This is a genomic window from Planomonospora sp. ID91781, from assembly GCF_015711595.1.
GTDB classification, from domain to species: domain Bacteria; phylum Actinomycetota; class Actinomycetes; order Streptosporangiales; family Streptosporangiaceae; genus Planomonospora; species Planomonospora parontospora.
The window spans coordinates 345,371-400,666 of the sequence record NZ_JABTEY010000004.1; the positions used below are offsets into that span (position 1 = coordinate 345,371).

Below are 55,296 nucleotides of genomic sequence, written 5' to 3' on the forward strand. Positions count from 1 at the left end.
CGGACGATCGGTCCCTGCGCCCGGCACGTCCCCTCCGCGTGACCATCCCGCCCGCTCCTGCGCGATCGCCGTCCCCGCGACGGAGCCGCCGATGCCCACCGCCGGCTCACCCGACGCCCTTCCGCGCCCCGGGCCACCGGAGCACCCGCGAGGGCCCTCCTCAGCAGCCTCGACGCCCCTTGAATGAAAGGACGACCCGATGGACCTCCTGCTTCGCCTGCCGGACGATCCGGCGCCGCCGCCCGTCGCGATCGGCACCCACCCGGCCGGAGTCGCCCTGTACGCCGGGCAGCGGGTGCGCTTCACCTTCCCCGACCGGCTCGGCGGGAGCGGCGTCGGCGCCCTGGCCGGGCCCGGCCCCGGCGGCACCGTGATCGTCGACTTCTACGGCAGCCGCTCCCGCATCGCCCCGGCCGCGATCCGCGCCATCTGCATCGAGCGCCCCGCCATCGCCGAAAGGCACACGGCGATGAACGACACCACCGGCATCTACGACGACGGCGCGACCTACGGCGCCGACCCGCACGCCGTCGACCCGGACAGCACCGGCGAGCGCCTCTACGACGACGGTGCCGCGTACGGACCGGCATGCTAGGAAGAACACCGCGATACGAGCACCGCGCCGCACCCCTCTGAGAAGCCGTGGTCCGCCGCCCGCAGACGCTCTGCCCGACCTGACCGAACGCTCCCCTTCCCTCAGAAAGGCACCCGCGCATGAGCGGCAACTGCTCCGCCACCACCCCCGGCACCGGTCCCCATGAGGAAGGCCTGCACATCGGCAAGCACACCGGTGGCTGGGAGTTCCTGTTCCGCGCCCACCCCGAGCGGGGCCTGACCACGGTCGCGGCCTGGACGGAGCTCCTGACGGCGCCGGGCGTCGTCATCCGTGCCGAGCACGGCCGCACCGAGACCGCCGAGGAGTTCCTGGCCTGGGCCACCCGGCGGCCCGCCACCAGCACCGAGCCGATGCGCGCCCACGCCAGGCAGCACATCTCCTACCGGAGCGAGGGCGGCGTGCCGTTCCTCGACCACCCGTTCTGCTGACGGAAAGGCATCCGACCATGTCCCGTACCCGGACTCCGCGCATCACCCGCACCCACGCCTGCGCCCTGCTCCTGCACGATGCCGACAGGCCCGCCGCCGCCCGCACCGTCCTGGCCATCGATGCCGGCGGCCGGGTCCGGCCGGTGGTCCCCGACGACGTCTTGGCCGGCGGCGTCCGGCACGTCGTGCTGACCCGCGGCGAGCTGCTGGACGCGGGCGTGCGCGTGGCTCCCCGCTCCGGCGGCCGGCTCAGCCCCGGTTCCGGCCCGCGCCTGGACGCGCTGCTGGACGACGTCAACACCCATCTTGAGGAGATCTGGAGCCCGGCGTGACGGGCTCCGAGGTTCCGCTGGTCCAGCTGATGGCCGGGATCACCGCCCAGGCGCGGATGTGGGCCGCCGCGCACGCCACCGCACGGGCCGCCTGGCGGCACGCCAGCTTCGCCGCGCTGCTGCTGCAGCACGGGCGCGTCTTCGATCCGGCTCCGCGGCCCGCGCACCTGCCCCCGGATCCGCCGGGTAGCTGCTTCGCCTCGGCCAGCCGCCTGGCCGGCGCTCATGAGCATCTGATCTACGTGGAGGGCATGGTGCTGACCACGGGTGACCCGCTGGGTTTCGACCACGCCTGGTGCGTCGACCATGGTGGACGCGTGATCGACTCCACGCTGCCCGACGGGCGGGGGCTGACGTATGTGGGGGTGCCCCCCACCGATGCCTACCGGCGAGCCCCGCAGGCCGCCCGCGCCAGCGATGCGGTTCTCACCGTCGACCACGTCGGCTGGCAGGACAACGAACCCGTCCTGCGTCACGGCCTGCCGACCGAGGCGATCGTCGAGCTGGGCCGGCCGCTTCCCTCCGTTGCCGACGGCGCGCCGGACCGGGCACGCACGAGCGCGGAGGCGACGGCCGTGCCGAGGTCTCTTCCCGGGTCCGGTGGCAGACGTGCCGACCTCTGATCACGGCGCTGATGCGATCTCCTACCGGCGGAGTCCCTGCCGGAGCTGCCCCTGGACAGTGCGCAACGCCGAGCTCTACCACTACGGCGCGATCAGCGCCTACCTGGTCGGGATCGGCGAGCACACCGCGCTGGGCGCCGATGCGGTCGGCTGCCATGCCAGCGAGCGCACACCGGTGGAGCTGTGCGCGGGCTGGCTGCAGGTCGAAGGCGCCGAGCACCCCGGCGTGCGAGACGCCTTGGCCGACGGGCGACTTCCGGCGCGTGCGCTGCGGCCGCGCGCCGACGGGCCGCAGCTGTTCTCCTTTCGGCTGGAGATGCTCGACGCCCACGCCGCCACCAGCCGGCGCGCGCTCACCGACGAGGACGGCCCCGGCAGGGAGGGCGAGGAGTGATGGGCGGCCGATCCCCGGCGGCCCGGCGCGCCCAGACTGCCGCCCGCGCTGGTGCGACGACCGCGCTCGAGGGCCGAATCCTGCACGGGCCCACCCGACAGCGCCCCGCCGACGCCGCGCTGAGCGCCGAGGCCACCGCGCTGATCGCCGCCGCCCCCGCGGCCAACACCACCCGCGCCTACACCCGTGCCTGGGCCGACTACCTCACCGGGTGCACCCAGACCGGCCGCACCCCGATGCCGGCCACCTCCGCCACCCTGGCCAGCTTCATCGCCCACCTGACCACCACGCCCACCCGCACCGGCGCCCCGCCCGCCCCCAGCACGATCGACCAGGTGCTGGCCTGCGTGCTGTCGGCGCACACCAAAGCGGGCATGGACAAACCGTCCAGCGCCGAGGCCCGGGCCGCGCTGCACGCCTACCGTGGACAACGCGCCCAGGCCGGCCACCGCACCCGCCAGGCGCCGCCGATCACCATCGACGTGCTGCACCGCATGATCGCCGCCACGCCCGTCGACGACACGCCGGACCCGGCCGGGCGGCTGAGCGCGCTGCGCGACCGGACCGCGCTGCTGCTCGGCTTCGCGCTGATGGGCCGCGGCGCCGAACCGGCCGCCGTCGACCGGGAGCACCTGGCCGTCGTGCCCCAGGGTCTGAAGGTGTTCATCCCGCTGTCCAAGACCGACCGCGACGCCGCCGGCACGATCGTGGCCGTCCCCTACGGCTCCCACCCCGACACCTGCCCGGTGCGCACCATCCAGGCCGGGCTGGCCGAGCTGCGCACCCGCGGCCTGACCTCGGGGGCGCTGCTGCGCCCGGTCGATCGTTTCGGCCGCATCGGCGGCGAGGCCGGCTGGGCCGGGCGCGGCGGCACCCGGCTGACCGCCAGCGTCATCGCCGCCCTGGTCAAGAACGCCGCCCGGCGCGCGGGCCTGGACGACCCCGACGCCTACAGCGCGCACTCCCTGCGCGCCGGCGGCGCCACCACCCTGGCCGAGCACGGCGTGCCGACCGCGAAAATCGCCGCACAGGGCCGGTGGAAACCCCCCTCCCCCACGGTCAACGCCTACGTGCGCAGCACCGAGCGCTGGCGGGACGACCCCATGGGCAAAGCCGGGCCGTGACCGCGCCTCACGCGAGTGCGGGCGGGGACTGCACCGCGTGCAGGACCTGTCCGGTCCCACCGACCCCGCGCCGACGCTCACCGCCCCGGGCGGCTCAAAACGCCAGTCGGGTTCCGGGTCACCGGACCTCGCCGTCCGGCGTCAGCCTCTCGCCCGTGCGATGTCGGCCATCCATGCCCGGCGCCGAGTCACGACGAACCGGACCCGCTCCCCGCCATTCATGATCACCAGTAAGCCGTTGGGCACGATGAAGAGCGTGTTGACCGGCGCGGTCGAGGCGATCTCACCGACCGGCCAGGCCCAGACACCCCGCTGGACGTTCACCGCATGCGAGCGGAACACCAGCCAGTCGCCGGTCAACCAGAGCCGGCCGCCCACCGCCTCTTTGCCCCTCCACAAGTTCGCTCCGCCCTTGCGAAGAAGCTCTTCTCCCGGAGCCGGGGTGATCCCGGTGTCACGAAAAACCTCGGCCAGGTCCATACCGTCCATGAAAGGGGTGTCTACCGGGCACCTGGGGGCGTCGGCAAGGGCGAGGAGCCGTTCGCCGGCATCGAGCAGGTACTGCCGCGGTGCCATCTGGCCGGTCGGCAACGTCATCGCCGCCCCGGTCAAGAACAAGGGGATCGCGCCGACCGGTTCCTGACCCCCGAGCCGCCCCCGATCGCCACCGAGCCCGTCGGCGAGCGCGCCCCCGAGCTGGCGGGCACCCCGCCGGAGCGGGCCCCGCACGCCACCGAGCCGACCGAGTCGCCCGATGCGCGGCAGCGGCTCGCCGCGATCGAAGCCGAGACCGTCGCGTTCACCGAAAGCCTGCGGGACCGCATGCTCACCGAGGACGCGCTCGCCGCCCTGGAGCGCTCACCCGGCGGGCTGGGCCTGCTGAGCACCGAGCAGCTGAATGAGCGCCTGGCCACCCTCGCCGAGCGAGCCGGCGCCACCGCCGAGGCGGCCCGCCAGGCCCACCAGGTCGTGCACGACCTCGCCGCCGGCTCCGACGGGCCCCACGCGGCCGCCCTGCGCGAGCGCCGCGACGCCCTCACCCGGACCGCCGAGCAGATCACCCGCGCCCAGCAGACCGGTGCGCGGCTGCAGCAACTCGACGACGCCCTGGACCAGCTCCGCGACCGGCGCCACGACCTGCAGCAGAAGATCGCTCGCGGGAAGAAGCGCCTGGCAGAACTGGGCGGCCTCAAACGCCTGGTGCCGGCCAACAACGCCGAGTTCCGCCGCCTGCAGGAGCAGCACCTGCCCGCCCTGCGCAAGCGCCTGCAGGCCGTCGCCGAGCGCGCCGAGCAGCTCTGGCTGGCCCGCCCGGCGCTCCAGGACGCGGCCCAGAGCGCGGCCGCGGCCGCCCCGCCGCGCCACACCTGGACGACGAGGCTCACCGAGCACGACGCGCTCACCCGCGCCTGGGATGAGCGCCTGGCCGCCGCGCGCCGCGCCGACCGTGTCACCCGCACCGCGGCCGCCGCCGACGCCGAGCAGCGCCATAAGCAGGCGCGCGGGCAGCTGGCGACGGCGCGCACCGAACACGCCCGCCGCCTGGACCTGACCCCCGACCAGCGCGCGCTCGAGGACGCGGCCCGCGCCGAGCACGCCCGCCGCCAGGCCGCGATGTCGGACCGGCACCGCGCCGCACTCCTGCGCTCGCCCGGCGCCCCGCCACCCGGCACGATCACACGCAGCGCCGAACCGTACCGGACCCCCTCCCATCGTGACCCCAACCGGAAGCAGAACCGCGGACCCGGGCTCGGCCGATAGCCGGATAGCGCCTGATCGCCGGGTCGCGGCCGACCCTTCGCCAGGACAGCGGGCCCGCCGCCAGGCGGCCGACGGGCAGACCACGTACGCCGAAAAGGGCTAACAGGGGGTTCTGACCGGACAGGACTCAAGTTCTGTCCGGTCAGCCCGCTACTTTCCCCTGGCCGCAGCTTCGGAAGTACCGGGCCCTCACCGGAGCCCTGCTGATTCGCCCGGGTGGGCATGTACGACCTCGAGCAGTTCACTCCAGGACACCGATCCCGAGCTGATGTGTCCTGGTCACCGTGGAATCGTGGTCATCGTCCGGTCACCGTCCGACGGGTCATGCGCCCAGGTCTTCGTACACCGTTTGCCGCTGCGGCCCTGTACGACTGCGCAGGCCTGCATGTACTCCGACGTCTGGCTGGTCGTCCATTGGGTGTCCATCTGTGTGGACCCTGAGGCGACTGACGCGTTCGATCCCCGCCATGTCGAGGAGCGGAGCCAGACGTAGTCGCCCGACTTCGCGTTGGCGACCCGTCCGACCCAGAGCGGCTTGTCGTTGCACTTGAACAGCACCACGACACGGCCGTGGAACTTCTTGGACTTGGTGAAGCTCCAGCCGTCACAGCTGACGGCGCTCCGAGCGGCCGCCTCGCCTGCCGAGACGAGGAGGAGGGAGGGTGCCAGCAAGGCGGCTGACAGGGTGGCGGAGACGATGTGTTTGCGCATGGTCTGATTCCTTCCAGAACGGGTTAACTGATGGAGTCCTGAATCCGCAGGGACGCGAAGGTCACCTTGGCAATGGGCCCTGGGACGTCTTTGAAGCCGGATGTTTCGACGCCGGAGAATCCCGGGCCGAGGATCTGCCGAGGCCGGTAGGTCAGGGCCGTGCGACCGTTGATGTAGAGCTGCAGCTGGACCGGGCCGTTGTCGGGAGTGTCGATGCAGGACCCGCCGAGCTCGACGGGGCGGCTCATGTCGACGCCCTTCATCACCCACCAGCCCGTCTCGTCGGTCTCCTCCCCGCCCACGGAGAGGATCCTGACCGATCCTGTGTGGCTGAGCAGGAATCTGTAGCGGGCCCGGCCTGCCGCATCGACCCCCCGACACCACAGGCCCCAGACACCCTGGCCTGAACTCAGCTTGGCGACGGCGCTGATCCTCTCCCGGTTACCGCCTCGAGGGCCGTCCGGCACCGGGAGCACGAAGACCCGCGTGTTCTGCGGCACGGTCGTGGTCAGCCCGGATGACGACCATGTCGCCTCCCCGATTCCGTTCTGCCGGCGCGTCCACCCGGAGGCGGAGGCGCTGAAGTCGACGGAATAACTGTCGATGCCCGTGGCCGCGGGTGCCGGTGGGAGCAGGTTCCAGTCGATGGTGTGGCTGACGAGGTCGGTAGCGTTTACGGTGGGCGAGGGCCGAGGTTGCGCTCCTTGGAGCGGACGCTGGTCGAACAGGACGAACGTCATTGTGGCGAGGAGCGCGCTCGCCGACAGGAAGGCGATCTTGTGGCGGCGCGCGCGTCCGCGGACGAACCCACGCACGCGGTTCCGGCGCACTACCGCCCGCGATCGGGCTGGGATGTGGTCGCCGAGCCGGCCTTCGGGGACGTGGGCGAGGATGATGTCCCCTGCCCCCCCGTACAACCATCGTTGCGGCGTCTGCTTGGCACCCGCGGCCTGGACCTCGTCGAATGTGTACCTGTACGCCTCGTCGATAGAGATCAGACCGTCCTGATCCGCATCGGCCCTCCCGGTGCGCAACCCCTCCACCAGGGCGGTCGTGAACACCGACCCCGACGGTTCGCTCCCGTCAAGCGGAACGCCCTCAAACGAGTACTCCGTCGCGGTGGACGCGGTCAGAACCACCCGGCCCCTGCCCTGGCCAAGGAATCGGTCACGCAGTCCGAGATCGACCGACCCCTTGGCTCGATGCGCGAACGCCCCGCTGAAGCACGCGTCCAGGATGAGGACCTGCCGCCGGGCACGGCAGTGCTCCAGGAGATCCAGCAGCCACGCGGCCTCCAGTCCTGTCGCGGCGAGACGGTCCTTGCGGGTGTCCGTCGCCGCCAGGTACAGCCGCCGGAAGTCGTCGAGCACACCGTGGCAGGACAGATAAATGAGAACCAGATCGTCGACGGTCCGCCCGTGCAGGAAGTCCTGTACGGCCAGGCGAACCTCATGTGCCGACTTGTCCAGCACCCTCGTGACGGAGAACCCGCCGATCGCCGGATCCTCGAGCACGGCGGCGAAGTCCCGTACGTCCCTGGCTGGGGCGCGCAACCGGCTGAGCTGCCGGTCTCCGTAAGCCATCGTGGCCACCAGCAACGCCGCTCTGCCGCCCCGCTTCTGATCAGTGTTCGGCGTGCCGGGCGATCCATGCATCAATGATCTTCCCTGTCTGGTCCGCAGTGGCTCCCGTCATCTTCAGCACGTCCCCGTCGATATTGATCTCCACGGTTCTGTTCATCCGTGCGGACCAGCCGCGTACGGCAGCCACGACACTCTTGATCCCGTCCGAGGCGCCCAGTTGAACGATCAGAGCACCCAGGACCGCGCCGCTCCCCTTGGCGGTATCGGGAAGGGCCGGCCCGTCTGGATACCGCAGGGATCCGACGTCCAGTTCGAGTAGTTCCTCGCGTAGGAGATCGGTGAGCTGCGCCAGTTCCTCCGCGTCCGATCCCGGCTCTGGCAGGAGGCTGACATGGATCTCAACCACACCGGCCGTCGTGAGCTCTGCGGTGAATTCGTGCAAGGTACGATCCTCCCGTTGGATCTTCGTGCTTGTTCTTGTCGCGTTCCACGCAGTCTCTCCCGGGTCATCCGCACACACAAAGATCAAATCCATCAACGATGGACAACAGGGCGAATGTGATGGAAAGCCATCGCCAGAGCGATGGCACTCCAGGCTTGACGAGGAGTGAATCGAACATTCAGGCTGATTATTGATGTCAGCCGATCCTGGAACCCTTGTACTAGGCGGGCCCCGTAGGCGTTTTATCCAAGTATGGGTACTTGTGTTACTAAGTGCTTGCGGAGCGGCCGCCCTTGTCGTCCTCAGTCAGAGTCCGCTCATTCATCGGAATCCGTACTTCCTAACCATCGAGACGGTCGTCATTGCAGCCTTTACTGCGACCGGCGTCATGCTTATCCGCGTCCAAGACCAACTCGCCACAGGAATAAGCTTCATCATTGCCGGTTTCGCGTTTTCCATGACGGGGGTAGATGTCCTCGGAGGCCCATTCACCTTCATATCCATGCTGGCCTCGGGAATTTATACGTTCCCGCTGGGGTATGGCGTCCTGAAATATCGGAACAAGCGCCTGACCCGTGAGCATAAATCCTGGCTCGCCGTCGCGTTCTGTTTCATCGTGATGGGGACTACCCTACAAGGCCTCCTTTCCGAACCGGAATGGAATAAGTACACTCCCGGCGCGTGGTGGCCGACTCTGCACGCCGATCCTGATGTGCATCAGACACTGGCATCGGTGCTGGGCGCCGGATGGTGCGGCATCGCGGTGTGGATGTGCTGGATTCAGTTCCGGAGGGTCGCGGACGAGAACCCGTTTGAGCGGAAGGCGCTGCTTCCGTTCGCGATCGGTTCGATCATCCTCGCTGTACTGACCGCCATCGTCAGCACAGCCTTGGCGCTGGTCCCCTCGTTCAGTCTGTATCACGCCTATTCGCTGCTCGGCCTGATTATGACGGTGCTGCTACTGAGCTTGCTCGCCTCCCTGGTGGCTCGGCTGCTGCTCCAGTCGAGGTTGCTCAACGACCTGCCGTATCTGGCGACTCCAGCCGCCGTACAGGACTATTTGCGGCAGGCTTTGGACGACCGCACGCTTGAGGTTTTCTACTGGGATCCGCCCGCAAGCGCTTACGTGTGTCCGGACGGGCGCCCATATGACATCAACAGCCATTTCGGCGACTCTCAGGAGTACGTTGTATCGGGTACCGGAGAACCAGTCGCCGTCATCGTCGGGCACCCGGCGATGCTGCGTGATTGGCGCCGGATGGACGAGATCCGATCCGTCGCGTACGGCATCATCGCAAATGCCCAGCTGCAGGCGACCCTTCAGGCCCGGGTCGCCGACCTGGCCGCATCCCGCCAAGAACTCGTGCATGAACGCGAACTGGCAGCCAGATCACTTTCCCGAGACTTGCACGACGGGGTGCAGCAAACGCTCTACGCCGCCCGAATCGATGTAATGAGCCTTCAAGCGAGCATTCATCCGGGCACGGTAGCCGACGGCCTGAGCGCGGTGTGCGAGAAGATCGACAAGGCCATCGACCAGATTCGCGCCACCACTCGTGGTTACCGCCCTTCGGAACTGACAGGCGGGCTGCGGTCCGCCGTCGCGAACATCGCCGATCAGCTGAACCTGCGCGTCGATGCCGACATCCACGACATGGATCTCGGCCGCTTGGAGGAAGTCCTTTATTATGCGGTAAAAGAATTACTGCTCAACATATTCAAGCATGCCTCCGCGCAGAGCGTGCACGTACGGTTGGCCAAGTTCGGCGATCTGCTCGTCCTTGAGGTGACCGACAATGGAATCGGCGCCGCCGATCCGGCGGGAGCCGGGATCGCGGGTGTGCGCCTGCGAATCGAAGACAGCGGCGGCATCTTCGAGATGTCGAGTGCCGCTGGCGAAGGAACGAGAGTGGTGGCGCGATGGGATTTCGCATAGGGATAATCGACGACAACGAGTTGTGGCGTACCAGCCTGCGCAACTCGTTGCAAGATCGCGGCCTTGAGGTGACCATTTGCTCGGAGCGTGTGGACGCCTTCATGGAACAGGTTCGCGCCGACCCGCCCAATGTGGTCATCGTGGATCTGCGGATGCCGCCTAGCCTGACCGACCAAGGAATCCGGGTCGCCGAGCAGCTGCGCGAGGAATTCCCCGATCTCGGAATCATCATCATGTCCGGGTACGAAGAAGATCTACGGCACCACTACGCGCGCAGAGCCGCCCAGAAGATTCCTCGGGGTCCGCTCGGGTTCCTCTACAAGGACCGGGTGACGCCCGTCAGCCTGTACGCGGACATCTGCCGTGTGGCACAGGGCCGCTCGGTCGTGGACGCGGACATCGCCATCGAGGTGGTGGAATCCCTCCGCAGCGAGCAGGCCGGGGTAGCGGCTTTCAGTGACATCGAGCTGCGCATCCTCAATTTCATGGTCGCGGGATGGACGAACAAGAGCATCTCCACCGAGATACGACTCTCCATCCCAGTGATCGAGCGCCACATCTCGGAGATCTTCCGGAAGCTCATTCCAGACGAAAAGGATCCCGGAAGCGAACGGAACAAACGGGTGCTGGCGGTGGTGACCTGGCTGAACCGCACCGGTCGTCCGGCGAACGGCTGACGTGCGGATGGATCAGTTCCAGCGGATGTATCGAGAAGAGATAGGCGCCCTCCGCGCTGATGAGGGCTGCCAGGAGGTGACAGGCTTGGAGATGCCGGTGCGGCAAGGGCTCATCGCAATCCAGGGTCGCGGGCCGATCCGGCTGGCGCGGAGCCACCTCCACCCAGATGGGTCACGATCGCCCGACACCGCACCCGTGTTCGTCCCGGCATCGCCACGGCCCGGCAGCGTTGCGGCATGAGATGGTGGCGTGCTCTCCTGCGGGGCATTCGCACTTGGCGGTGGGGCCGGATCGTCGGTCTGGGCGTAGGGCTGGTTCTGCTCGTCGGTCTCGCCTGGGTGCTGGGCCCAGGTACGGCCTGGGTGCTGGAGCACTTCGACGGCATCGCCAAGACCGAGTTCACCGGCGAGACGGCCGCGAAAGATCGGGCGGCGGCGCTGGATGCGGTGCGCGGCCGGACGCTGGCCATTGTCACCGGCCTGATCGCGCTGGTCGCGGTGTACTACACCGCCCGCAACGCCGACACCGCCCGACGCACCTTCCAGCTCGGCGAGCAAGGCCACGTCACCGATCGCTATACCAGGGCCATCGAACAACTCGGCAACCGAACCTCGCTGGAGATCCGGCTAGGCGGCATCTACGCCCTGGAGCGTATCGCCCGCGACTCGGCACGCGACCACCCCGCCATCATGGAAGTGCTAGCCGCCTTCATCCGCGAGCACTCCCACGACAGAGCACCGGGCTTCCTCCCAGATGCAGATGCCACGACCGTCGCAGCGCCGGGCGCCGCTCTACCCCCGCAGCGGAAGACCCGCACCGATGTCCAGGCCGCGCTCACCGTTATCGGCCGCCGTATTCTCGACCATGACCAGCCCGGTGCTCGCATCAACTTGTCCGGTGCGGACCTGACCAGCATGGACCTGACCGGCGCGACTCTGCTCGGCGCGAGGCTGACCCGCGCGAGGCTGACCCGGACGGACCTGACCCGAGCGGACCTGACCCGAGCGGACCTGACCCGCGTCCGCGATCCCGGCCCCCGCCCTGAAGGTGTGGTTCTCACTGATGTGATCGGTCTGCCGGCGTCCTGGGCCGACCCGGCCCTCAGCATCCCGGCTGGCGCGCCAGCCGATTGCCTGTCCTTGTCCGAGCACGACTCCGCAGGTCCGAACGTAGCCAAGAAAGACCACGCGCAGGGAAATCTCTCCTGAGCGGCGGGCATCACCACGGCTCAGGGAGGAGAGGCAGAAATCGATGAAGCGGGGATCCCGGCTGTCACCTGAGCCTGCCAAAGAGGGCATTCAGGCGGCGATGGGCTGGGAGAACATCCACCTGCACGTGTTCGTCAAGGACTGGATCGCATACGGCGAGGGCGGCCGGAGCGAGTCCGACGTGACGCTGGAGCGGCTGCTGCCGGTGGCCGGGGCTCGGCTGGCCTACCGCTACGACCTCGGCGACCACTGGGACCACGACATCGAGATGGAGAAGATCCACCGCCCGGCCAAGGGTGTCGCCTACCCGCGCTGCAGCGCCGGCGGCCGCGCCTGCCCGCCCGAAGACAGCGGCGGCCCCGAGGGGTTCGCCGAGCACCCGCGCGCGCTGCGCCACCGCAAGGGCTGGAAGTACCAGCAGGCCCGCCGCGTCCTCGGCGCCAGCCGGTGGGACGGCGCGGCCTGGGACAAGGACGCGGTCAACGCCGAGCTGGCCGACCTCGCCGTCCACCTGGCCCGCCAGGCCGAGGCCCGCAAGGTCGAAGAGGCCGAGCTCACCGAACGCCTGGCGCAGTTCAACGCCCGCCGCGGTGAGAACCGCACCGAGCTGTACGGCGAGCCCGTCGACGTCGGCAGCCCGCCGGGTGAGCAACCGCCGCTGCCCATCGGCCAGGCCGACGACGTCCCCGGCGGCGAAGAACTCTTTGGGGACAGCGAGGCCTGCGTTGAGCCCTCCGAAGCCGTCCCAAAATCGATCGTTTCCGGGACGGTCCAGCAAGGTCTTTTAGGGGTGTGTGGCTTTCATCGGTGAATGGCGGTGGGTCTTCGTCATTACGTGGCCGTGATCGTCAAGCGGGACAAGGCTCTCACCGCAGGTCGACGTCGACCCGGCCCTCGGTGAGGATGGCGAGCAGGTCCTGCAGAGTGATCGCCGGGCCCCAGGTCCGCTGGGTGTAGGCCGGACGGTCATAGCCCGGTACGAGATGGCGGCGGGCCACCTCGGCGTGGTGCCAGATGAGCCGGAACGGCGCCATGGCGCCCCACCGGCCGCGCAGGCAGTCGTCGAGCGCGGAGAGGTTCCAGCCGAAATAGCCCCCGGGACCGTTGATCGCCTCGCCCAGCGCGCAGTAGAAGCCCTCGATGTCGGTGACGAAGCGGCCGTCGAGGCAGAAGGTGCTCCCGGCGAGCCGGTCGGGCCGCCCGGAGCGGCGGTGGCGCAGGGCGGCGCCGGACCATTGGTGCCGCAGTGCCCGGTCGTGGCCGGCCCACAGGTTGGGCCGGTCCGGGCGGCCGGTGCGCCACAGCTCCCAGATCACACGGGCCCCGTCGGGCAGGGGCTCGTCGAGCCCGTCGTCGAGGACGACGTCGACCAGGCCGGCGCCCAGCCGGGAGGGGCGTGCTCCGATCACGGTGGCCGACACCATCCGACCGGTGTCCACCGCGTGCCCGCTGCGGTCGACGGTGTGGATGGTCGCCCGCAGGTGGCGTCGCCGAGCCGATCGCTGCTCCATCAGGGCCTGTAGCGGCGCGGCGGGCCGGCTGCCGAGGAGGGTCACCGGCCGCACCGGCGGGCGCGGGCGCTCCTGGAAGACTCCGGCGGTCTGCCGACAGGTGCCCAGCGCCGGCCCATCGTGGTTGCCGGTCAGCGTGAACGCGTGCGCGGCGGGCGGCTGTGCCGGTGGCCATCCGTATTCCGGCAGGATGCGCAGATGCCCGCGTAGGTCGACGTCGACGAGATCGGCTCCTGCCGCTGAGGGGCGCCGCCCGAGCACCGTGACGTCCAAGAGCTCTTCCATGCACGAGCAGCCGGGGTTGTAGGGCTGGCAGCCTTGCGGCGGCGGCTGCCGGGGGTCGTGCACCGGGTCCAGCACGATGTCGCTCAGCCAGGCCCGGTCGGTGCCGGCATGGGCAAGCGCCTCCCGCAGGGGGCCGGCCGGATCGCAGCCGATCAGGGTGTAGTGCTCTGCGGCCCGGGGCGGCTCGGGATCGACGAACAAGCCGTCGATGTCGGCGCACAGCGCCAGCGCAACGTCGGAGCCGTCCACGCCGCTGCTGCCCTCGTCGATCAGCAGCCACCGCAGCGGCATCTCCTGCTCCCAGGCCCATGCTTGCTCCATCCGGCCTCCGGTTCGAGACGATCTACCACCGGCCGGGACCCTACCTTTCTGCCGCGGACGGCTGGCCGGGGTGCCGGCACCGGCTGGCCCTGGAGCTGCGTCAGTCGTCGGTTGCCACGATCAAGGCGAGTTCGCCGGCGGTGCGGTCGATCAGGACGAGTTCGTGAAACGGCCCGAGCACTCCTCCCCAGTCGTGGAAGGAGTCCTCGCCCAGGTCGCGCAGCCGGTAGACGGCCCCGGCGGCTCGCAACGGCCGATACAGCTCCCGGTCCAGCTCGGCGTGCAGGCGGCCAGGCAGTTCGGCGTGCTCCTCGGCCCAGGTGCGCAAGCGGATCTCTTCGGTGTCGGCGTCGGTGGCCTCGAAGCAGCCGGAGGTGCTGCGGGTGCGCCAGTACGGGCCGTGCCGGTGGGGATCGTCACCGGGGTCGGTGGCGTAGGTGTCGCCGTACGACCCGTGTGCGATCAAGAGCGTCAGCAGATCCTGGTCGTCGATCGCCGCCTCGGGCAGCCGGAAGCGCTTGATGTCGACCCACCGGTAGGTGCGGTTGTCGAAGTTGACGAAGGCGCCGCCCGTGCGGGTGAGCCGGCTGGTCATCGGCGTTCTCCGGCGGGAGCTGCAGAACCCAGGTAGCGGTGCAGGGAGGTTTTGGGGATGCCGGTCTTGGCCGCGATCGTGCCCAAGGATTCGCCCTGGGCCTTGAGCAGCCGCGCGTACTCGATCTTGTCGGCCGGATGGGCGACGGGCCGGCCGACGCGGCGGCCGCTCGCTTCGGCCACCGCCCGGGCGTGGGCGGCGCGCTCGGCGGTGTAGGTGCGCTCCATCTCGGCGAACAGCGCCAGTAGCAGGAAAGCGATGCGGCCCATGCCCTCATCGGTGGTGTTGATCGGCAGCGGGTCGGCCAGGGAGCGCACGCCGACGCCGCGCTCGGAAAGGTCGTGCACCAGGTTGAGGACCTCGCGCAGGTTGCGGCCGAACCGGTCCAGGGTGTGCACCACGATCGTGTCGCCCGCTCGGGCGTAGGCCAGCAGCGCGGCCAGGCCCTCGCGTTCGATGCTGGCGCCGGTCTTCTTGTCGGTGTAGATGCGCTCGGCCGGGATGCCGGCGGCGGTCAGGGCGTCGAGCTGACGCTCCAGGGACTGCTTGGTGGTCGAGACACGGGCGTAGCCGAGCTCGAGACCACGCGCGGGGTGATCAATAGCCGAGGGCATGCCGAGATCGTACCGGAAGCCATCTCCGTACGGTCCTTGTGGAACACATTTTGTGGAACGACTTCCGGAACGGTTCGAGGCCGTTTTCCGGCCCCTGCCGACCAGGGGCGAGGCGCTGTTCCACTTCCTTGGAAGTGGAACAGTTGGCTAACCCCTGCCATCGGGCCCGGGCATCCGCCGGAATCCGTTCGATTCTCACACTGTGACCATGGCCGACATAAGTAGATAGGTGGGCAACCAAGCCATTGCAGGTATCGGTTGACCGTGGCACTCTATACATAGATAGATAAGCATCCAAGCATTGGAGGTTATCCATGATCCATATCACCCTCACCGACGCCAAGCCATGTGCGGCCGATGACGCGCTGGGACGCACCCGATACGGCTACTCGGCAGAGATGACGCCCTCAGAGATCTATGACCTCAATCACGGCTACTACGTGTTGGGAGCACGGGCGGACCGGGAGCGGTATGCGCTGTTCTCAGCCCCCGATCAGAACAACGGCAACAAGGTGGTACTCGCCGTCGAAATCCACGAGATCGTGCCGGTGGAGGGCCGGCCCGATCGCCGCGTAATCAACGGCGCCATCCTGCACCAGGGGCATCCCGTCTTCGACGCCTACGTTGGGAAACCTTCACCGATCAGCGGGGTGCGCAATCCCGTCACCTATCTGGACTCGCCTTTGGACCGCCGCCTGTGCGCATGCGGATGCCGTACCGAAGTCAGTCGAGGTCTCTTCGTGCCCGGCCACGATCAGCGGGCGCTTCATGAGCGTATCGCCACGATCGGGACCGTCGCCGACTTCCTGCGCTGGTTCGACGAACTTCACAACAGTGCCGGAACAGAGGCCGAAGAGGCTGAACCGCAACTGAGGCATGGTCATCCTCGCGTCTTCCGACGAGAAAGCTGGGGACTCGACAAGTACGAGTGGCCCACTGGTCTAGAGCTGTTCGTCTATGACGACGGTCGCGTCAAGCTGGGATGTTGGGACAGCTCAGTGGCTGTGGTGGATGTATCCAACTTCGCCGAGGGAAAGAGCCGGGCCAGTGCTCACGTCGTCGCACGGTTCTCCGCCCTCGAGAGCCCTACCTCTTCCGACTCATCGACGAGCTGACCGACATCACGGGCGACGCGAGCTAGTCCAGGCCGCAGCATCCCCTGCCGTCGGCGCCACATAGCAGCGACGATGCCGCGTCATTTACCACCGAAAGTCACAACCGACGTTATTCAGGCAGCTCCCAGTACTGCTCCCCGGATAAGCAGAGTTATCCGGGGAGAATGACAAGGAGTGGCTACCGGACCAGGGCCGGAGCGTTCTCATGTGTTGAGACCGAGTAGCTGGAGTCCGTCCGCGGGATGGCTGCGGTAGTGATCAGTGGCGGCGGCGATGTTGGTCCAGCCGATCAGACGGGCCAGGCCGATGGCCAGGTTGCGCAGGCTCGCCATGACCCGTGGGGCGGCGCCGGTCCGGACGCGTGAGGCGTCCTCGCGGTAGGTGACGTCGCGGATGTGGTGCAGGGCCTCGATGCTCCAGTGGCCGCGGATCAGCGTGGCGAGGTGGGCGTGGGTGGCCCGGCCGGGCGGCAGGCTGGTGATCGCGTAGACGGTGACGATGGTGGTGGTGCCGGTGCGGTGGTCGGTGCGGCGGCGTTTGACCTGGATGGCCTGGTTGGCGTGGGGGAAGGGCAGATCGGGCCGGACGGTGCAGATCTTCATGCGGCGGATCTCGCGGCGGCCGTGGCCGCGCTCGTCGGTGCGGTCGTTCAGGATGGCCGCTCGCCAGGGCAGGGCCTTGAGCCGGCGGTGCAGGGTGGGCTGGTTGCCCTTGACGATGAGCAGGTAGTGGCCGCCGGCGGCGAGGATCTGGCGGGCGTGCTCGGTCTGGGTGTGCAGGGCGTCGGCGGTGACCACCACGTTCGCCAGGTCCAGGCTGGACAGCAGCGGCGTGAACGCGCCGATCTCGTTGCTTTTGGCCGCGACCTGGCGTTGGGCGACGACGGTCTGGGTGTCGTGGCGGGCGGCGGCCAGCAGGTGCACGGTGCCGTCGGTGGTGCGGCTGCCGCGCAGGGTCTTGCCGTCGATGGCCAGTCCGGTCAGTGGAGGTCGGCCGGTGGGCGGGCCTGGGGCGGGTGGGCTGTCGGTGGCCAGGGCGGCCAGGTAGGTGCCGATGGCGGTATCGAGGGTGTCGCCGTCCAGGCGGGCGAGCAGCCTGCGCAGGGTGCTGGTGGCCAGGCGGAGGGTGCCGGTCAGTCCGGCGTGTGACAGGAGGTCCGGGTCGTATCCGCTGATGGATCGGTTGATCGCCGCGATGGAGGTGGCTCCGCCCAGGACGGCGAGCAGCATCAGGGCCAGGAGCGGGCCGAGTCGGTAGCGGCGTCCGCGGCGGCTGCGCGGGTCGGGCAGGGTGTCCAGGACCTCGGCCAGGATGGGCAGGTCGGTCCATGGATCGGCTGTTGCGGCGTGCTCGCAGTGGCGGGCGAGCACGTCGATCGGGGATGATGGCACGCGAACGCGGCCCCTGTTCTTGATCGACTGGCTAGACACCGACGATCATCAGGGGTCGCGTTTGTCATCTACGTATCGGGGTGCCCTCCACTGCTGGCCCGGTGCAGGGCTGCGACCGTCTCACCAGCCGAGAACGCCTCCGCCTTGCCTGTGCGTCTAACATCGGGCCACTACCTGCTGATTGACCCGAACAGCAAAAGCTGAACGTGATCGCCGCCTACGAGGGCCGCTGAACTGGTCGTGTGACGGACCCAGGCGCGGCCCACAGCACGGAGACCGGGAGAAACCGTGGGAACGATCAGGCCGGGGCGATCCATGGTGAGATCTGGAACGAAGTCCAACGGGAGGGTGAGGAGTGGGTGCTCGGGCTGACCGAGTCCAGCCCATGACCTCGGCAGTACGACAGATACAAGGCGATCCGGCCCGCGTAGGTCTTCTCGGTGTTGAACGCCCGGCCCGGCCCGCCCCGCGCAGCCCCGCCAGGTACGCGCACGCCTCGACATGCAACTCCAGGTCCTCATCAAAGACCACCACCCACGAGACCGACTCATCGGCGACCACCGCTCGTTCAGCTCGGTAGTGCCGCTCGGCCGCATCTGACCTGCCCAACATGCTGTACGGACCCCGGGCTTATCGCACTTGAGCAATCGCCTGCCGTACGGCGCATTAGCCCCGCGGCCCGCGCGTGCCCACTCCTCCCGGCAACTCCGATCTCTTGGATGCCAGGGCTGCCATCGGGGAGGCGCTCGACTGCCTCTTGTCCCCGGTCGGTCGGCCGGGGACAAGAGCGCCGAGCCTCGGAAGGCGCCGGTCGAGTCGGCCTGGCTGGCCCACCGATGGGCTCGCCGCCGCGAAAGCAGTCTCCGTCCACATGAGGTCGCTCCCCGGATAAGAAGGCGGGGGCCGATCGTGGGCGCTTCCGGGAAGCACCCGGCTGCCGCCCCGGCCCGCGCATCCGGGCACCGCGGTGCTGCCGCGGCCGAGCAGGCGCTGGCCGCCTTCGAGACCCACCTGGCCCGGTGTGCCTGGCAGCCGACACGGTGGTCGCCTACCGCACCTGGCTGAAAGCCCACCACGCCGAGCACCTCGACGGCTTCGCCGGCGCGGTCGGCCCTCAGCCTCCCCGGAGATCCGGTGGGCGATGCCAGGCGGTGCGCAGGGCATGGATCTCTTCGGGAGTGCTCTCGCGGGCGATGTACGGGATGTCGAGGATGTGACGGCTGTCGGGCAGCTCGGCGCGGACCACGGCGGCGTCCTGGAGGACCTGCGCGTAGACGGAGGCGCCGTCCATGCAGAACACGTCGATGACCACCACCCGCTCATCGAGGGCTCGGCGCAGGTTGCCGGCGTTCAGGTCGATCCCGTCCCACCAGGGCGTCCGGGCCCGGAACTCGGCGTCGATCGCGGCGGCGGTCTGTCGTACCTCGGCCAGGGCCGCATCGCCGGTGTCCTCCTGCCACCGGCGGGTGACCTCCTGGGCCCGCGCCGCCTCGAGCGGTGCCAGGAATTCCAGCACGGCCAGGGTGCCGCCGCCGTCCAGTGGCGTGTCGAAGGCGACGGTCGGCAGGTACGGGTTGCCGGATCTGCGGCGGCACAGTTCGAGGAAGGCGGCGTAGGCCGGGTCGAACGGGCACACCCTGGCCGCCCACAGCCCGTCGGGGGAGCGCAGGGCGATCGCCCAGTCACCGACGCCGCAGGTCGTCCAGCCCGCCAGCACCAGCTCGGCCGTGGCCTCGCGGTGGGTCATCGAAGGCCATGGCAGGTCGGGGAGCATGGGCGCAGCCTATGGGCCCACCCGCCCAGGCGCACGCGGGTTTCGGCTCGGTCCAGCGCAGGCCGTCTCACTGCGCCCGAGCCCCGGCCGCTCGGCCCTACCAGCCGGCCCGGCCTGCAGCCCGCTGCCTGCCGTCCGGGTCGGAGCATCCCGCACCGCCTCCACTTCCGGACGATCGATTTCCCGTGCGCGCGAATGTGTTACACGCGGCGCGAAAGCGATTTCTCGCCTCGAATGGTGTCTCACACAATCGCTATTGACGATTGATCGGCCACCGATCACTTTGAGGGAAGGGGTGTCCTCCCGCATCGGCCCGCCGGTAATGAAGCGATGCTCCTGCACACCATCGGCCCGCTGGGCGCGGGTCCTGACGATCGCCGTGTCGCCGACGCGATACGTGGACTCCGTGTTCGGTCCGCAAGGAGGACGCCATGTCGCGACGAAGCACCCTGTTCCTCGGCCCGTTATCCACCATCCTCGCGCTGCTGCTGATGACCGCCCTGCCGCAACCCGCCCAGGCGTACACGCAAAGGGTTCGGGTCACGGTGGCGCGGTCCACCCTCCCCATCACCGGATCCTACTGCGTCCAGGCCACGGCAGGTATCGACCACGTTACGCCTGGTGTTTGGTCCTCAAACCTCGCGTGGGGGACGGTCTACGCATTTGAGGCGGACTGCGTCACCCCGAAGGTCATGAAGGCCAGGCTCCTCCTGGCGGTTTACAGGTGGGATCGTGGCATCTGGTCGTATTGCACGTCGAGCCCCTTGATAGAGGGAATGACGGGCTCGGACGCCTGGGGCCCCACCGGGCCCAGCGGTCACATAACCTACACGCCTTGCGGTCCTGGCTGGTACCACACGGAAGCGGAAGCAGACGTCTCCGTCTGGGACCCCTTCGCCGCCCGCTGGTTCTGGAGGGGCGGCACACTCGAGTCGGGCAACGAGTGGGTGGGGTGAGCCCTCGGCCCGGCGCGTGTGGCCTCGCGGATCATGAAAGGGCTTCGTCCTTGCACCCACTTTTCTGACCTGCGGGTCGAAAACCTCCCGTCTGAACCACAGGGATCATGACCGGTGCGGCCCCGACTACACGAGATGGACGCCGTCGTGCTCGCGGATCGCGGGTGCTCCGTCGTGCAGGCCGTCGAGGATTCTCACAGCGAATGCCTCGCTGACCATCTGCTTGACCTCTGCGGGGGTGGCCCAATGGAAGGCGGTGACTTCGTCGTTGGTGGTGAGCTTCCCGCCCACCGCTTTGCAGCGGAAGACAAGGGCGACGATTCCGCGGACCATGTTCTTGTAGACGCCGGTCAAGGCGATGGGCTCAATGATGAGACCCGTTTCTTCGAGGACTTCTCGGCGTAGGCCATCGCTGATGGTCTCCCCCAGCTCGAGGACTCCGCGGTCGCGTCCCGGATGCGGGGTAAATAGATCACGGGCGTAGGTCCCGTACTGAACCGCCAAGTTCCGTACGAAGGAGTCCCACGCCCGTGACCCGTCGAGTATCCCCCACCCAGGCCATCCGCGCCGAAATCGACGCCCTGTTCACCAACGGCCGCGACCTCGTCGAGGTCCTCGAAGACGTCGCCCGCCTGGGCGCCCGCCTGATCATCCAGACCGCCGTCGAAGCCGAGGTCGACGCCTTCCTCGGCCGCGCCCGCTACCAGCGCACCGCAGCGGTCGGCGAGGAGACAACCGTGCGGCCCGGCCACCTCGGGCGGCCACTGCCCCACCACCATCAAGACCACCAGCGGGCCGATCGCCATCGCTCGCCCCAAGCTGCGCGGCACCACCGAAGCGTTCGCCTCCCGCCTGTTTGGTGCCGGCGTCACCCGCACCCACGCCCTGGAGACCCTGGTCATCGCCTCCTTCGTGCGCGGCCTGTCGGTCCGCGACGTCGAAGCGACCCTCGCCGACGCCCTCGGCCCCGAAGCGGCCCTGTCCAAGTCCACGGTCTCGGCGATCTGCCAGGCCATCGTCACCGAGTACGACACCTGGTCCCGGCGCGACCTGAGCGGCATCGAGCTGGACTACCTGTTCGTTGACGCCTCCCGCTTCAAGATGCACGACGGCAGCCGGGCCGAACCGGTCCTGGCCGCCTGGGGCATCACCACCGGCGGCAAGCCCGTCTTCGTCGGCCTGGCCGCCGCCGGATCCGAATCCACCGACGCGTGGGGCGACTTCCTGACCGATCTCATCGGCCGCGGCCTGCGTCCGCCGCTGCTGGTCGTCTCCGACGGCGCACCTGGCCTGATCTCGGCCGTCGAGCAGGTCTTCCCGGCCTCGCTGCGCCAGCGCTGCCTGGTGCACCGCCTGCGCAACATCGCCTCCAAGGTCTCATCCGCCGACCAGGCCGCCGTCAAGGCCGCCTACTGGAGCATCTTCGACCTGACCGGCCTCGACGAGGCGGCTGTCGCGCCCAGCCAGCGGCTGGTGGAGCTGGTGCAGGCCCGCATCGACGCCGTCGCCGCAACCTGGGGCCGCTCCTATCCGGCGGCGGTCAAGAGCCTGCTGGCCGATCGCGCCTCGCTGACGACCTACCTGCGCTTCCCGCCCGAGCACCACAAGCGCATCCGCCATTCCAACTTCATCGAGCGGACCTTCGGCGAGACCCGCCGCCGCGTCAAGGTCATCGGCCGCTTCCCCGGCGAGACCTCCTGCGTGTCCCTGGTCTGGGCCGTGCTGGACCGCGCCTCACGCGGCTGGCGCGGCTTCACCATGACCCCTGCCGGGCTGCGCGTTCTGCAGGACCTGCGGCGCGCTCTCCTGCACCCGCCGACCCAGCTTCACCCCGCCGACCAGGCTGCCTTGGCAGCGACTATCGAGGCCGCTTAAGATCCACCCACGGCACCTACCTCGTCGAGCTTTTTACACCGCTCCGAGGACGCGACCGAAGCGAGCCGCAGGTGGTGAGATGCGCATGTCCATGGCGGAGGTGTTCGTCATGCGCGACGGCAAGATCGCCGAGCGTCGTGCCTGGGTCATCGAACTGAAGGAGAACGACTACCGCTGACCGAAGGAGCTCGATCACGGGCGGCCCGGCGCGGCGGCAACAATGCCTTTGGGCCGCCTATCCGGAGGTGTTGTGCGCCCGGTTTGCTGGGCTCTGGCCCACTCTCGATGACGGGGTGACCTTGGGTGAGGAAACCAGCCTGCGGAACACCACCAAGCCGACGCCGACGTTCTGCCGACTTGCCTCCTGTTCTCCAACCAACCGCTCGCTCACTCTCCACTACCACGTCATCGAGAGTGGACCAGAGTCCACCAACCAGGCACTCAACAGTTTCTCCCGGTCTCCGTGCAGGCGGCCCTCAAGCCGCCGGTAAGCGGCATGCCGTATCACCGAGGCAGACACCCGCAGCGAGCAGCACGCTGGGTCTCACCCTCCAGGAGTCCGCCATGAACCGCCGCACGATCCCCTCGGTGACCGCCGCCCTCGCCTCGGCCGCGGCTCTGTCCGTCGCCGCCCTGCCCGCCCACGCCGGTGCCACGGCGGGCGGCTGTGCCATCCAGCCGTACGGCCTCATCGGCGCCCGCTGGGCCCAGCTCGGCGGCGCGGACGGCAAGCTGGGCTGCCCGACCACGACCGAGCGCGAAGTCCACCAGAACAACGTCGGCTGGGCCGGCCGCCGCCAGACGTTCGCCCGCGGCCAGATCGCCTGGTCACCCAAGAACGGCGCCAATCTGGTGGTGGCCGCCTGGTCGGAGGGGAACCGCGCCTACTTCGACTGGCACCGGACCAACCGCGCCTTCGACACGTTCATCGTCCTGCAGAGCAGTGCCGCGGGCGGCGAGCAGGTGGACTTCCGCGGCGGCTTCCGGGGACGCGCCTACACCGTCAGGCGCACCAACGGCGGATACCGCTGGAACGTCAAGGGCTGCGACACCGGCGTCTTCGGCTCCAGCTGCCAGAAGACCTGGACCGTCTCCGTGACCGGCTGACCGCGGCCCTGACCCCGACCGCGTCCGTGGGGATCGGACCAAGTAAGCGCCATAGACACAACCTGCGGGCGAGAGGGTATGGGCTTGATCCGGTTTGACGGACATCCGAGATCAGGGGCTCGTCCCCGGAGGGATGTCCATGATGGAGCACATGGGGAAGAGAAACCGCGTCCTCGCCGCTCGTTCACCCGTGAGTTCAAAGCCGAGATCGTCGAGCTGTGCCGGCGCGGAGACCGTTCGATCGGCCAGGTGGCCAAGGACTTCGATCTGACCGAGACCGCGGTGCGCGACCGGATCCGCCAGGCCGAGGTCGACACCGGTCGGCGTGATGGGCTGACCAGCGAAGAACGCGAGAGCTGGTCGCTTCCTTGCCGGGCCCGCAGGCGGACGCCGCCGCCCTGCAGGCCCGCCGCAAGGAGCTGAAGAAGGCCGCGGGCGCCGAACAGGCCCTGCCCGCCGCCCGGCGAGCCGCCAAGCAGGCCGATGAGCGCGTCGCCGGCCTGGACGCCGAGGTCCGCCGCCTGAAGGCCCTGTCGGAGAAGAGGGGGGCCGGACTGTGGTTGAAGGGCATCTCCAAGAACGAGGTCCTCGAGGCCCTGGCCCTGGCCCGTCAGGAACGCCGCCAGGCCCGCACCGTGCGGGATCACGCGCGCTGACGTCGACGCCCTCGTGGCCACCGCGCGCGGGCTGTACGGCGCGGCACCGGCACCGACGCCCTGGAGGCAAGGCGCGGCCACCGACGCCCTGCGCCGGCTGAGCGCCGACTGGACGGCCAGCCTGGCGAAGGCGGTGGCCGACGACGTCGCCACCGCCGCCCACCGCGCCCGCCTGCAGAACCCGCGTACCCGCGCCGAGATCGCCGCCCTGAGCTTCGGGCGCCCGGGAGAGCCTCAGCCGGCGACCACCCTGGCCGAAGCCCGCCGCCAGCTGCAGGCCGTGCGCGCCGAACTCGCCCTGCGCACGGCGCTGCCCGGCGACGTCGCCAAGGTGGAGAAGACCCAGCGCGCCACCACTCAGCCGCCGCCCGTGGTTTACTCCCCCGCCCCTCAGCACAGCCCGCGTCGGACCCCGCCCCGCCCAGACCGGGGCCGGGGAGGACACGGCCGGTAGAACCGACCGGTTCGGCCCTTCCGATCACCCGGTCGGTGGCCGGCCATCGACCCGGGCCGAGGCGATCGGTGGCCCGGGGCCTTCTTCGTCGGCAGCGGTCCACAGCGATGACGGCCCAGAGGCAGTACGTGCTGTCACTTCTCACGAACATTTCTGCGCTTGTTGATCGTCAACTGCTGCCCGAACCCGTCAACAAACGCTGCTACTTCCTACTGACATAGCCAACGCTCGATACCCCTATCGAGGGCCGTCTGCGGCGGCCGGGGAGCCGTTGCCGAAAGACTTCCGCGCGCGCTTGCGCTCCCGTAGAGACGCACGCAACAACCAGACCAGCATCACGAGGAAGGCGATCCCCACCGGGACGCGGACCCACGGGCTGAAGTCCTCGCTCAGGAGCGTATTGACCACGACCGCGGCGGCGAGCATCACCCACCAGGCGCGGTCGTAGAACCGATGCCTTCCGGCGGAGGTCGCGTCCGTGCTCATGCGACGAGGCTATGCGTGCCTTCGCACTGGTCAGGAGCATTCACCTTCGGCCGAGACCATGCCTCCGGCGCCAGCTGCCGAATTGCTCCTAGAGGAGATCAAGGCGGCGGCGCGCCGCGCCGCCGTACCCTGGCCCTCTGCCGCCCGCCATCCGGGCATGCGGCCTGGGGGCCGGTCCCGGCCGGCGGCGCCCCGGGCCGCCGCCGCACCGCGCACCCACCGCACTTAACCCACCCGCCGACCACCGGCCCGCCGCCCCGTACGACCTCCGCAAGCGGCACATGTCAGGAAGACTCAGCCAGCGGCCCCACGCCCGAGAGCAGCACGCAAGGGCTCGACCTCCGCCAACAGCGACCGGCCACCGTCAGCCTCTTCCCATAGCTGCCACAGCTCGGAATCCTCACCGAGAACACGGTCCAGCGCACGCAGCGCGAGCGGCACCAGGTCATCGGAAAGACCGATCTTGCCGCCCTCCAGCAGGAAGTCCGGTGCGTACACCGACGTGACCGGCGGACCACCACAACACTCAGCCGCAACGATGGCTATCGCCGCCATCGCTTCACCCCCCTCGCTCGCATCCAGGCAGTCCCTGGAATCCGCCGCGCTGAGCAGCGCCTGCCGGACCATGCCCGCCCGCTCGTCCGGGCCGGCGTCATCCAGGTCTCCACACCAGTCGGCGGCCGAGTCGTTGTCGAAAGGACCGCTGTCCCAAGCTCCCATGCCGCTTCGCTCCTCGTCCAAGCGCCCGCTACGACGCCATCAGCCCCGAAGACCGGGTCGCACTCGGCCTCCGCCAGGGTGTCGAGCTGGCTCTGGAGCTCCTGCTGGGCGGTACTGCGCCTCGCGTACCCCACTCTCGTGGGTTTCGTGGCGGCCTCCGGTGTCGCGGCGTCGATGGCCGGGCGGCTCTCCCACATGCGGTCGGCGGGGGCCGAGCCCGAGGTGTGACAGCAGTTACACGGCGTTGCGTGGAGCCGCGTCTGTCGGCTCAGGTCCTGCCGTGCCGAGGGCTTCCGGGGTGAAGACGTAGCGCTGGAACCAGCGATGCATCTGGCGCTGCAGGGGTCGGTCGCCGTGTACTCGCACTCCGGGCTGCCGCAGCAGTTGTGCCCAGGATAAGTGACCCAGCCACCACCTGGTTGCCGCCGCGGTCGGCGCGGTGAGCCAGACATCGACCGGTGCTCCGGTGTCCTGTCGGCAGAGGTCAACGCTCGTTCGAGACAGGTGCAGCCAGTAGTTGCGATCGGTTGCTGTCCGGTCGTTGAACTCGATCGCAAGCACGACCGTGCGGTCAGGCAGCGCGCCGGTATCAATCCGTCGTCGGATGTCCCAGGTCAGTGCGGCGGTGTCGAGATCGTCCTCAGTCAGTGCGGCGCTGTCGGTGGCGACGGCCCACCGGGCCAGCTCCCGCACCACGGGAGCCAGGGCGGTGCCGGCGTCGGTGAGCTGGTAGTCGTCGATGATGCCGGCGGCGCGCAGCGCGCGTAACCGTGCGGACAGGGTCGCTCGCGGGATGCGAGGCAGGCCGTGAGCGATGTCGGAGAAGGATGACGCTCCGAGCAGGAGCTCCCGGACGATCAGCAGGGTCCACCGCTCGCCCACCACTTCCAGAGCCCGCGCCACCGCGCAGAACTGCCCGTATCCGCCCATCGCTGCATGCTACGCAGAGCGTGACAGCTGCGGCGGTTCAAAAGTTGAACTGGTGTGGCCAGTGGCCTAGATCGATGATCGAGACCGGAGTGAGAACGAGGAGCGAAAGGACATCATGGACGCCAGCGGGAACGTACTGGAGACGATCGGGAACACACCGCTGGTGAGGCTCCGCAGGGTCGTGCCGCCCGGGTGCGCGGAGGTCTTTGTCAAGGTCGAGGGCCAGAATCCGACCGGCAGCATGAAGGACCGTATGGCGCAGTCGATGATCGCGAGGGCCGAAGGCGACGGGCGGCTGGCGCCGGGCGGCACCGTTGTGGAGTACACCGGCGGCAGTACCGGCGCGTCCCTTGCCTTGGTCTGCGCGGCCAAAAACTATCGCCTTCGGATCGTCACCTCAGACGCGTTCAGCCAGGACAAGCTGGCCCAGATGGCGGCGTTCGGCGCGGAACTCATCCTCATCCCGAGCGAGGGCGGTCTGATCACCAAGGCGCTCATCGAGGGCATGATCGAGAAAGCCGAGGAGTTCAGCCGACAGCCAGGCACCTACTGGACTGATCAGCTCAACAACACCGACAGCATCGCCGGCTACCACCCGATGGGTGAGGAGATCTGGGAGCAGACGGGCGGGCGGGTCGATGCCTTCGTCCAGTCGATCGGTACGACGGCCTCGCTGCGCGGAGCGGCGAGCGCCCTCAAGCGCCACAACCCAGGGCTTCGGGTCATCGCAGTCGAACCGGGCGAGTCCGCGGTCCTGTCCGGCTGCCAGCCCGGCGCCCACCGCATTGAAGGCATCGGCATCGGCTACACGCCGCCGATGTGGGACCCCACGCTCCCGGACGAGATCGTCCCGATCTCGACCGCCGACGCCGAGGACATGGCCAGGCGCCTGGCTCGGGAGGAGGGGTTGTTCGCCGGAACGTCATCCGGCGCGAACGTCCTCGCGGCAATCCAGGTCGGGCAACGTCTCGGGCCGAAGGCCAGGATCGCCACTTTGCTGGTCGACTCGGGTCTGAAGTACCTCAGCACCAGCCTGTATCAGCGCTGAAACATGGGCCTGACCCGCCCGCGGGCGGGTCAGGCGGCCTGGCCCAAGCCTGCGGTGGATCAGCTGATCGCTTTCCCGGACCTGGCCACCGAACGTCCCCGAGTCCCATGCCGTTTAGATAGATCATTCGGGTCTGGTGGTGCGGAGGTCGAGCAGGAGCCGGACGGTGGGCGGCCCGGTGTGACGAGTGCCCTTGTCGCGGGGGCGTCGTTCACGGTAGCTGCTGCGCCGGGTGCGCTTGACGGAGCGGGGGTAGGTCCGGTGGCGGCGTTCGGGATTGCGGTTGCGGGGGCGGCCGACCTGGTGGACGGTGTGGGCCCAGAGATCATGTGGGGGTTCAGGGGGGAAAGGCCGCTCGGTCGGTGACCGAGCGGCGCACGATCCGGAGGGTGGCCAGGAACGTGATCCGGTCTGGGTCGACCCCGGCCGCGGTGGCCGCGGTGCAGATCAGGGTGACCAGGGCCCAGTGGGTGAGGAGGTAGGCCCAGATCTCCTGGCGGACCAGGTCCGGGGTCCGCGACCGCAGGACCCTGCCGGGACCGCGCAGGTGGATCTTCAGTTGAGCGAATCCGGTTTCGGCCTCCCAGCGCTCCTGGTAGCAGGCGGCGAGTTGCTCGGCGGTCGCCTCCGCAGGATCGAGGATGGTGGTGATGAGCCGGATGTGCTCACCCTTGCGGTTGGGCACTGTGTAGTCGACCACCCGCACGATCACCGCCAGGTCCGGATCCGGTTCACGACCACGGCGGGCGTCGTCTCGCAGCCGGTCCTTCTGTGATCGGCGCAGCTTGGCGGGCTTGGTGATGACGGCGAGAGGAGGACCCGTCGTCCAGGTCTTCCAGCCGGTGCGGGTGCAGGCCGGCCTGGACGCGCCAGAGAAGGGCCGCACCGGTCGAAGCGGCGTATTGCCAGGCACGGAAGCTGTAGAAGTCGCGGTCGGCGGTCAGCAGCATCTCGGGCGCACATCCGCCTGCACAACGAGTAGAAGAGAGTCTGCTCACTGTCCCAGCAACCCGAGGTGTCCGCCGCGACGATCGCGTGCGAGGCGCACTCGCTGATCGCCACCACTCTGGCCTGCGGGTACACCGTCTCGTATCCGCCCGCGCTGTCGTTGGGGAACTCCGCGAGGTTCGCCGCCGTGTCCGGCAGGTCGAGGATGAACCCGTCGATCGCCATCAGCCGCCACCGCCCCAGCCGCGCCCCTGAGGTCGTCTCCGTCGCGGCCGGACGGGCGAGGCGCTTGAACACCTCCTGAACGACCCCGGCCCCCAGCCGCTGCCGGGCCTGGGTGATTGCTCCACGCGTCGGCGGCTCCCACCGTGCTCCCGGCACCGCCGTGAGCAGGCCGGTCAGCTTCTCCGCGACCTCCTCGTAGTCGTCGTCCGCGAACAGGCACAACGCCATCAGCAGGTAGAGCGTCACGTGCGCGGGGGGCTTCCGCGCCCGCTCCTCACGGCATCCGTGCAGCTCGATCGCCTCGTCCAGGACCTGCCTCGGCACCAGCGACGTCAACGCCCTCAGGCCTACCAGATCCATCAGCCGACCCGCCCCAGCACCCTTGATCCACTCCGCCACCCGGTGGACGCTACCAGCACAAACTCCTATCTAAACGGCATTGGGACCCCCGCCGGATCCGGATGGGAATGGGTGCGGAGGCCGCTGTGGTAGGCGATGCGGCGGGGGGAACACATCACTGCCTCTTCAGGAGGAGCACAGTCCCGTCGAGATCATGGCCTGTCCTCGCCAGCAGGTGGCCGGAAGTTCGAACTCCCTGGGCCTCGCTGCGCGTCTCTCTGGGCTTCGGGACGTTTCGGTTGGCGACAGGCGGACGAAAAGGGCTTGGCGGTGTCAACCGGATGCCCTCGAGCCTCGTCTCTCCTGTGTCCCATCTGTCACAACAGGAGCCGTCTTGCGTATCCGCTTGCTTCCCCTGGCCGTCCTGCTGGCCGGTGCTCCGGCCCTGTTCTACCGACCGGCGCACGCCGACGCCTCCGACGCTCGCCGGGAGGTAGTCGTCATCACCGACATCGTCGAGTATCGATGCACCGCGATCGGCGTGACCGACGAGCAGGACATCAAGGTCAAGATCGAGCTGACGATGCCGGCCGACGCCACGACGGGCAAGCAGATGAGCATCGGCTGGCGCGGCACCTACGCGAGTGACACCACCGCCTTGCGGGCACCCTCAACGGGACTGGACGCCGGCACCAAGCTGTACGCGTACGCGTCCATCCGCGGGCTCACCGGACTGACCTCCGCCACCGGCGTGGGCGAACTCACCACGCTCAACGCCGGCCAGATCATCCCCCTGCCCACGGCCACGGTCCCGTTGAAGACCACCTCTTCCACCGCGGGCACCGCGACGGTACGGCCCGCCGCCCTCAACTTCGGGACCAGGCCCACCGAGCCGTCGATCCAGTGCGAGGTGCACAACGCCGACGCTCTGACGACCTACACCCTCACCATCGCTCCAGGAGACGACCGGCCGGCCGACCCCGCACCGGTGACGCCGAGCCGTACCGCCACGGCGACCGCGAGCCCTCAGCCGACCTCCACCGCCACGGCGACCGTCACCGCTCAGCCCACCGCCTCCGCGGTCGTGACATCGAGCCCGCAGCCGGTCCAAGCCGTCACGCCGCCCCCGGCCGAGACCCTGGCAGCGGGGAACGGCAAGGTGATCAGGACCCCGCTGGGCGGAGCGGCGACCGGAGGCGGCGGTGAATCCGGTCCCGACGGCCGGATGCTCGTATCGACCGGGTTGCTGCTCATCTCCGCCGCCGCTATCGGACTCCTGCTCCGCCGCCGCACCGTCCTTCGGAGCTGACCCGGCACTCACCTGGGCCGGCCGCACCAGGGAACGGGCTTCCTCGGCGGACGGTGGCCCGGATGCCCGAGGGCCGCGCGCCGAGCCGTCCCGACAGGCTCGAGGGAGGCGTGCGCTATGCGCGCAACGATCAAGGCCACAGCCAGGGCGGAGCGGACCGTTGTCACAGGTCGGCGACCTTAGATCACTGAAAACGGTCATGCCCAGCCGAACCGTCGGCAGTAGGCCGACCACGTGGAAGAGATCACTCTTCGGCTGGGTAGGGAGTGCGCAGCAGTCCTGCGTGACCACCTCTCCATGCTCGGCCAGCACTTCGCGGCCGACTCACCGAGACCCGCAGCACGCTCGCCGCTTCGGCCGCCGGACGTGAGCACCGCGAGCGCCTGACCTCCACCGAGCGGCGCGGAGGGGAGGTGACCCGCCGTGACCCGGCCGCCACCCGCCACCTCCAGGCCCTGCGCGAGGCGGAGCAATGAACCGCGCCGGGTTTCGTGGCTGGCTGCTGACCCAGGGCACCTCCCGCAAGAGCATCGAGACGGAGCTGCAGGAAGCGCGAGCGGACCGCCGCCAGGCCCGCAGGCGCGCGAGACTGCGGACGCCGACGTCACCGCACTGATGCGCCGGGCCCGCGACCTGTATGGGGCCGGATGGCGCGAAGGCGCCGTCGGCACCGACCACGCGCAGCTGCACGCCACCTGGCAGACGGAGATGGCCCGGGCCGTGGACGCCGATGTGCGCAGCGCCCCGCAGCGGGCCCGCACCGAAGGCACCAGACCTGCGCGCCGCGCCGCGCCGCCGGTCTCGTCGGCCACTCATCGGCCGGTGAGCCTGGAACAGGTTCGCCGGGACCTGGAGGCCGCGCGCGGGGAGGCCGCGCTGCGCCGGGTGCTGCCTGCCGACGTCGCCCAGGCGGAGAAGCTCGCGCGCACCGCCGCCCAGCCGTCCCCGACGCCGCGCGTGGTCCGCAGTCCCGCGCCGGAGACGGGGCGGCGCCGTACCCCGCCGCCCAAGCCGGACCGGGGCCGGGGAGGACGCAGCCGGTAACCAGACTCGACACGAGGGGGTTGTGCGGTGGGTACACCTACGGCATGAGCAAGCACACGCCATAGGACAAGGAGGCCGCCGCCCGAGTGCAGTCCGCGGCGGCCAAGGACCCCGACAGCCCCAGCGCACGCGATGGTCTGGACCGCGAGGCGCAGTCACAGGCCGACCGCAACTAGAACGAACGTCAGGACGACGAGGACGACGCCTGAGTCGCACCTGCACTATCACGCACCCGCCGTCTGGCGCACCGCGGGCGCGTCCTGGCCGGCCTGGCTGATGGTCAGCTGCCTGTGCGGCAGCCTGGCCATCTCCCGCACCCGGTCGATGACGGCCGCGCAGTCGCTGCGGGCGTCGTGCCCGCCGCCCAGCGGCTGCCAGGTGTAGGACTGCCAGCAGTCGTGCCAGGCACCCCACCATAGGGCGCCCGCGCCCGCCGGGCCTGCGGGGAGACCATCCCGGCCATCGCCAAGGCTCTCGGGGTCGGCAGGTCGACGCTGTATCGGACGTTCACCGACGACGACCCCCTCGTTCCCGAGCCGGTCCGCGTCGACTAGGTCCAGAGGTCAGGCCTCCACCAAACCGGGTCAACTCCAGTCCCGTTCAGTCGGTGTGGCGATTACCGGCCTTGAAGATCCCGGCCGCCGATGCGGCGTGATTGCACTATTCGGGTGGAACCTTCAGCGGGCCGTCCGCGTTCTTGATCATGCTGCTTGCTGCTTGCCGACCACCTTGGGAGAGCCTTGGCATCTGTGTTACGCACACTCACATCGGCCATGGCCGTCATCGCCGTGACCGCCAGCTGTACGTCCACTCCCCAGGCGGCCGACTTCACGATCCCGGACCCTTCGCCCACGGGAGCCGGAACCACGGCTGCGCCGACGGCGGCCCCGGTCGAGGTCGCAACCGAAGAGGAGCCGGAGCCGGACCCCGCCATCGAGATCTGCGTACGGCGGGCCACCCTGATCCGCGTCGCCTACCAGTACTGCGACGATGCCGAACGCGGCTACGCCTGGTATTACCTCACCTACCATCGGAAGATCCCCGCGGTGGGCCGGAGGGCGGCGAAGGGTACCTTCAAGCGACCGAACAAGAGGATCCTCCAAGCGCGTGTGACGGGCGGGGTCGGCTCCAAGGCCGCGATCCACGACAAGGACCGAGCAGAGCGCCTAGAAGTCTGCGTGCGGACAACCAGCCGGATCCGGGTTCCAGACGGCAGGTGTGAGGACGCTGACGCCGGGTTCGGCTGGTACTACATCAAGATCAGCGAGCGTGTTCCGGCAGTGGGGAGACAGGCTGAGCACGGCTCGTTCCGGCCTCCGGGAACGATCACCTACCGCGCGGACAAGAAGGGCGGCGCCGGGACAAAGGCCGCCCTCGACGATGAGGAACTGTCCGACCTCGGCAGTGAGGAGAGCGACTCGTCCGGTGGCGTTGAGGACGGTTGGTCGGAATCGGATTCATCCGACTCCGCATCCGGTTTCGACAGTGATTTCTCGACCCGCAGACGTTCCGGCTGCTCCGGCTGTTCGGGAACCAGCGGCCGAAGCAGGTCCGGTCGCCGCTAGGACCTGGGATGCGTCCATGAAAGTGGTGTACGTAAGCCGATCCCTGAACGGACACTTCCGATCATGAGCGGTGAGCGGACGTGATCTGCGTCGATGCCGTCTCACATGAGTGGCCCGGTGAACAACTGTCCGGTGAAGGGGGTTAACCGTTACGCGACGGACCTGATCGCCCGGGCTCGTTCGCTCGGTAGGCGGTGCCGGGGTCTTTTCAGTCCGGGGCGGGAAGCGGTGGAGTTGGGCCGAGGCCGAGATAGCGGCCTGCCGCGGCCAGAGCCTTATGGATGTCGTCGCAGACCTGCCGGACGGCGGACGCCTCATCGGCTGCGGGGGCGTGGCCGAAGCCGATCAAGGCCTCGGCCGTGGTGCGGCCCCGGGAGATCCGCTCGCTGCGGGCGCCCGGGACGAGTTCCCCGAAGACGAGCAGTTCCTGCAGACCGGCGGCACGCCACCAGGCGAGCCAGTCCGGCGCCTGGTCGACGGCCCGGACAAGGCGGTCGGCGGCCTGGGCATAGGCGCTGTCGTGCGGCAGGCCGCGGCCGGTGATGCTCCAGAACGCCTGCAGCCAGTGCACCCCGGGGCGGGAGAAGTCAGGCACGAAGGGGGCAGGTGGCTCCTGCGGTTCGCCGCGCAGGGCCTTGCGGTAGGGCTGCAGGTGCTCCAGGAAGTTCGGCCAGTCCGCGGCCCGGACCTCGCTGAGGTGGTTGTCGTCGGGGCGGGTGGCTAGATCGAACGCGGCGGTGGCCAGCCGGCGCAGGTCGTCGGAGACGGCGAAGGGATTGCGGTCCAGCCAGTGATGCGCGGCCTCGTCAGGGGCGATCCCGGAGATGCGGGCCGCGATCAGGCAGGCGACGGCCAGGGCGGCCTCCACCTGGCCTTCTTCGGCGTAGTCGGCGTTGTCGCGGACGAACTCCTCGAGCACCGCGGTCATCGCCGCCGCGATGTCATCGTTTCCTTCCAGTTCCGCGATGGCGTCGGCGGCCTCGTCGCTGTCGAAGGGGCCTTCGAAGAAGGGCGTCCAGCCGTCCACGTCGCAGTCCTTCCCCAGGAGTGGAAGAGGCACGCCCTCACAATGATCCGGATCATCCGTGCAGGTGCGCGTGCGGGTTGCGGTAAAGCCCGGATCCGTGCGTCATGTCCCGTGTATCCGGTAGCTGTATGTGATCACCACTTCGCCGTGGCGCATCTGCTCCCGCTGGTCCGGGGAAGGATCCTCCACCAGGGTCGTGATGCGGTCGACCACGCTGTAGGCGATGCCGATCAGGCCTCCCGACTCGCGCAGGGGGAGCTTCACCCTCACCCGCCAGGCGACGGCGTCCAGACGCACGAGCAGGTCGGTGCTGGCGGGCGTGTAGACGATGTCGGTGAGCTCGCCCCGCCACGACCGGCCCTCGTGGTAGGCGTCCCACGCACTGGTGTCGCAGACCTCATAGAGCACGTACCCGTGCCGGTGCTCGCCGGGATCCTGGGGGCGCGGGGTCGTCACGATGTCGTCGTAGCCGCCGATCTCGGCCGACTCGGGACGAACCGGCAGGCCGTGGGCGGCCAGCAGCGCGCCCAGGGCCTGCCGGGTGATGTCGTAGTCCACCTTCAGGTGCAGTGGCGGGCGGCCGGGATGCTGCACGACCAGCAGCGCGCGCTCGCCGGTGAGGCCGATCCGGGCGAAGCGCAGGCCCGCCTCGGCGTTGAACCGCTGGATTCCTTGCACGTTCGCGATCAGGCCACAGGCCCGCCGCACCTGAGCGGTGTCACCGATACGCATGCCGCCCTCCGCCCACTGGAATGGATCTTGGATGAAGGGTAGCGAGCCGCAACCGAGCAAAGCCCGTCTTCCCCTGCGCCTTCCCGCTGTTCTGCTTCCTCGGAACCGGAAATGAGCTTGCTCCGCTTTGCCTCCTGCTGCTGCACCGTCCTACGGTCGGGCGAAAGGGCGGATTCCCGGCGGATACCGGGGCGACCCCATACCGACCCCCAGGAGGCACAGATCATGGACACGGTCGCTCCTCATCGCGCGCACAAGGAACACTCCGGCTGATGGACCGGCCGGTGTGGCTCCTCGACGTCGACGGCGTGATCAACGTCACCCGGCCCGGCGGCTGGGCAGGCATGCCGCGCCGCGGGACCGCCTACTCCGGTGGTGAGGTCTACCGCATGCGCTGGGCGCCGGCCCTGATCGACCGCATCCGCGCGCTGCACCGGGCGGGCGGCGTCGAGATCCGCTGGTGCAGCACCTGGTGCGCCGACGCCGATGAGGTGGAACGGCTGTTCGGCCTGCCCCCGCTGGCTCGCGCCTGGTCCGGCCGCCTGCCTGGTGCCGCCGCCGCGGCGGCGGTCAAACTCGCCGCCGCCCGCCAGGTGCTGGCGCACGGGCGGCGGCTCGTCTGGGCCGACGACGTCGAGGTGCCCGCCTGCGGACCGGTCTGTGAGGAGCTGACCGAGGGCGGCCGGGCCCTGCTGATCGCACCCTCACCCCGCACGGGCCTGCAGCCTGCTGACTTGGACGCCATCGAGGCATTCGTCGCCGCGTCGGAGGTCAGGGGCCCTGCTCCTACCCCGGGTTAGCGTCTCTGGGGAGGTGGCACACCGCCCTCGCGAGGAGTGACGGGCCGCAGACCGGAACCGGAGCCGCAATGCCCCATACCCGTGAACTTCACCGCCAGGGCGCCAGCTTCGACATCACTTCGGATGGCAGGGCCGGGTTGGCGGCCGCCGCCTCCACCACCCGCCAGTCGTCATCGGCGAGCAACTCGGCGATGACCTGAGGCGGCAGAGCCGGGTGAGCGGCGGCCAGAGGTCTGGCCTGCCGGTCCGCCAAGCAGACCAGCAGCGCCGGAGCCGTCGCGTTGCGGTGCCGGGCGATCTCCCGCAGCGCTTTGCGCACCGGCGGCTGCTGCCGGGCCAGGTCCTCCAGCAACGCCGGTGCGGCGTCCGGGTTCTTCGTCACCTTGGCCACGACCCGCGCTCCGTGCCGCTCCACCATGGCGCGCAGCCAGACATCCGGCAGGCCCGGGTGCGGCGCGATGGACTTGACCACCTTGGCGTCGGGATCGGCGGCCAGCGCATCGCGGATCTCGGGTGGCAGATCACGTCGTTCGGCCGCCAGCATCCGCACGGCCGGATCCGGTGAGGCGGCCAGTTCCCCGATCTCGGCGCGCGAGGCGGCGGCGATCCGCGGCAGCAGCGTGGAACCGATTGCGGTGCTGCCGGCCAGACGGGTGAGCACCTCCAGCGGCACGCGCGGATTGCGGGCGAGGCCGCGCCGTACGTCGGGGTCGGGGTCGGCGGCCAGTACGGCGATCAGGTCGTCGCCGATCGCGGGATTTTCAGCGAGGGCGGCGCGGACACCGGCTTCCGGGCTGGCGGCGAGGCGCTCGTAGGCCGCCGCAGGCAGATCGGGGCGGACGGCCAGCGGCCAGCGCAGCGGCATCGAGGGATGGTCGGCGAAACCGGCGACGGCCGCGGCGGGCGTGGCCGGGTTCCACAGTGCGTTCACCTGCATCTGATGAACGGTGGACCCGTGGGAGCCGTCGCATGCGGCGCCCGGCGGCAGGTCGCAGTCGAGCCTGGGGCATTGCGGATCGTGGATGAACGGCGTCTCCTTTCGGTCGCAGGCCAGGCACGACCGCGCCGGCGGCAGCCCTTGGCCGGTGATCAGCGCGGCCAGCACCGCCGGCGGTGCCGCCTCGTTGGCCGCCACCGCGCAGCGGACCCCGGCATGGGGATGCGCCGCGAGTCGAGCGGCCATGTCCGATGAGGCCTGCGACGCGAGCTCCGCGACGACCCGTGGCTCCGCGTCCGCGGCGAGGATCTCCTGCACCTCGGCGGGAAGGCCGGGACAGGCGGCCAGTTGCTCGCGGTGTTCGACGACCGGATCGGTCGCCAGCAGGCATGCCCACGCCGGGCGACCGGCACCTTCGGCGAGCAGAGCGAGGGCGGCGAGCGGCTGCGCCGCGGGATCGACGTCATCGGCCGTCACCAGCCCCCGCTCCGCGAGCCGCACAGCGCTCTGCTCGACGCGGGAGACCAGCGCAGCGGCCTGCGTGCGGGTGAGGTCCTGCCGCTCGGCCACCTGTGCGGCGATGTCGTCGTCGGCGGCCGCGATCAGCCGGTCGACCAGCTCGGGCGGCAGGGCCGGATTGGCGGCCAGGCCGCACAGGACGTGGTTCACGAAGACATCCTGCCCGGATCGTGATCACCTGGCGTGTGATTATTTCAACGCTGGTGGGGCCGCAGTCGGCCTCACCAGCGCTGTCCTGCCATCGACCGGCGCTGGAGGCCTCGCCATGACCGATTCCCTGCTGTCCGCCCTGATCGGCCAGGAGCTGGGGTCGGTGGTCTTCGTCCGCGACTACGTGCAGCTGGACTTCGACGGGCCGAGATTCACCCTGTTCGTCTGGCCCCAGGTCAGCTTGGACTCCGCGGTCCGTGTGATGGGTGATCCCGGCTACCGGGACGCATTGTGCGCCTTGATCGGCCATACCGTCCTGGCGACGACGGAAAACCCCGAGGCGGGACTCGTCGTCGACTTCGGGCGTGGTTCGGTGACGGTCAAACCGCAACCCGCCCATCTGGAAGGGCCCGAGATCGCGATGCTCAGCGGGTTCACCGACCGCGAAGACTGGATGGTGTGGCGTCCGCAGGAGTACCCCTTCGACGACCTGGAGTGGTCCTGACGCGTTCATAGCCACGTTCAGCCGTCGAAACGTCTCCACCCGTGCGCGGGACCACCAGCTCCAGCTGGGCGCTCTACGCGAGGCGCACTGCCGCGAGGTCGTCGAGGAGACCGTCTCTCCCGCTGCGTGAAGGAACTGCTGGTGTTCCTGGAGGACGAGCTCGCCTCGCACGGCATCAACCTGCACATCCTGCTCGGCGTCTGCGCCGGGGTGCACCGGCTCGGTGGCCAGTCGATCGCGGACAAGCTGCTGTTCCTGGTGGCGGCGATGGCCGCGGAGATGGAGCGCGACCTGATCCGCGAGCGCGCCCTGGACGGCCTGGCGGCCGCGGGAGCACTCACCGTAAAGCAGACGCTCCGCCGACGGGGAGGGTTTTCCGATCACAAGCGGGCACTTCCCCCTCCCGGCCGTCGCGCGCGATCAGCCGGCGATCATTCCCGGAAACGACGGTGGTCTCCAAGGGGGCAGTGCGCCACCCCGGATGACCCGGATCATTCGTAGAGGTGCGCGTGCGCGACCCGGGCCGCCCCTGCGCGGTCCCGCTGATGGTCTCGGTCCGGAGAACTCCATGCTCCCGATCACGGGTGACCGCTTCACCTCGATGACGGCGGCCATCACAAAGGCGGGCGCATGCCCTCCCACAGGCGTACCGCGCAATCGTCGCCGGCGGTGGCGAGCAGATGGCCATGCGGGTGGAACGCCACCGCGGCGACGGCGCCCGTGTGGCCGACCAGCGGCTCGCCGATCGCTTTGCCGGTGGCCGCATCCCACAGGCGTACGGTGCGATCGACGCTGGCGGTGGCGAGCAGACGGCCATGCGGGTGGAACGCCACCGCGGCGACGGCGCCCGTGTGGCCGACCAGCGGCTCGCCGATCGCTTTGCCGGTTGCTGGATCCCACAGGCGTACGGTGTGGTCGGTAGCGCCGGTGGCGAGCAGACGGCCGCCGGGGGAGAAGGCCACCGCCAAGACTCCACCGGTATGGCCGGTCAGTGGCCGGGACTTTCCGATCGAGGCGCCGGTGGCCACATCCCACAGGCGTGCCGTCGTATCGGCACTACCGGTGGCCAGGAGACGGCCGCCGGGCGAGAAGGCCACTGTCCAGATACCGTCCCTGTGGCCGGTCAGCGGTTGACCGGCCGGTTCACCGCAGGCCGGGTCCCATAGCCGCACCCGGTTGTCGAAACCGACGGTGACCAGGAGACGCCCATCGGGGGAGAAGGCCACCCCGTAGGCGGAATCGGTGTGGCCGATCAGCGGCTCGCCGATCGCGTTGCCGGTGGCCGCATCCCACAGCCGGGCCGCACCACTGTGGCTGGCCGTGGCCAGCAGGCGGCCGTCGGGAGAGAAGGCCATTCCCAAGATGGGGTTCTTATCCTCGGCCAGCGGCGTGCCGATGAGAGCGCCGGTCACCGGGTCCAAGCGCGCCACCCCGTGGGAGCCGGCTGCGGCGATGAGACGGCCGTCAGGGGAGAAGGCCACCGCGTAGATCGTTTTGGTGTGGCCGGTCAACGGCGCGCCCCGCGGCCTCCACTGGCCGCTGGAGGCAGGTTGCACCTCGAAGGCAGGTGCCTGAGCGTCCTTCAGCGCGGTCATCAGCTCCGCCACCCGGGCGACCAGCTCGTGGCGTTCCCGCTGCAGATCGTCCCGCTCCCGGCGGATCCGCTCGTTGTCCTGGCGCAGCATCGCGATCTGGGCACGGAACCGTCGTACCCGCTCCCGGACGGCCGTGTGCGGAAGCCGATCAGCGTTGATCATCCACAACCGGGCTGTTGCATCGTGGCCTCCGGTGGCCAGCAGGTGGCCGTCGGGGTGGAAGGCCACGGTCAAGACAGTGTCGGTGTGGCCGGTCAATGGTTCGCCGACCGGCTGGCCGGTGCCCGGGTCCCACAGGCGCAGCGTGCGGTCCCGGCTCGCGGTGGCCAGCAGGTGGCCATCCGGAGCAAAGGCGACCGCGAAGACGGGACCGGCATGACCGGTCAGCGCTTCACCGACCGGCTGGCCGGTGCGCGGGTCCCACAGCCGCACCGTGTGATCGTCGCTTCCGGTGGCCAGCAGGTGGCCGTCGGGGTGGAAGGCCACGGTCAGGACGGTGTCGGTGTGGCCGGTCAGCGGTTCGCCGACCGGCTGGCCGGTGGCCGGATCCCACAGGCGCACCGTGCGGTCCCGGCTTGCGGTGGCCAGCAGATGGCCGCCGGGATGGAAAACCACTGCGTTGACGGGGCCGGCATGGCCGGTCAGCGGTTCGCCGACCGGCTGGCCGGTGCCCGGATCCCACAGCCGCAGCGTGCGATCTCGGCTTGCGGTGGCCAGCAGGTGACCGTCGGGATGGAAAACCACCGACCAGACCGGACCGGTGTGGCCGGTCAGCGGTTCGCCGACCGGCTGACCGGTGGCCGGATCCCACAGCCGTACCGTGCGGTCCCAGCTTGCGGTGGCCAGCAGGTGGCCGTCGGGGTGGAAGGCCACGGTCAAGACGGTGTCGGTGTGGCCGGTCAGCGGTTCGCCGACCGGCTGACCGGTGGCCGGATCCCATAGGCGCAGCGTGCGGTCGCTGCTCGCGGTGGCCAGCAGGTGGCCGTCGGGGTGGAAGGCCGTCGACCAGACGGTATCGGTATGGTCGGCCAACGGCTCACCGATCGGGGCGGCGGTGGCGGGGAGCGCCGCAGAGACGGGGGCGGCCGCGGGCGCGATCGATGTCATCTGATCTTGGGCGTCGCGTACCGCCACCCATAACCGCCGGAACTCGTCCACGTCCCCGCCGAGGGCTTCCACCACCAGTTCCAGCTGTCCCCACCGCGGCTGTCGGGCACAGCGCAGCACTCCGTGCACGGTGGTGTGACTGATCGCCTTGCCGGTACGTCCCGCGATCTGGCGCGTGCTGGGTTCCCCGGCATGCCGGTGCAAGCGCCCCAGCCGGGCACGCAACTCCTCCAGCGCAACCTCTGCCGCGCAGAGCGGGGGGTGGGCAGCCATGGTGGGAACGATGCCACGCTGTCAGAAAACGTAAAGGCCTTTCCCGTCAACCGGCCGGAACCCGGCTGATCCTGTCAGCGCCCGTCAGCTGGTGTACCGATGCGTTCGCTCGGCGTAAGACCTTGGCGGAGATCGTCAACACCACCCCGGCGGGAGGGACTGTGGAGGCACGCCGCACCGATCCCGGCGCGGCCGGCGCGACTGCCGGGTGCATACCCGACCCGCGCTCCTCCCCGCTCCTGCCGTTGAAAGCGAGTGCATCATGACCCGGGTCCTCGACGTCCTCACCCAGCTGCTCCAGGTCGCCGGCGCCGGCATCGGCCTGTACACCACCGTGGCACTGGCCCGTCGCGCGCAGCACCGCCGCGCCCACCCGGCCGGGGACGAACGCGACCAGGACGAGTAGCGGCTGGAGGCGGCCGTGCGGGACGACTTGCCCTCGCACGGCCGCGGCCCGTCTTCGCCGCAGCGGAGGATCGGACCGGGCGGGCACGAGCCTTGCGCGGGTCTTCCTACCGGCCCCTCATGCTGGCGGGCTCCCCTCGGCAGCATAAGGGGCAAAGCGCCCTCCTCTGCTGCTGAGCCCGCGCGCATCAGCCGTGCCCGCAGGCCTGCTTCTGACCGAACCGGCACGCGCCCGGCAGGCAGAATGCCAGGCTGGTCGCATGGACAGTCTGAACGCCTCCGCCGTCGGCGGGTCGAGCCGGCTGCAGCGGATGGAGCTCGCCGACGCGCTGGCCGCCCAAATCGATGCGGCCCGGCACCGGCCGCCGCTGGAGCGGCCGCTGCTCACCTGGGCGGAAGGAGACGCGATCGCCTGCCTGCTCGATGCCTTGGCCGCGTCCGTGGCCGGTGAGCCGCTCGCCGAGCTGGCCGGTGAACTCGCCGGCCGGTTGCGCTTCCGGCTCGGGCCGCTGCCCGGACACGATCCGCAGCGGATGCTCGCCGCCGTGCTGGCGAGTGCGGAGCAGCGCATCACCGGCGCTCGGCCGACGGCGGGCGACGGGCCCGGCGGGTCTTCTCCGTCGCTGAGGGCCGGGGTTCAGCAGGTCGTGTAGTCGGCGCGGGTGGAGTTGTAGGCGCAAGCGTCGATCAGGCGGCCGTCGGGGCGGCGCACGGAGGCGGTGTCGCGGTCGTTGTTCCACACATACGCGCGCCTGCCCCAGTACAGGGTGGTGGCGGTGTCGCGGCCCTGGCCGGTGCGCAAGGTGAGCTTCTTGCCCGCGCCCAGCAGGACGTCGTCGCCGATCGTGTAGGTGTAGCCGGTCTTGTCGCGGATCGTCCAGCCGGCCAGGTCGATGGAGCGCCGGGTGGTGTTGGCGATCGTCACGTACTCCCCGTTGAGGCTGGTGTTACTGCGCCGGTCCACGCCCGGGGAGTCGTAGTGGACCCGGGTGATCTGCACGGCCGGGACAGCTGCGGCCTGGGCCGGCAGTGCGGGAGCCAGGACGGTGGCCGCGAGCAGGGACGAACCGAGAACCGAGAGCAGACGCACCAGGAAACCTCCAGGTGGAAGGGACGCAACGTCACTCAAGACGGCCCAGCTCGCGCCCGGGTTGGCCGGTGCGGCGGTTTCGGTTGGGGCTCCTGGTGAACGTGCGGCGCTCACTGCCACCGGAAAGCGGCAGACGGGGACCGGGGTCCGCAGGAGGGCGAGCAGGGCCTGCGGTGCGGCCCTCGGTCGGCTCCAGGCTCCAATTGCCAGGGGTAGGTGATCTGGCTCCAGGTGCGCGTGTCCAGGCGACGCTGGTGCGGCGGCCGCCGGGCCGCGGTCGCTTTCGGCCTGGTCGAGGTCGTCGGTCGTCGCCCGCAGCTGCGGGTCCGCCTGATCGCGTGGGCGAAAGAGGGGCGCCTGGCCGGTTCAGACAGGCGTGGCCGGGCGCCAGACCTTGGTCGGGGGCACCGGTGTGCTCGCGGCGGTCCTGGTGGCGCCGTCGAACAGCGAGTACCAGGAGCCGGGCGGGGGCCGGCTGGAGCCGTCACGACCAGGCAGGGGACCGCACGGGTGAGGATCGGCGGCGGGACTGTCGGGTCTGACTGCCATACTCGCCGCGATCATGAGGAGAGGGCCCGAGGAGAGCCGATGCGCACCGTCATGCCCGAGGAATACGCCTGGCAGGAACGGAACTGGGAGGAGATCTACACCGTCACCTTCGTCCGCGGCCTGGACGAGCGCGAGACGCTCCGGCGGTTCGGCGTGGCCGACGACGACATCCGGCCACTGGATGCCGAGGAGGTCATGGAGCGCATCGAGGAGACCGACGGCTGCTGCGACATGGTCCTGGCCGTTCGGGCCGGCGACTGGACGATCGCTTTCGAATACAGCGGCTGGGAGGGAACCCGGCCCGAGACGCTGCGGGAGGTGACCCGCGACGGCGGTGAGGCCGTCTGCGTCATGCGCCACGACTACGCCGCCTCGCACGACTTCACCCATGCCGCCGACGGCCGGATCCGGACGACCTTCGCCCCGCAGCGGCCCCAGGAACGCTGGGGCAGCCACCCCGACGCCCTCAACGCCGACATGCGCGAACTCGGCCTGGAACCCGAACCGGACGAAGAGTTCGCGTCCCTGTCCGGTCCCGTCTCCGTTTCGGCGGCCCTCGCCCTGGCCAGCCGCATCTGCGGGGTGCTGTTCACCCCCGAGATGCTGGACGGGCCGCTACTGGGCGGGATCATCACCACCCCGGCGCCCGAGGACCCCCCGACCGGTGACCCGCTCGCCACGCACCTGCTGCGCTCCTTCAACCGGGAGATGGCCGAGGCCATCGACGACGCCTCCCCCGGCCTGCAACGACGAGCCGCGATCGCCGAAGCGCGACGCCAGTGCGCGCTGGCCGGCGTGGCCGGCCATCCGGTGCTCACCGAGGCGCTCGCCCGGGCCGAACAGGGCCAGACGGCGCAGGTCACCGACGACTCTCCCCTCGCCCAGCTGATCCGCGTCTGGGAATCGGACCTGACCGGCCAGCCGATCGACACCGTTACCGGACAGTGGAGCGTGGACTCGTGTGAGCAGGCGCACCGGTCACCGGGCGGCCTCTACAGCGTGACCTTCGTCGACGCCACGACCGGCATGCCGACCTGCCCGACCTGCACACCGCGCCGCTACCCGAGCCAGCAGGAGCAGGACGCGGCCCGCCCGCGCTGGCAGGCGGCCTCCGCGGTGCGCGATGCCCTGTCCCCCGATGCCAGGACGGCCGCCTACGACATCCACCTCGCCCTGGTCAGCGCTGATCGGGTCATGGCCGATCCCGATCACGCGGCGGCCGTCATCGCGGCGCTGCGCGCCGGTTCGGTGTGAGCGGACCGCGTCCGTTGCGGGCTGATCCGGCGGGCACCGCCGCACGGGGACGACAGACCGGGGGCCGCCGGACCGGGGTGAGAGGGGTCGGAGGGTTAGCAGGTGGCGAGCATGGTCTGCAGCGCGGTCTTCTCACTGCTCTGCAGGCTCAGCTGCCAGTGGTATTTGATCTGGATCCACGCTCGTGCGTACAGGCAGCGGTTCTGCGGTGGCTGCCAGGCGGCCGGGTCGCGGTCGCCTTTGGCCTGGTTAAGGTTGTCGGTCATTGCCCACAGCTCGGGCCCGCCGAGGTCGTTGGCGAAGGATTGGCGCTTGGCGGTGGTCCAGGCGTGCGCGCCGGAGCGCCAGGCCTCGGCCAGGGGCACGATGTGATCGATGTCGACATCGCTCGCGGCGCTCCAGGTGGCACCGTCGAACGGCGAGTACCAGGAACCTGCGGTGGGCGCGCAGCTGGAGTTGACGACGACGTTCGTGCCGTCGCGCTTGAGGACCTGCTCACGGGTGTTGCAGCTCCCGGTGATGGTGATCCAGTGCGGAAACAGGTCCCGGTCGTAGGAGCTGGCGTTGGACTCGGCCGCCACGGTCAGGGCGGCCAGGCGGGTGGCGGCGGTGCTCGCGGTGGGGATGTTCGGCGGGGTCGCCGAGGCCACGGTGGTGGTCAGGGCGGTGGTGAGGGTCAGGGCGCTCAGGCAGGCGCCGGCTGCGGTGACGACTCGTCGCATGGCGAGCCTTTCTGTCCCCGGGGTCTCGGCCAGGACGAGGGGGAGGGTGTCCTGGTCAGGGGGCGAAACGCAGGAGACATCTCGGACCCTCCCAAGCCGCATGCGTGCCGCCCAGGGCGAGGTGTGACAAGCGGACGCGGCGTGCTTGGGCGTATGCTGCCGCTGCTGTGCCGGATGGGCTGGTGACCTGCGCGAGCACCCGGATCGGGAAGGGATCGGCAGGCAAGAACCGAGCCAAATCAGGCGTGACATCTTCATGAACAGCTCGGAGGCCTACGGCTGCCTCGCAGACTTTCAGGGCAGTCCCGGAGCGTGACTGCCCTCGAGGCCGTGTGCGACCCGACGGCGACGCTGCTCGGCCCGGCACTCACCTCGTCGGCCATGATGCCGGTATCGCAGCAGATCAAGTTCGGTCACCTGACCTGCCATGAACTGCTGCTCGTACGGCAGCTCGCTCCAGCAATCCTGTCGGCCGGAGCCGGGCTGCGCTACGACCCCGGAGGTGACAGCCGACACCCGGCAGGGCACGCGGACGGTGCACGAGATGCTGCGACGCCCACATGACAATCGAACATCAGTTCATTTACCCTGGGCGCATGCTGTTTCAGGGTTCACTGCTCGACCTGGGCGCCGAGGAGGGGCCGGGCCCCCTCACGGTCAAGCGCGTCCAGCTCGGCCGCGGCGCCTGGATCGATGTCCGGCCGGGCTGGATCTGCGGCGCCGACGCCCTGCTCGAACGGCTCGTCACCGGCGTGCCGTGGCGGGCCGAGCGGCGGCACATGTACGACAAGGTCATCGACGTGCCGCGCCTGCTCGCCTTCTACGACGAGGGACAGACCCTGCCCGATCCGATGCTGGAACAAGCACGGGCTGCACTCGACGCCCACTACGGCGCCGAACTCGGAGAACCGTTCGCCACGGCGGGGCTGTGCTTCTACCGCGACGGGCGCGACAGCGTCGCCTGGCACGGCGACACGATCGGGCGCGGCGGCACCGAGGACACGATGGTCGCCATCGTCTCGGTCGGCGCGCCCCGCGCGCTGCTCCTGCGCCCCCGCGAAGGCGGCGCGACGGTGCGCCACGACCTCGGCCACGGCGACCTCATCGTGATGGGCGGCAGCTGCCAGCGCACCTGGGAGCACGCCATCCCCAAAACGGCCAAGCCGGTGGGACCCAGGATCAGCATCCAGTTCCGCCCGCGCGGCGTCCGCTGACCTCGCCGCTTTCCCGGCGGCGGGACGCTGTGTCGATCACACCGTCACACAGACCTTTAACGGTCACCCCGCGACTTACGGAGGCCAGGCCGCTTCGCGGTCGCGGCGGCCTCCTCCGTCACGGGGCGGCCGTCTGTGCCGCCACGCTCCCGCGCCTCGGCCACTTTCCCCTCGCCGGATCGCTACTGGCACCTCCCGCTGATGGGCGCCACTCTGAGGAGGCCTTTATGGGGGCCAATAGGTGAAAAACGGGGAGATGGGACATGGCTGGCGCGCACTTACGTCTCCTGGCCGCACTGATCACGGGGATCCTCCTGGCGCCGCTGCTGACGGTCCTTCCCGTGCGCGCCGACGACCGGGTCGTGTGCGGCATAAAGATCAAATTAACGACTGGATCCGATGGCATCCGCGACGAGTCCCAGCTGATCGTCCGGCTTGGCGGATCGGGCGGTGTCAGGGCGGGTGAATCGTTCCTGTTCGAGGGCGGACGTGAGTACCACAGCGGCGGCACCGGTGACCTGCCCGACACCACCTTCACCTGGAGCGCCCGCCTGCCCCGGTGCGTCAGCGACGCGGCGCTGTGGCGGGGCTTCGAATTCGAGCACGTCAGCACCTCCGGCGGTGAGATCGGCGCCGACAACTGGACGTTGATGGGCCTGACCATCACCGATCTGATGGACGACAACCGCGTCTACTACCACCGGCCGCCGGAGAAGGGCCCGATCTACCGGTTCAAGGTGAACGAGAGCCCGATCTGGAACACCGTCTTTCGCGACCAGGGCCACATCTGCCGGGTCCTGGTCACCGTGCACACCGGCGCGGACGGCATCGAGGACGGCTCCACCGAGCGGATCAGCCTGGGCGGCCAGGAGCTGATCTTCGAAAACGCCGACAGCGATGCCGACCTGGATGGTTACCGGTACGTGGACTCCGACGACGACGGCATGGCCGACCTGCCCGACGGCGAACGCTGGCACCGGGGCGGGACAGGGGACATCGCCAACGCCACCCTCCACTGGCGGGCCCGGCTGTCCCCGTGCCTGCCCGCGCCGCTGCTGCGCCGGGGCGTGCGCATCCACCACACCGCCGGCGGCCTGCTCGGCTGGGACGACTGGGAGCTGAACGGTCTGCGCATCACCGACCTGGACACCGACGCCGTGTACGTCTTTCTGCCGCCCGGCCATACCATCCACACCTGGGCCGCCGACGAAATCGGTGGTCCGACAGTGACGGAACTCGGCCCCGGCTCGCAAGAGCCGGGGCCGAGTGCTTTCTGCGGCTCCCGCGCGGTGTTCGGGCATGGAGAGATGTCTACCCGGCCCGGCTTGCGAGCCGCTTGCACCACTTTTTACCGGTTGCTGCGCCGTGGGAACCGACCGCTCCGCCTCCGGCACCGATCCGCGGTCGTCTACGGCACCCAGACGGTCAGGGGTTTGGTGGGGCGGCGGCGCACCCGGCGGCGGGGACGACCTTCGGGGCCGGGCAGCGAGTCCAGCCAGCGGGAGATCTTCCTGAGGTTGGCGTGGGCGAGCTGGAAGGCAAGCAGCAGGCTCTGGGCGGCGATGCCGCGGATGCGGCGGCCCTGGGAGCGCTGGATCGCCTCGCAGGCGTCGTCCTTGGCGTAGCCGTGAAAGGCCTCACTGCTGTTACGGAGGCGGGCATAGACGCGCCGGTGGCTGGCCGAGCCGTACGGCAGGGCCTGGGCATGCTTGGCGCCGTGCTCGGGGGCCAGGGTGATGCTGTGCTGGCGGCAGATCGTCGGCGGGCCGGCCGGGCCGGGCGCGGGGTCGGCCAGCGGCAGGCGCACGTCGGTGCCCATGCTGGCGGGTTTGAGCGGGCACTGGAGCCGTCCGGCGGTGGCCGGGCACGACCATCGCTGGTGGCCTTCGGGATCGGGCCGGCCTTTGGGGACGAGTTCGTAGGAGGTGCGGGCGGTGAGGTGCCGCCGGTACGTCTCGGCGGCAGCGGCGGCCTGGGCCGGGTCGGCGTCGGGGGCGATGGTGGTGCGGAAGGTGCGGGTGGCGTCGATCAGTGTTTGGGGGAGGGCGGGGCAGTACCAGCGGCCTTCGACCTGCAGGGCGCCGTGCGCGCCGGACTGGATGCCGAGCTGGTCGTCGCGGTAGTCGAAGACGAGCCGGTAGCCCAGGGCGCGGGCGGGCAACTGGAAGGTCTCAGGGTCGGAGTTGTTGTAGGCCCGGTCACCGGCGAGGTAGCCGGCGGCGTGGCCGCGGCGGCGGACGTCGGCCAGGACGGCGACGGCGTTGCGCCCCGGGGCGGCGCCGGGCCGGTCCAGGGTGAAGCCGACCACCAGCGCTGGCGGCAGGGCAGGGTTGCCGCACCCGGGCGCGGCGGCGTCGGGATCGGTGTGCGGGTTGCGGGCGATGGCCAGGGTGGCGTCGTAGCCGAACAGGTGCTTGAGGAACCCGGGCCGCTTCGCGCCGGTGGTGTGCTTACTGCGCTTGCCTGCCGTACGGCGTGCGGCGGAGGAGGGGCGTTCGGCGCGAGCCGCGACGGACCCCTCGGGACCGGTGTCGGGGTCGCGGTGGTCGCCTGCGCGGATGTACCAGCCGGCGTCGGGGTCGGTGGCGGTGTGCGTCCCGCCGGTGCCGACGCCTTGGGCGTAGGTGGCGATCGGGGTGGCGTCGATGCCGATCGAGCCGTCCCAGTGCCGGTCGAGGGTGTCGCGGATCGCATCCAGGGAGGATTCGACGATGCCGTTGACGACGGCGCGCAGCCGCTCGGCCCTGCCCGCCAGGTCGGCGGGGTCGGCCCGGGCGCGCAGCGCGGCGGCGGTCTCGGCGGGCAGCCGGATGTTGCGGGGCAGGGGGGAAGGGTCGAGGCAGGCCAGGACGGCGTCGAACAGGCGGCGCACCACGGCGTAGGCGGCCTCGAACCCGCGGCAGTCGTCGGCGCGGTCCTTGACGCCGAAGCGCCGCCGCCAGGGGCCGGGAACGGCGAAGTGCAGGATGTCGGTGACCGTGGACAGGTGCACGGCGTCCGGGCGCTCCAGCGCGCACAGGAACAACCCGGCCAGCAGGCCTTCCACCGTGAGCAGCCGGGGGCGGCCGCAGGGCTTGACGAGCAGCGGCGCCAGCAGCGCCGCCGCGCCGGAGACGGCGATCAGGTGCACGGCGTACTCCAGGTCGGCGTCGGTGTAGGGGCGGCGTCGGCTGCGCAGCACCGCCAGCTGCGCCTCCCGCGTGAGGCGGCTCACGGCCGCCCTCGCAGGTGCTCGGCCGCCTGAGCGGCCTCGACGCCGCGCAGGAACGGCAGCAGCCGCGACAGGGCGTGCAGCGAGTCGAGCCCAGCGGCGGCGACGATCACCGGCAGCGGCACACCGGTCTCCATCAGCTCCACCAGCCAGCCGGCCCGCAACCGGCTCATCTTCAGCGCCGGGACGGCCGGGGCGGGGTGGGTGCGGGCCAGGAAGCCGGTGACGGTGTTCTTGCCCCGGGCGTGGTGGCCGGGCCGGAACAGGTAGGCGGCCTGGCCGTCCAGGCGGGCGGCGGCCTCGGCCAGGACGGGCTCCCAGGCGCGGCGGCACACCACCAGCCGCGCACGGCGGCCGCGCACGGCGACCACGACCGCGCCGCGGCCGGGGCGGCGGACGTCGTGCGCCCGCACCGCGGTGATCTCCGGGGTGTCCAGGCCGCAGCCCCGCCCCAGCGCCAGCAGCACCTGGCAGCCCTGGCGCAGCTGCGCGGTCGGTTGCCCGCCCGCCCACGCCCACAACGCGGCCAGCTCGGTGGACGCATACGGGCGCGAGGCGGTCGATGCCGACAGCTTGACCGGCCTGCCGGTGGCGCACTCGCCGCCGAGGACGGCCTCGCGCAGCCGCAGCAGCCGGCTGCGGTAGGTGGCCCGGGTGCCGGAGGCCAGAGGGGCGCAGCCTGCGGTGACGAACCGCTCGATCACCTCCCGCGACAGCCACACCTCGGGCCGGGCGGGCAGCCCTTCGGCGTCGGCGAACAGCGCGAGCCGGGTCAGCACGCTGAGCAGCTCCGCGGCCGAGTACGGGGTGAGCGGCTCGGCGGTGGCGATGGTGCGGCGCACCTGGCCGGCCACGCGGCTCCAGCCCGGGGGCGAGCCTGCCGGGACGTAGGTGTCGATGCGCTGTGCCACGCTCACCTGCCACAGGTAGACGCCCGAAGGGCTCCTGCTCTCGCTATAGCACGCCCTGGCGTCACTGTCAGTGGCCGGCCGTGATGGAGTTGATGTCGAGGGCCGGTCGCCGGGGAGTTCCTGCCCGGTGACGGGTCGCGCACCGTCCGGCCCGGCTCCGCCGCGGTCGGGTGCCGGCATAGGCTGCTGACGATCATGAGTCGGGAGCGGGTGCTGCGGGTGGACGCGGGACGGGGATTTCGTCTCACGCTCGGTGGAGAAGACGTTCATGGCCATCCTGGCGCGTATCTCCCGCTTCGGGAAGACACGCCGTCGTGACGGCACGCCGGATACCGGCCTCACCGCTCGCATGGCGGTAAGGTCGCAGGCACGACGAACCATCAGATGAGTGTGTGGGATTGTCGTTTCGGCCGTCGTCGAGTTGCGCCTCGACGGCGGCCTTTTCACGTTCTCCGTTCAGGGAGACGAATAGCGGCTACATGGCCGCCGCCGTCTCCGGACTCGCGGGTTGCGGCAGGGTTTCACGGCCGTATCGATAGCAGGCGTCCGCGTTCTTGACGAGGCGGCCGTCGTCCACCATGTAGCTGAGTGTCATTCTCAGCAGGCGGGGATCCTCGCCGATGGCATCGGCGATCTCGCGGTTCTTCCACCACCGGCGAGGATCCTGGGCGAGCAGGTTCATGACGTTGGCCATCCGCGGGCTGGCGGGCCTTCCCCTCCGGGCCGGCGGTGGCGACTCGGTCGCCTTCCGCCCCGGTGAGGCCGGGTCCGTGTCGGTGTCCGCGTGAGCGACCTGCAGGGAGGGCGGATGGAAGGTCGCCGTGTTCTCCCAGCTTTTCAGGACGTGCATGGTGGTCTCCAGCTCGGTGATCTCCCTGCGGATACGGTCGAGTTCGGCTTCGAGTGCGGCTGCTTCGTTCCGGGCCTTCTCCAGGCAGTCGTGTGCATGAAGAAGTACATGAGAAAAGACAGGAGTGGCTTCCTCGCAGTACTGATCCCGCATGAGCCGACACTATATTGGCTGCCCGGGTGCAGGACGGATGCATGGCAGCGTGTCGCTTCCCAGCATGCGTGTTTCGTGCTGTCGGATTTCCGCTCCGCGTTCGGAAGAGGTTTTTGCAGGCGCTAATTATTAGCCGCCCCTCCCTTTGTCTGCGACTGATGTTACGAGGACCCGGTCGCGGTGTTCGGCGACGTGATCCGGCGAAGTATGAAAGCCGGATCCGCGAGGAAGCCACGCGTACGGAAAGCATCGGCTGGAAAGCCTGCGATGCTCTGCCCGGCGGGACCGCGGCGCCGCGTGATGTCGCGGGTGATCCGTCTCGCGGACGCGGCCTTCGGCCTGTGGTGCGTGCACCGTGAGCGCACTCCGCTGAAGAGGCTCGTACTCGGCCCTGAGATCGCCAGGGCCCGGATCACGCGATTGGTGATCACGGGAGGGCGAGGTCGCCCACCCTCCGATCGATACACATGGTGATGATGCGAACACAAAGAGCGGTGGATGGGTGTAACCGCAAACGGCAAATGAGGTAAAGCCTGGCAAAGTTTCTTCGATCTTCGCTGGGACGGGGATTCCAGCCCGGCCGTGACGCACCTCACCGACGATGAGGTGAGGGAATACGACCGATGACACGCCGAGCGCGCTCCCGTCGAGGACCTGCACCACACCCGGCCGACAACCGGACCCACCACGCCGATGAACATGCCCCGTAACGTCGGGCCAAGCGGAAGTAGATCGCAGTCGACGGGCGTAAAGCCGACATAAGGCATCGAGCGGCCGTGCGTACGGTTACCCGTCGCATATCCCTCCTACCTGCTTGTGAGTGTGTCGTGGGACAACCCATGCCCGCCTTGCCCGGCTCTGCTCGCAGACGCCAACGCATGACGCGAACCGTCGCGATCGGCCTTCTGGCCGCAGTCGCCGTCACCTCTGCCTCGGTCGCGGAGACCTCCGCCGTTCTCGGCTTTTCCAGCGCCGCCTCGGCAGCGGTGACCCCTCCGGTCAAGACCTCGCCGGTCACCGAACGCCCCGATCGCACCGCGGCCGCTCTCGCAGCGCGGCTGCAGGGCAGCCGGGTGCTGATCACCGGTGAGACCACCGAGACCACCGTCACCTACGCCGAACCCAGCGGCAGTTTCACCACGGAGATCAACCCGTCCCCGGTGCGCGTGCAGCGCGGCGGCGACTGGTACGCCATCGACACCACCCTGATCGAGCGGGACGGGGTGCTGGTGCCGAAGATGGCCAAGGGCGAGGTGGAGATCTCCGCCGGCGGCGCTGATGCGCCGATGGCCAAGCTCGAGCACGCCGCCGACGAGTCGTTCGCCCTGTCGTGGCCGAAGGCGCTGCCCACCCCGAAGGTCGAGGGCAGCAAGGCCACCTACACCGACGCGGCCGGTCCCGGCGCCGACCTGGTGGTCACCGCGCTGCCTACCGGGTTCCGCCACGACGTGGTGCTGCGCGAGCGTCCGGCCGGGCCGGTGGAGTACAAGCTGGAAGTCGACACCGACGGCCTGAAGCTGGCCGAGACCAAGAGCGGCAGCCTCACCCTGACCGACGAGGACGGCAAGACCGTCGCCTCGGCGCCGCAGCCGGTCATGTACGAGGCCGCCGCCGAGCAGGCCGACGCCGCCGCCGAGGCCGCGGCCCCGTCGGAGATCGACACCCGCGTGGTGACCGAGAACGGCCGGCAGATGCTGGTCCTCAAACCGGACGCCGACTTCCTGGCCGATCCGGCCACCCAGTACCCGGTGGTCGTCGACCCCACCACCACCCTCGGCGTCTACACCGACGGCTTCGTCCGCACGCACATCGCCGACATGGCCAACGGTGACTACCTCAAGGTCGGCTCCTCCGATGGCGGGGACACCAAGCAGCGCTCCCTGATCAAGTTCAACGTCGCCTCCCTGGGCGGCAAGCACGTCACCGCCGCCGAGATGCGGCTGTGGACCTCCGACATCTGGACCTCCAGCCAGACCGGGCCGGGCGTCACCGTGCGCCGCCTGTCGGCGAACTGGAGCACGGCCACCACCAACTGGTCCAACCAGCCGGGGGGATACGCCACCGGCGCGGTCACCGTCAAGAGCGCCTACGACTCCACTTGGATGAAGTTCCCGATCACCGCGATCACCCAGGCCTGGGCGACCGGCTCGCCCAACTACGGGGTGCACGTGGTGGGTGCTAGTGAGACTGACTTCCGCTCGGCCCGCTGGTTCCATTCCGGCAACTACAGCGCCGGCGGTACGGCGCACCCGCCGGCACTGGTGGTCACCTACAACTCCTACCCGGCCACCGCCACCACCGTCACCACCGGCGTCACCACCGGCACCGACAAGGTGGCCTACTCCACCGCCACCCCGCGCCTGTACGCCGCGGCTGCCGACGCCGACGGCGGCACGATGCGCTTGGACTACGAGGTCTCCACCCCCGCTGGGACCGTCCTGTGGACCAGCAGCGCCTCGGTGCCCGCTGGCGCCCAGAAGCTGATGACTGTCCCGGCCGGCGAAATCGCTCACGGTCAGAAGTGGCGCTGGCGTGTCCGCGGCTTCGACGGCCTGGACTACGGCCCCTGGTCGGCGTACTCGTCGACCTACACCGTCGACGGCCAGCCGCCCGCCGCCCCGAGCATCGACTGCCCGGACTACCCGGCCGACGCCTGGACCGCCAACACCGGCAGCGAGGTGACCTGCACCCTGGACACCACCAGCAGCGACGGCTCGGGCTACTACTGGGCCCTGGACAACCCCAGCCCCACCACCCTGGTCGCCGACCCCGACGGCACCGGCGGAGATCCGCTCACCATCACCATCAGCCCCGCCGACGGCGAGCACATCCTCTACGCCAAGGCGCGGGATGTGGCCCTGCAGAACTCTGCGGTGACGCCTTACACCTTCGGCGTCGGGGTCCAGACCACCGCCCAGCCGCTGATCACTGCTGAGGTGATCGACCAGACCGCCAAGCTCGCTTGGCAGTCCCGCTCTGATGCGGTCAAGTACGTGCTGGTGGACGACGCTCATGAGGAACTGGTCTGGCAGGGCACAGTGGCCTCGGCTGACATCGCCATGCAGGCTCCCCAGTACCGCAGCCTTGTCCTGGCTGCGGTAGCTGCCGACAACAAGATCACCACAATGGGCAAGGTCCTTGTCACACTGCCGGAGGCCGCGTCCGGTCTGACCCCGATGACCGTGGTGACGGCTGGTGACGGCACTGACATCAAGTGGGGCCAGGAGCACTCCTCGACAGAAGACAGCGCCACGGTCGATGACCAGAAGTCCCACTACCTCGAGGTCGGCAGCGACACGGTCGCGCTGTCGGCATCAGAGGTGAGCGTTCCGACGGTCTTGGGCCAAGACAGCAGCCTCACCGTCGTCTCCACTCCGACAGGCAAGGAAGAAACACCCACCGCGCCTGAGGAACCGACCGAGGTGGAAGGGGAACCGGAGCCTGACCCTGTAGTGGATGAGACCGGTGAAGGCGCTGGCGAGACTGGTCTTGCACCGTCGTGGGAGGAGTGGACGGCTTCTCTCACTGCAGAGCCGTCGAGTGATGAGTCGATGGATCAGCCGTCGGGTGAAGAGCCCACTGCCCAGTCCTTCGGCTCGTCCTCCGCGCAGTCTCTCGATGAGACATCGGCCGCCGAGGACGCAGCCCCGGTCCTGCAGTACGGCGTAGAGATCTCTCCCCCTGCGCTGGACCGTGCTCAGATCGCTGAGCTGGCTGGTCTGCCCACCGATGGCACGGCTGGTCAGGCACGGTCGTTCGGTGCCACTGCGGTTTCCAAGAAGATCACGGCATCGTGGACCACGTACGAGGCCTACATCCCATGGGGATGGATCAAGTCGCCGGACTTCTTCGGGAGCACCAAGTACACCGGATGCGAAACCGGAGCGAACTACTGGTTCAGGGGAGACGACCGAGGGAAAGGGTTCAACACCAATAAGTACCGGACACGCGTGGCCGTTAAGTACGACTTCGCAAACAAGAGTGTCCTCATGTACAAGGATGTCCACTCGACGAGTCGATACGTGCAACGGGCCGACGGTTCCAGGTGGCGTCAATCCACGAAGACCGCAAGCTCGTCAGGAATCAAGATGTACCCTTCGGGCAATAACGGCCTCTCGGGAGACTCTGTGATTCTTCACAACGTGGGAAATCCCTACTGCACTCCATTTGCGGACATCAGCTACAGAA

General features: G+C 69.7%; 59 protein-coding genes and 1 pseudogene (2 of these 60 only partly in view). 34 read left to right on the plus strand and 26 right to left on the minus strand.

Annotated features, from left to right (window positions below; all coding sequences use genetic code 11):
* The 7 genes from HS048_RS35275 to HS048_RS35305 all read left to right on the plus strand — a co-directional run.
* Positions 1-187 carry the 3' portion of a hypothetical protein gene (locus HS048_RS35275; protein WP_196470183.1) on the plus strand. It extends 161 nt beyond the left edge of the window, so only the last 187 of its 348 coding nucleotides appear in the window; its start codon lies off the left edge, out of view; it ends in the stop codon at positions 185-187.
* A gap of 12 nt (positions 188-199) precedes the next feature.
* Positions 200-595 (plus strand): hypothetical protein, encoded by a 396-nt coding sequence (locus HS048_RS35280; protein ID WP_196470184.1) that lies wholly within the window; start codon positions 200-202, stop codon positions 593-595.
* A 119-nt stretch (positions 596-714) separates the two neighbouring features.
* Complete coding sequence (locus HS048_RS35285) at positions 715-1,044, plus strand: hypothetical protein (RefSeq protein ID WP_196470185.1); 330 nt, start codon at positions 715-717, stop codon at positions 1,042-1,044.
* Positions 1,045-1,061: 17 nt separating this feature from the next.
* The gene (locus HS048_RS35290) at positions 1,062-1,376 is read left to right on the plus strand and encodes a hypothetical protein (protein ID WP_196470186.1); all 315 of its coding nucleotides are present in this window, start codon (positions 1,062-1,064) and stop codon (positions 1,374-1,376) included.
* On the plus strand, positions 1,373-1,999 hold the full coding sequence (locus tag HS048_RS39045) for a hypothetical protein (protein WP_196470187.1): 627 nt from the start codon (positions 1,373-1,375) through the stop codon (positions 1,997-1,999). The genes HS048_RS35290 and HS048_RS39045 overlap by 4 nt, the downstream gene beginning before the upstream one ends.
* A complete protein-coding gene (locus tag HS048_RS35300) occupies positions 1,986-2,393 on the plus strand; it encodes a DUF6283 family protein (RefSeq protein ID WP_196470188.1) in 408 nt (135 codons plus the stop codon). Before HS048_RS39045 ends, HS048_RS35300 begins: the two co-directional genes overlap by 14 nt.
* Positions 2,393-3,517 (plus strand): tyrosine-type recombinase/integrase, encoded by a 1,125-nt coding sequence (locus HS048_RS35305; RefSeq protein ID WP_196470189.1) that lies wholly within the window; start codon positions 2,393-2,395, stop codon positions 3,515-3,517. Before HS048_RS35300 ends, HS048_RS35305 begins: the two co-directional genes overlap by 1 nt.
* Positions 3,518-3,658: 141 nt before the next feature.
* Here HS048_RS35305 and HS048_RS35310 read toward each other — a convergent pair whose 3' ends face one another.
* A complete protein-coding gene (locus HS048_RS35310; RefSeq protein WP_196470190.1) occupies positions 3,659-4,114 on the minus strand; it encodes a hypothetical protein in 456 nt (151 codons plus the stop codon).
* Positions 4,115-4,339: 225 nt separating this feature from the next.
* On the opposite strand from HS048_RS35310, the gene HS048_RS35315 reads away from it, so the two are divergent.
* Positions 4,340-5,278, plus strand: coding sequence for a hypothetical protein (locus tag HS048_RS35315; protein WP_196470191.1), 939 nt, complete (start codon positions 4,340-4,342; stop codon positions 5,276-5,278).
* A gap of 279 nt (positions 5,279-5,557) precedes the next feature.
* Here HS048_RS35315 and HS048_RS35320 read toward each other — a convergent pair whose 3' ends face one another.
* From HS048_RS35320 to HS048_RS35330, 3 genes are read right to left on the minus strand one after another with little or no spacing between them, the layout of a single operon-like run.
* Positions 5,558-5,989 (minus strand): hypothetical protein, encoded by a 432-nt coding sequence (locus HS048_RS35320; protein ID WP_196470192.1) that lies wholly within the window; start codon positions 5,987-5,989, stop codon positions 5,558-5,560.
* A 23-nt stretch (positions 5,990-6,012) separates the two neighbouring features.
* Positions 6,013-7,644, minus strand: a complete 1,632-nt coding sequence (locus tag HS048_RS35325; protein ID WP_255529874.1) for a caspase family protein — start codon at positions 7,642-7,644, stop codon at positions 6,013-6,015.
* The gene (locus tag HS048_RS35330; protein ID WP_196470194.1) at positions 7,613-8,014 is read right to left on the minus strand and encodes a hypothetical protein; all 402 of its coding nucleotides are present in this window, start codon (positions 8,012-8,014) and stop codon (positions 7,613-7,615) included. Before HS048_RS35330 ends, HS048_RS35325 begins: the two co-directional genes overlap by 32 nt.
* Positions 8,015-8,402: 388 nt before the next feature.
* Here HS048_RS35330 and HS048_RS35335 point away from each other — a divergent pair, with 388 nt between their 5' ends.
* From HS048_RS35335 to HS048_RS35350, 4 genes are all read left to right on the plus strand, one after another.
* A complete protein-coding gene (locus HS048_RS35335) occupies positions 8,403-9,950 on the plus strand; it encodes a sensor histidine kinase (protein WP_196470195.1) in 1,548 nt (515 codons plus the stop codon).
* A complete protein-coding gene (locus HS048_RS35340) occupies positions 9,935-10,627 on the plus strand; it encodes a response regulator transcription factor (protein WP_196470196.1) in 693 nt (230 codons plus the stop codon). The genes HS048_RS35335 and HS048_RS35340 overlap by 16 nt, the downstream gene beginning before the upstream one ends.
* Positions 10,628-10,990: 363 nt before the next feature.
* On the plus strand, positions 10,991-11,836 hold the full coding sequence (locus HS048_RS35345; protein WP_196470197.1) for a pentapeptide repeat-containing protein: 846 nt from the start codon (positions 10,991-10,993) through the stop codon (positions 11,834-11,836).
* 43 nt (positions 11,837-11,879) lie between these two features.
* Positions 11,880-12,647 carry a plasmid pRiA4b ORF-3 family protein gene (locus tag HS048_RS35350; protein WP_196470198.1) on the plus strand — a complete coding sequence of 256 codons (768 nt, stop codon included), beginning with the start codon at positions 11,880-11,882 and terminating at the stop codon, positions 12,645-12,647.
* 55 nt (positions 12,648-12,702) lie between these two features.
* On the opposite strand, the gene HS048_RS35355 is transcribed toward HS048_RS35350, so the two are convergent.
* The 3 genes from HS048_RS35355 to HS048_RS35365 form a co-directional block, all read right to left on the minus strand.
* A complete protein-coding gene (locus tag HS048_RS35355) occupies positions 12,703-13,953 on the minus strand; it encodes a barstar family protein (protein WP_196470199.1) in 1,251 nt (416 codons plus the stop codon).
* A 100-nt stretch (positions 13,954-14,053) separates the two neighbouring features.
* Entirely contained in the window at positions 14,054-14,548 is a 495-nt protein-coding gene (locus HS048_RS35360; RefSeq protein ID WP_196470200.1) for a hypothetical protein, read from the minus strand.
* Positions 14,545-15,162 carry a recombinase family protein gene (locus HS048_RS35365; protein ID WP_196470201.1) on the minus strand — a complete coding sequence of 206 codons (618 nt, stop codon included), beginning with the start codon at positions 15,160-15,162 and terminating at the stop codon, positions 14,545-14,547. Before HS048_RS35365 ends, HS048_RS35360 begins: the two co-directional genes overlap by 4 nt.
* 314 nt (positions 15,163-15,476) lie before the next feature.
* On the opposite strand from HS048_RS35365, the gene HS048_RS35370 reads away from it, so the two are divergent.
* Positions 15,477-16,277, plus strand: coding sequence for a hypothetical protein (locus HS048_RS35370; protein ID WP_196470202.1), 801 nt, complete (start codon positions 15,477-15,479; stop codon positions 16,275-16,277).
* A 203-nt stretch (positions 16,278-16,480) separates the two neighbouring features.
* Here the strand turns inward: HS048_RS35370 and HS048_RS35375 are convergent, their stop codons facing one another.
* Together HS048_RS35375 and HS048_RS35380 are read right to left on the minus strand one after the other, a co-directional pair.
* Complete coding sequence (locus tag HS048_RS35375) at positions 16,481-17,668, minus strand: ISAs1 family transposase (protein WP_196470154.1); 1,188 nt, start codon at positions 17,666-17,668, stop codon at positions 16,481-16,483.
* Positions 17,669-18,782: 1,114 nt separating this feature from the next.
* The gene (locus HS048_RS35380; RefSeq protein ID WP_196470203.1) at positions 18,783-19,442 is read right to left on the minus strand and encodes a hypothetical protein; all 660 of its coding nucleotides are present in this window, start codon (positions 19,440-19,442) and stop codon (positions 18,783-18,785) included.
* Between the two features lie 431 nt (positions 19,443-19,873).
* On the opposite strand from HS048_RS35380, the gene HS048_RS35385 reads away from it, so the two are divergent.
* Entirely contained in the window at positions 19,874-20,398 is a 525-nt protein-coding gene (locus tag HS048_RS35385) for a hypothetical protein (RefSeq protein ID WP_196470204.1), read from the plus strand.
* A gap of 126 nt (positions 20,399-20,524) precedes the next feature.
* On the opposite strand, the gene HS048_RS35390 is transcribed toward HS048_RS35385, so the two are convergent.
* Both HS048_RS35390 and HS048_RS39050 read right to left on the minus strand, forming a co-directional pair.
* Positions 20,525-20,827, minus strand: coding sequence for an NUDIX domain-containing protein (locus HS048_RS35390; RefSeq protein ID WP_307832760.1), 303 nt, complete (start codon positions 20,825-20,827; stop codon positions 20,525-20,527).
* Positions 20,749-21,300 (minus strand): hypothetical protein, encoded by a 552-nt coding sequence (locus tag HS048_RS39050; protein ID WP_307832763.1) that lies wholly within the window; start codon positions 21,298-21,300, stop codon positions 20,749-20,751. The genes HS048_RS35390 and HS048_RS39050 overlap by 79 nt, the downstream gene beginning before the upstream one ends.
* On the opposite strand from HS048_RS39050, the gene HS048_RS35395 reads away from it, so the two are divergent.
* The 5 genes from HS048_RS35395 to HS048_RS35415 all read left to right on the plus strand — a co-directional run bounded on the left by HS048_RS35395 (position 21,203) and on the right by HS048_RS35415 (position 24,490).
* A complete protein-coding gene (locus HS048_RS35395) occupies positions 21,203-22,273 on the plus strand; it encodes an IS256 family transposase (RefSeq protein WP_307832761.1) in 1,071 nt (356 codons plus the stop codon). The two genes, HS048_RS39050 and HS048_RS35395, sit on opposite strands and share 98 nt — an antisense overlap.
* 564 nt (positions 22,274-22,837) lie before the next feature.
* The gene (locus HS048_RS35400) at positions 22,838-23,380 is read left to right on the plus strand and encodes an LGFP repeat-containing protein (protein ID WP_196470205.1); all 543 of its coding nucleotides are present in this window, start codon (positions 22,838-22,840) and stop codon (positions 23,378-23,380) included.
* 78 nt (positions 23,381-23,458) lie between these two features.
* A complete protein-coding gene (locus HS048_RS39245) occupies positions 23,459-23,803 on the plus strand; it encodes a transposase (RefSeq protein ID WP_374058807.1) in 345 nt (114 codons plus the stop codon).
* Positions 23,749-24,036 (plus strand): hypothetical protein, encoded by a 288-nt coding sequence (locus HS048_RS35410; protein ID WP_196470207.1) that lies wholly within the window; start codon positions 23,749-23,751, stop codon positions 24,034-24,036. Before HS048_RS39245 ends, HS048_RS35410 begins: the two co-directional genes overlap by 55 nt.
* A gap of 13 nt (positions 24,037-24,049) precedes the next feature.
* Positions 24,050-24,490: a hypothetical protein gene (locus HS048_RS35415; protein ID WP_196470208.1), complete on the plus strand. Its 441-nt coding sequence runs from the start codon at positions 24,050-24,052 to the stop codon at positions 24,488-24,490.
* Between the two features lie 237 nt (positions 24,491-24,727).
* Here the strand turns inward: HS048_RS35415 and HS048_RS35420 are convergent, their stop codons facing one another.
* From HS048_RS35420 to HS048_RS35430, 3 genes are all read right to left on the minus strand, one after another.
* Positions 24,728-24,976, minus strand: a complete 249-nt coding sequence (locus HS048_RS35420) for a hypothetical protein (protein ID WP_196470209.1) — start codon at positions 24,974-24,976, stop codon at positions 24,728-24,730.
* Positions 24,977-25,270: 294 nt separating this feature from the next.
* Positions 25,271-25,696 (minus strand): DUF4259 domain-containing protein, encoded by a 426-nt coding sequence (locus tag HS048_RS35425; RefSeq protein ID WP_196470210.1) that lies wholly within the window; start codon positions 25,694-25,696, stop codon positions 25,271-25,273.
* A gap of 234 nt (positions 25,697-25,930) precedes the next feature.
* Positions 25,931-26,626, minus strand: coding sequence for a helix-turn-helix domain-containing protein (locus tag HS048_RS35430; RefSeq protein ID WP_196470211.1), 696 nt, complete (start codon positions 26,624-26,626; stop codon positions 25,931-25,933).
* Between the two features lie 115 nt (positions 26,627-26,741).
* On the opposite strand from HS048_RS35430, the gene HS048_RS35435 reads away from it, so the two are divergent.
* On the plus strand, positions 26,742-27,674 hold the full coding sequence (locus HS048_RS35435; RefSeq protein WP_196470212.1) for a PLP-dependent cysteine synthase family protein: 933 nt from the start codon (positions 26,742-26,744) through the stop codon (positions 27,672-27,674).
* A 337-nt stretch (positions 27,675-28,011) separates the two neighbouring features.
* Here HS048_RS35435 and HS048_RS35440 read toward each other — a convergent pair whose 3' ends face one another.
* Complete coding sequence (locus tag HS048_RS35440; RefSeq protein ID WP_196470273.1) at positions 28,012-28,386, minus strand: transposase; 375 nt, start codon at positions 28,384-28,386, stop codon at positions 28,012-28,014.
* On the minus strand, positions 28,383-29,207 hold the full coding sequence (locus HS048_RS35445) for a transposase domain-containing protein (protein WP_196470213.1): 825 nt from the start codon (positions 29,205-29,207) through the stop codon (positions 28,383-28,385). The genes HS048_RS35440 and HS048_RS35445 overlap by 4 nt, the downstream gene beginning before the upstream one ends.
* 373 nt (positions 29,208-29,580) lie before the next feature.
* Between HS048_RS35445 and HS048_RS35450 the strand changes: the two genes are divergently transcribed.
* The 5 genes and pseudogenes from HS048_RS35450 (at position 29,581) to HS048_RS35470 (ending at position 33,104) form a co-directional block, all read left to right on the plus strand.
* Complete coding sequence (locus tag HS048_RS35450; protein WP_196470214.1) at positions 29,581-30,495, plus strand: hypothetical protein; 915 nt, start codon at positions 29,581-29,583, stop codon at positions 30,493-30,495.
* Positions 30,496-31,110: 615 nt separating this feature from the next.
* Complete coding sequence (locus HS048_RS35455) at positions 31,111-31,539, plus strand: hypothetical protein (RefSeq protein WP_196470215.1); 429 nt, start codon at positions 31,111-31,113, stop codon at positions 31,537-31,539.
* Between the two features lie 132 nt (positions 31,540-31,671).
* Positions 31,672-31,923, plus strand: coding sequence for a hypothetical protein (locus HS048_RS35460; protein WP_196470216.1), 252 nt, complete (start codon positions 31,672-31,674; stop codon positions 31,921-31,923).
* A gap of 50 nt (positions 31,924-31,973) precedes the next feature.
* Positions 31,974-32,093, plus strand: a pseudogene (locus HS048_RS39250) (helix-turn-helix domain-containing protein); the annotation flags it as partial.
* A gap of 219 nt (positions 32,094-32,312) precedes the next feature.
* Positions 32,313-33,104, plus strand: a complete 792-nt coding sequence (locus tag HS048_RS35470) for a hypothetical protein (protein WP_196470217.1) — start codon at positions 32,313-32,315, stop codon at positions 33,102-33,104.
* 208 nt (positions 33,105-33,312) lie between these two features.
* On the opposite strand, the gene HS048_RS35475 is transcribed toward HS048_RS35470, so the two are convergent.
* Both HS048_RS35475 and HS048_RS35480 read right to left on the minus strand, forming a co-directional pair.
* A complete protein-coding gene (locus tag HS048_RS35475; RefSeq protein ID WP_196470218.1) occupies positions 33,313-34,164 on the minus strand; it encodes a DUF4259 domain-containing protein in 852 nt (283 codons plus the stop codon).
* Between the two features lie 69 nt (positions 34,165-34,233).
* Positions 34,234-34,863 carry a hypothetical protein gene (locus HS048_RS35480; RefSeq protein ID WP_196470219.1) on the minus strand — a complete coding sequence of 210 codons (630 nt, stop codon included), beginning with the start codon at positions 34,861-34,863 and terminating at the stop codon, positions 34,234-34,236.
* A 272-nt stretch (positions 34,864-35,135) separates the two neighbouring features.
* On the opposite strand from HS048_RS35480, the gene HS048_RS35485 reads away from it, so the two are divergent.
* Positions 35,136-35,663 carry an HAD domain-containing protein gene (locus HS048_RS35485; RefSeq protein WP_196470220.1) on the plus strand — a complete coding sequence of 176 codons (528 nt, stop codon included), beginning with the start codon at positions 35,136-35,138 and terminating at the stop codon, positions 35,661-35,663.
* Between the two features lie 88 nt (positions 35,664-35,751).
* Here HS048_RS35485 and HS048_RS35490 read toward each other — a convergent pair whose 3' ends face one another.
* Complete coding sequence (locus tag HS048_RS35490) at positions 35,752-37,269, minus strand: hypothetical protein (protein ID WP_196470221.1); 1,518 nt, start codon at positions 37,267-37,269, stop codon at positions 35,752-35,754.
* Between the two features lie 115 nt (positions 37,270-37,384).
* On the opposite strand from HS048_RS35490, the gene HS048_RS35495 reads away from it, so the two are divergent.
* Positions 37,385-37,774: a hypothetical protein gene (locus tag HS048_RS35495; protein ID WP_196470222.1), complete on the plus strand. Its 390-nt coding sequence runs from the start codon at positions 37,385-37,387 to the stop codon at positions 37,772-37,774.
* 87 nt (positions 37,775-37,861) lie between these two features.
* Complete coding sequence (locus HS048_RS35500) at positions 37,862-38,275, plus strand: recombinase family protein (RefSeq protein ID WP_255529889.1); 414 nt, start codon at positions 37,862-37,864, stop codon at positions 38,273-38,275.
* Positions 38,276-38,388: 113 nt separating this feature from the next.
* On the opposite strand, the gene HS048_RS35505 is transcribed toward HS048_RS35500, so the two are convergent.
* A complete protein-coding gene (locus HS048_RS35505; protein WP_196470224.1) occupies positions 38,389-40,749 on the minus strand; it encodes a WD40 repeat domain-containing protein in 2,361 nt (786 codons plus the stop codon).
* 262 nt (positions 40,750-41,011) lie between these two features.
* Here HS048_RS35505 and HS048_RS35510 point away from each other — a divergent pair, with 262 nt between their 5' ends.
* Both HS048_RS35510 and HS048_RS35515 read left to right on the plus strand, forming a co-directional pair.
* On the plus strand, positions 41,012-41,155 hold the full coding sequence (locus HS048_RS35510) for a hypothetical protein (RefSeq protein WP_196470225.1): 144 nt from the start codon (positions 41,012-41,014) through the stop codon (positions 41,153-41,155).
* Positions 41,156-41,414: 259 nt separating this feature from the next.
* Positions 41,415-41,807 (plus strand): hypothetical protein, encoded by a 393-nt coding sequence (locus HS048_RS35515; RefSeq protein ID WP_196470226.1) that lies wholly within the window; start codon positions 41,415-41,417, stop codon positions 41,805-41,807.
* Here HS048_RS35515 and HS048_RS35520 read toward each other — a convergent pair.
* Positions 41,792-42,244 (minus strand): lamin tail domain-containing protein, encoded by a 453-nt coding sequence (locus tag HS048_RS35520; RefSeq protein ID WP_196470227.1) that lies wholly within the window; start codon positions 42,242-42,244, stop codon positions 41,792-41,794. The genes HS048_RS35515 and HS048_RS35520 overlap by 16 nt on opposite strands.
* A gap of 366 nt (positions 42,245-42,610) precedes the next feature.
* Positions 42,611-42,793 carry a hypothetical protein gene (locus HS048_RS35525; RefSeq protein ID WP_196470228.1) on the minus strand — a complete coding sequence of 61 codons (183 nt, stop codon included), beginning with the start codon at positions 42,791-42,793 and terminating at the stop codon, positions 42,611-42,613.
* Between the two features lie 39 nt (positions 42,794-42,832).
* Here HS048_RS35525 and HS048_RS35530 point away from each other — a divergent pair, with 39 nt between their 5' ends.
* On the plus strand, positions 42,833-44,047 hold the full coding sequence (locus HS048_RS35530; protein ID WP_196470229.1) for a DUF6461 domain-containing protein: 1,215 nt from the start codon (positions 42,833-42,835) through the stop codon (positions 44,045-44,047).
* A gap of 95 nt (positions 44,048-44,142) precedes the next feature.
* On the opposite strand, the gene HS048_RS35535 is transcribed toward HS048_RS35530, so the two are convergent.
* Positions 44,143-44,769, minus strand: coding sequence for an HNH endonuclease family protein (locus HS048_RS35535; RefSeq protein ID WP_196470230.1), 627 nt, complete (start codon positions 44,767-44,769; stop codon positions 44,143-44,145).
* Between the two features lie 312 nt (positions 44,770-45,081).
* Here HS048_RS35535 and HS048_RS35540 point away from each other — a divergent pair, with 312 nt between their 5' ends.
* Together HS048_RS35540 and HS048_RS35545 are read left to right on the plus strand one after the other, a co-directional pair.
* Positions 45,082-45,333 carry a hypothetical protein gene (locus HS048_RS35540; protein ID WP_196470231.1) on the plus strand — a complete coding sequence of 84 codons (252 nt, stop codon included), beginning with the start codon at positions 45,082-45,084 and terminating at the stop codon, positions 45,331-45,333.
* 32 nt (positions 45,334-45,365) lie between these two features.
* On the plus strand, positions 45,366-45,983 hold the full coding sequence (locus HS048_RS35545) for an alpha-ketoglutarate-dependent dioxygenase AlkB (RefSeq protein ID WP_196470232.1): 618 nt from the start codon (positions 45,366-45,368) through the stop codon (positions 45,981-45,983).
* A 1,408-nt stretch (positions 45,984-47,391) separates the two neighbouring features.
* On the opposite strand, the gene HS048_RS35550 is transcribed toward HS048_RS35545, so the two are convergent.
* From HS048_RS35550 to HS048_RS35560, 3 genes are all read right to left on the minus strand, one after another.
* Complete coding sequence (locus tag HS048_RS35550; RefSeq protein WP_196470233.1) at positions 47,392-49,197, minus strand: hypothetical protein; 1,806 nt, start codon at positions 49,195-49,197, stop codon at positions 47,392-47,394.
* Entirely contained in the window at positions 49,194-50,111 is a 918-nt protein-coding gene (locus HS048_RS35555; RefSeq protein ID WP_196470234.1) for a hypothetical protein, read from the minus strand. Before HS048_RS35555 ends, HS048_RS35550 begins: the two co-directional genes overlap by 4 nt.
* Positions 50,112-50,580: 469 nt before the next feature.
* Complete coding sequence (locus HS048_RS35560) at positions 50,581-51,108, minus strand: hypothetical protein (protein ID WP_196470235.1); 528 nt, start codon at positions 51,106-51,108, stop codon at positions 50,581-50,583.
* Between the two features lie 878 nt (positions 51,109-51,986).
* Here HS048_RS35560 and HS048_RS35565 point away from each other — a divergent pair.
* Positions 51,987-55,296, plus strand: partial view of a DNRLRE domain-containing protein gene (locus tag HS048_RS35565; RefSeq protein ID WP_196470236.1) — the 5' portion only. It continues 203 nt past the right edge of the window; the window shows 3,310 of its 3,513 coding nt (coding positions 1-3,310); its start codon is at positions 51,987-51,989; its stop codon lies beyond the right edge, outside the window.

Excerpts from the sequence above, each read along its gene's own strand:
- HS048_RS35305 (WP_196470189.1), top strand. The coding sequence starts at position 2,393 with ATGGGCGGCCGATCCCCGGCGGCCCGGCGCGCCCAGACTGCCGCCCGC.
- HS048_RS35335 (WP_196470195.1), top strand. The coding sequence starts at position 8,403 with ATGCTTATCCGCGTCCAAGACCAACTCGCCACAGGAATAAGCTTCATC.
- HS048_RS35535 (WP_196470230.1), bottom strand. The coding sequence starts at position 44,769 with ATGCGACGAGTCGTCACCGCAGCCGGCGCCTGCCTGAGCGCCCTGACC.
- HS048_RS35320 (WP_196470192.1), bottom strand. The coding sequence starts at position 5,989 with ATGCGCAAACACATCGTCTCCGCCACCCTGTCAGCCGCCTTGCTGGCA.
- HS048_RS35505 (WP_196470224.1), bottom strand. The coding sequence starts at position 40,749 with ATGGCTGCCCACCCCCCGCTCTGCGCGGCAGAGGTTGCGCTGGAGGAG.
- HS048_RS35355 (WP_196470199.1), bottom strand. The coding sequence starts at position 13,953 with ATGGAGCAAGCATGGGCCTGGGAGCAGGAGATGCCGCTGCGGTGGCTG.
- HS048_RS35495 (WP_196470222.1), top strand. The coding sequence starts at position 37,385 with ATGACCGATTCCCTGCTGTCCGCCCTGATCGGCCAGGAGCTGGGGTCG.
- HS048_RS35525 (WP_196470228.1), bottom strand. The coding sequence starts at position 42,793 with ATGGCAGTCAGACCCGACAGTCCCGCCGCCGATCCTCACCCGTGCGGT.
- HS048_RS35530 (WP_196470229.1), top strand. The coding sequence starts at position 42,833 with ATGCGCACCGTCATGCCCGAGGAATACGCCTGGCAGGAACGGAACTGG.
- HS048_RS35420 (WP_196470209.1), bottom strand. The coding sequence starts at position 24,976 with ATGAGCACGGACGCGACCTCCGCCGGAAGGCATCGGTTCTACGACCGC.
- HS048_RS35350 (WP_196470198.1), top strand. The coding sequence starts at position 11,880 with ATGAAGCGGGGATCCCGGCTGTCACCTGAGCCTGCCAAAGAGGGCATT.
- HS048_RS39245 (WP_374058807.1), top strand. The coding sequence starts at position 23,459 with ATGGGCTTGATCCGGTTTGACGGACATCCGAGATCAGGGGCTCGTCCC.
- HS048_RS35470 (WP_196470217.1), top strand. The coding sequence starts at position 32,313 with ATGGCCGTCATCGCCGTGACCGCCAGCTGTACGTCCACTCCCCAGGCG.
- HS048_RS35485 (WP_196470220.1), top strand. The coding sequence starts at position 35,136 with ATGGACCGGCCGGTGTGGCTCCTCGACGTCGACGGCGTGATCAACGTC.
- HS048_RS35510 (WP_196470225.1), top strand. The coding sequence starts at position 41,012 with ATGACCCGGGTCCTCGACGTCCTCACCCAGCTGCTCCAGGTCGCCGGC.
- HS048_RS35310 (WP_196470190.1), bottom strand. The coding sequence starts at position 4,114 with ATGACGTTGCCGACCGGCCAGATGGCACCGCGGCAGTACCTGCTCGAT.
- HS048_RS35515 (WP_196470226.1), top strand. The coding sequence starts at position 41,415 with ATGGACAGTCTGAACGCCTCCGCCGTCGGCGGGTCGAGCCGGCTGCAG.
- HS048_RS35315 (WP_196470191.1), top strand. The coding sequence starts at position 4,340 with ATGCTCACCGAGGACGCGCTCGCCGCCCTGGAGCGCTCACCCGGCGGG.
- HS048_RS35425 (WP_196470210.1), bottom strand. The coding sequence starts at position 25,696 with ATGGGAGCTTGGGACAGCGGTCCTTTCGACAACGACTCGGCCGCCGAC.
- HS048_RS35360 (WP_196470200.1), bottom strand. The coding sequence starts at position 14,548 with ATGACCAGCCGGCTCACCCGCACGGGCGGCGCCTTCGTCAACTTCGAC.
- HS048_RS35480 (WP_196470219.1), bottom strand. The coding sequence starts at position 34,863 with ATGCGTATCGGTGACACCGCTCAGGTGCGGCGGGCCTGTGGCCTGATC.
- HS048_RS35400 (WP_196470205.1), top strand. The coding sequence starts at position 22,838 with ATGAACCGCCGCACGATCCCCTCGGTGACCGCCGCCCTCGCCTCGGCC.
- HS048_RS35285 (WP_196470185.1), top strand. The coding sequence starts at position 715 with ATGAGCGGCAACTGCTCCGCCACCACCCCCGGCACCGGTCCCCATGAG.
- HS048_RS35325 (WP_255529874.1), bottom strand. The coding sequence starts at position 7,644 with ATGCATGGATCGCCCGGCACGCCGAACACTGATCAGAAGCGGGGCGGC.
- HS048_RS35380 (WP_196470203.1), bottom strand. The coding sequence starts at position 19,442 with ATGCTCCCCGACCTGCCATGGCCTTCGATGACCCACCGCGAGGCCACG.
- HS048_RS35430 (WP_196470211.1), bottom strand. The coding sequence starts at position 26,626 with ATGGGCGGATACGGGCAGTTCTGCGCGGTGGCGCGGGCTCTGGAAGTG.
- HS048_RS35460 (WP_196470216.1), top strand. The coding sequence starts at position 31,672 with ATGGTCTGGACCGCGAGGCGCAGTCACAGGCCGACCGCAACTAGAACG.
- HS048_RS35455 (WP_196470215.1), top strand. The coding sequence starts at position 31,111 with ATGCGCCGGGCCCGCGACCTGTATGGGGCCGGATGGCGCGAAGGCGCC.
- HS048_RS35385 (WP_196470204.1), top strand. The coding sequence starts at position 19,874 with ATGTCGCGACGAAGCACCCTGTTCCTCGGCCCGTTATCCACCATCCTC.
- HS048_RS35435 (WP_196470212.1), top strand. The coding sequence starts at position 26,742 with ATGGACGCCAGCGGGAACGTACTGGAGACGATCGGGAACACACCGCTG.
- HS048_RS35560 (WP_196470235.1), bottom strand. The coding sequence starts at position 51,108 with ATGCGGGATCAGTACTGCGAGGAAGCCACTCCTGTCTTTTCTCATGTA.
- HS048_RS35445 (WP_196470213.1), bottom strand. The coding sequence starts at position 29,207 with ATGGATCTGGTAGGCCTGAGGGCGTTGACGTCGCTGGTGCCGAGGCAG.
- HS048_RS35545 (WP_196470232.1), top strand. The coding sequence starts at position 45,366 with ATGCTGTTTCAGGGTTCACTGCTCGACCTGGGCGCCGAGGAGGGGCCG.
- HS048_RS39050 (WP_307832763.1), bottom strand. The coding sequence starts at position 21,300 with ATGACCAGGGTCTCCAGGGCGTGGGTGCGGGTGACGCCGGCACCAAAC.
- HS048_RS35280 (WP_196470184.1), top strand. The coding sequence starts at position 200 with ATGGACCTCCTGCTTCGCCTGCCGGACGATCCGGCGCCGCCGCCCGTC.
- HS048_RS35365 (WP_196470201.1), bottom strand. The coding sequence starts at position 15,162 with ATGCCCTCGGCTATTGATCACCCCGCGCGTGGTCTCGAGCTCGGCTAC.
- HS048_RS35290 (WP_196470186.1), top strand. The coding sequence starts at position 1,062 with ATGTCCCGTACCCGGACTCCGCGCATCACCCGCACCCACGCCTGCGCC.
- HS048_RS35340 (WP_196470196.1), top strand. The coding sequence starts at position 9,935 with ATGGGATTTCGCATAGGGATAATCGACGACAACGAGTTGTGGCGTACC.
- HS048_RS35370 (WP_196470202.1), top strand. The coding sequence starts at position 15,477 with ATGATCCATATCACCCTCACCGACGCCAAGCCATGTGCGGCCGATGAC.